Below are 57671 nucleotides of genomic sequence, written 5' to 3'. Positions count from 1 at the left end.
CTCGCCTTCCTTCATGCTGATCGAATTGATCACCGGCTTGCCCTGAATGCATTTTAATCCGGCTTCGATCACCGACCATTTGCTGGAATCGAGCATGATCGGCACGCGGCAAATGTCCGGTTCGGCGGCGATCAGATTCAGGAAAGTCACCATGGCTTTCTGCGAATCCAGCATCGCTTCGTCCATGTTGATGTCGATAATCTGCGCGCCGTTTTCCACCTGGCTGCGCGCCACGCTGAGCGCTTCCGCGTAATTATCGTTCAGAATCAAACGGGCGAACGCGCGCGAACCGGTCACGTTGGTGCGCTCGCCGACGTTGACGAACAATGAATCGTCGCCGATGTTCAGCGGTTCCAGTCCGGACAAGCGTAATTTTTTCGGTATTTCGGGAATCTTGCGCGGCGCGATAGCGCTCACCGCGCCGGCGATGGCTTTGATATGCGCCGGCGTGGTGCCGCAGCAGCCGCCGACGATGTTGACGAACCCCGCTTCGGCAAACCCTTTAATCTGGTTGGCGGTATATTCCGGCGTTTCATCGTAACCGGTTTCGGACAGCGGATTCGGCAACCCGGCATTGGGATGCACGCTGATATACACATCCGCAACTCCCGACAACTCTTCGATATACGGCCGCATCAATTCTGCACCCAACGCGCAATTGATGCCGACCGACAACGGCCGGGTATGACTGATCGAATTCCAGAATGCTTCCGGCGTTTGTCCCGACAAAGTACGTCCGGAGGCATCGGTAATCGTCACCGAAATCATGATCGGCAAGCGGATACCGCGATCCTCGAAAAATTGATCGATCGCGAACAGCGCCGCCTTGGAATTCAGGGAATCGAAAATGGTTTCCACCAGCAGAATATCGACGCCGCCATCGACCAGTCCGCGAATCGATTCGGTATAGTCGGTCACCAATTGATCGAAAGTGATATTACGAAACCCCGGATCGTTGACGTCCGGAGAAATCGACGCGGTTTTGGTGGTCGGGCCGATCACGCCGGCGACAAAGCGCGGTTTATCCGGCGTTTTCGCCTCATAAGCCTGCGCCGCCTCACGCGCCAGCTTGGCCGAAGCAGCGTTCAATTCATACACCAGATCCTGCATGTGGTAATCCGCCATCGACGCGGCATTGGAATTGAACGTATTGGTTTCGAGAATATCCGCGCCCGCTTCCAGATAGCCGTTATGAATCGAGCGGATAATGTCCGGCTGCGTCAACGTCAGCAAATCGTTGTTACCCTTGAGGTCGTGCGGAAAATCGGCGAAGCGCTGTCCGCGAAAATCCGCCTCGGTTAACTTAAACGTCTGAATCATCGTACCCATCGCGCCATCCAGAATCAGGATGCGTTGGGGAAATAGGCTTTCCAATAAGGCTGTGCGGGATTCTCTCGTCATAGATCGGGTCATAATTTTAAAAGAAAGATTCCAGCATTATACCTGAGACGATTGTTTCCATTCGCCGGGTAAGCGGCGGGAATGGCAGTTTTTTCGCATCTATCAGCGCAAGCGGAATTAGAAGATTTTCACGCTTAAAACATCATTAAAAAATTGCGAGACTGGAAAAGCGGTTTCTGAAGGAAGCGCTGATTAATTCAACGAACGTGATGAAGGGCGAGGCGCACGGAACGCAACAACCGAGACATATCAATCTGATAGGCGAGGGAGTGAGTACCGCGCAACGAAGCAATTCGCTCGTGCAGTCAATTAATCAGCGCGTCCGGAATAAAACCATGCGAAAAATGAGAAACCGCGGTTTTTTTATTTTATTCCTACCGGTTTCGTCTTTAGCTTCGGCACAAAGCATTTGCCCGGCGCAACAACAAACACTGTTCGCCAACACCGCCAGCTCGATCAGCGGCGCACCGCGCGAAATTCAGCTCCGCCACATCCGCCATTGCCTGAAAGCCGACCCGGCGTATGGCGAAGGCATCGCCAAAGCCTTGGGAAGATCGCTGTCAGAAGTGCATGAATGAGTTTAAACCGCTCGCGTCTCAACCGCGGAATGCTGCTTCGATGGCGGCAATGTCGATTTTCTTCATCGTCATCATCGCATCAAACGCTCGTTTTGCGGCTGCGCGGTCAGGACTGGTGAATGCTTTCGTCAGGGCAACCGGCGTAATCTGCCAGGAGATGCCCCACTTGTCCTTGCACCAGCCGCAGTCGCTCTCCTGGCCGCCGTTACCGACGATTGCGTTCCAATAGCGATCCGTTTCACTTTGATCTTCGGTCGCAACCTGAAACGAAAAGGCTTCGTTGTGCCTGAACGCAGGCCCGCCATTGAGTCCGAGGCACGGGATGCCCATGACGGTGAACTCGACCGTCAATACGTCTCCTTCTTTGCCCGATGGGTAATCCCCCGGTGCGCGATGCACCGCGCCGACTGACGAATCGGGAAATATCTCGGCGTAAAATCGCGCAGCACCCTCAGCATCGCTTTCGTACCAGAGGCAGATCGTGTTCTTTGCAATTTGGGTCATGCCATATCTCCTTTGCGTTTTGGGAAAATGCTGATAAACTCAGCGGAATACTTTCGGCTTCCACCTTACGCGGATAAAGGGGGGATGCTTACTTGGCGCGACTTAGCATTACTCCTGCGATAACCCCGATAATGGCGCCAATTAACAATGCGGTTGTAACTTGATCCCACCTGATTTTATTTGCAATGCCTTTTAGTACTTCCCGCAACTCTTCGACATTTCCATTTCGGATATCTATGGCCTGTAGCTCCTTTATCCATGCTGGCAACTGTTCTGGCTCAATATCTAAAATGATTGGAATAATTTCCTTACCAGAAATCACAGCGGCACCCAGTTCTTGCTGCACTGCTTGGGACTGGCAAGCGGATTCGGATGCGAGAAAAAGCACCCATTGAGCTTTCTTAAGGCTACTTAAAATTTCTTTTGACCATTGTGATCCCGGTTGCAAGGAAATACTTGCCAAGAATGGCTCTATACCTAAACCGGAGATTGCACTGTATAGCTGACGCGCAATGCTTTCGTCTTTAGAAGAATAACTTATGAATATATGGGTCACAGCACCATCCTTATGAAGTAAACATAACTATATTTAGACGTTGCTAAACAACACGAATATTACGTCAAGCGTAATAACTAGTACTGCAGAATTCATTCTATCTCCTTATTTTTTATGGAACCGTCACCATTTAAGTTTCTTTGCAAGAAAGAATTAGACCTCTACCCCAAAACCCCATACCCGCGAAGCATACCCCCCAACCGTCGTTTCATGCAATGAATCGCCGAACCTGTAGATCACCCCCCACCATAACTCAGCAATTCCATTGAAAAACGTTTAAAATGTGCGCCCCTTTCTTGTAACACTAATCCGCAGGTACCCGCTTTGATTACAACCGCCAATATCACCATGCAATTCGGCGCCAAGCCGCTGTTTGAAAATGTTTCCGTTAAATTCGGCGGGGGTAACCGCTATGGGCTGATCGGTGCGAACGGTTGCGGTAAGTCGACGTTCATGAAGATTCTCGGCGGAGATCTGGAGCCGACGGCCGGTAATGTTTCGGTCGACAGCGGCGAGCGGGTGGGCAAGCTGCGGCAGGATCAGTTTGCGTTTGAAGACTATTTGGTGATCGATACGGTGATGATGGGGCACGCAGATTTATGGCGCATCAAGCAGGAACGCGACGCCATTTACGCTAATCCGGACGCCACCGAAGACGATTACATGCGCGCCGCTGAATTGGAGTCCGAGTTCGCCGAGTTGGACGGTTATTCCGCGGAAGCGCGCGCCGGCGAGTTGCTGCTCGGCGTCGGCATCCCCTCTTCTCAGCATCAGGGATTGATGAGCGCCATTGCGCCGGGTTACAAATTGCGCGTGTTGCTGGCGCAGGCGTTGTTTTCCAATCCGGATATTTTGTTACTGGACGAGCCGACCAATAACCTCGATATCAATACCATCCGCTGGCTGGAGGATGTGATCAACACCAGCAAGAACACCATCATCATCATTTCCCACGACCGGCATTTTCTGAACAGCGTGTGCACGCACATGGCCGATCTGGATTACGGCGAGCTGCGCATTTATCCCGGCAACTACGACGATTACATGACCGCTTCGACCCAGGTGCGCGAACGCATGCTGGCCGATAACGCCAAGAAGAAAGCGCAGATTGCCGATTTGCAATCGTTTGTCAGCCGTTTTTCCGCCAATGCGTCGAAAGCCCGGCAGGCCACCAGCCGCGCGCGGCAGATCGAAAAAATCAAGCTCGAAGACGTCAAGCCGTCCAGCCGCCAGTATCCGTTTATCCGCTTTGAATATCACGAAAAGGAAAAATTGCATCGCCTGGCGGTTTCCATCCAAGCCATTAGCAAAGCTTTCCCCGGCATGGATAAGCCGCTGTTCGAGAATTTCAGCGTAAATATCGAGGCCGGTGAGAAAGTCGCCATCATCGGTCCGAACGGTATCGGCAAGACCACGCTGCTGCGTTGTCTGGCGGGCGATCTGGCTCCTGATTCCGGCGAGATCAAATGGACCGATAAAGCAAATCCCGGCTATTTCCCGCAAGACCATGCGGCCGATTTCGCCGAAGACATGTCGCTGACCGAATGGATGGACCAGTGGCGGAAAGGCAGCGACGACGATCAAACCATCCGTGGCACGCTCGGCCGGTTATTGTTTTCCGGTGATGACATCAAAAAATCCACGAAAGTCATTTCCGGCGGAGAACAAGGCCGCATGCTGTTCGGCAAGCTGATTCTGCAAAAACCGAACGTTTTGTTGATGGACGAACCGACTAATCACCTGGACATGGAATCGATCGAATCGCTGAACAGCGCGCTGGAACGGTATACCGGCACGCTGATTTTCATCTCCCACGACCGCGAATTCGTCTCTTCGCTGGCTACCCGCATCCTGGAAATGACACCGGACGGCATCCGCGACTTCAAGGGCGATTACGAGGATTATTTGCGTTCGCAGGGAATCGAGTAATTACAGGAAATCAGCATGAACTATGCTGTTTCTTTCGATAGCTTCGGCAGCGCACCAGCTTTGCCAAATGGTTGGATTGATATCTGTATATAATGGGATACAATGCCAGCTATAAACACGATCAAAACCACCGAAATTTTCGATGATTGGTTCTCTTCACTGAAGGATCGCATAGCCAAATCGCGAATTCAGGCGAGAATCGACCGCGCGGAGGATGGTAATTTCGGTGATTGCGGATCAGTTGGCGAAGGCGTATTCGAAATGCGCATCCATGCCGGCGCCGGATACCGGGTGTATTACAAACAGGTCGGCATGGCAGTTTTTTTGTTGCTGGCGGGTGGCGACAAATCAACACAGCAACGGGATATCGAAACAGCGCTTGAATTGGCACGAAAAATAGGAGAATGATCGGTGAAAGAAATCAGAATACGGGATTGGGATAGCGCCGAACACCTAAAAACCGAAGAAGACATGGTGCTCTATCTGCAAGCTTGCTTTGAAGAAGCCGGTGACGACGCCGCCTTTATCGCCAAAGCAATCGGTACCATCGCCAAAGCACGCGGCATGAGCCAGCTTGCGCATGATACCGGACTTGGACGGGAGAGCCTTTATAAGGCTTTGTCGGGAGACGGCAACCCAAGTCTCGCCACTATCCTTAAAGTCATTAAAGCACTCGGTCTGAAACTTCATGTAGAAGCTGCAGGACATTGAATTTTTCAGAAAATTGAATAAGTGTCTGACCCAGAATCAAGAATTCAAATCGGCGGTAACGCGGCGGCATTCATAACACTCCCGGTGAACCTGTGGCATTAAAACCGACCATTTATAAATTCAAAATTGCGCTGACCGATCTCAACCGCAATTATTACGACACGCTCAACCTGACGGTTGCCCAGCACCCTTCCGAAACGCTGGAACGCATGATGGCGCGCATGCTCGCGTATTGCATCAACGCCGAGGAATCGCTGCTGTTCACCAAAGGCTTGGGCACCACAGACGAACCCGACCTGTGGACGCACACCCCGGATGGCCGGATCGGCTTATGGATCGACATCGGCGAGCCCGCGCCGGAGCGCATTAAAAAAGCCACCCGCATTGCACAAACCGTCAAAGTGTACAGCTTCAATTCCAAATCGAATATCTGGTGGATACAAGAGCAAGCCAGTTTCGCCCCGCTGACCGCCGCTGTCTTCCGGTTTGATTGGCCGCACATTCAAGCATTGGCGGCGTTGGCGCAACGAACGATGGATATTTCCGTCACGATCAGCGGTGAATCGGCGTTTGTGGCGGCGGAAGCGGGGGAATGCGAGGTGAATTGGGTGGCGTTGGAAGCATGATTTTGTATCTCACTCCCTACTTTGATATCCCAAGCCAGCAGTGTATCGTGTTACGATTGCGTTACGATGCCTCCTTGGCGCGAAGCAGTATGGCTCGCTGATTTTTGCTGCAGCAATCCCAAGGCTTGTTGTTTCGTAACATCTTTCCAGGTTCACCGGTCATAACCGCTTATCCGGGTTTTTGGCAATTTGGGATGGTGATCGCTTAAGGAAGCTCTGATTAATTCGGCGAACGGGATGAAGGACTAGGTGCACGAAACACAGCAACCGAGACATATCAACAAGATAGGCGAGGAAGTGGGTACCGCACAACGAAGTGATTTGCTCGTATAGTCCATTAATCAGCGTTTCCTTAACACCGGTGGAAGCAGCTTAATTATTTGAAGTATTAATCGGTTGAATGTCTAACAACTATTTCGATACGCTCATTATCGGCAGCGGGCTGGCTGGATTTTCCCTGGCATTGCATCTGGCCAAACAGCAGAAAGTCTGTATTGTCACCAAGCAAACCGCGGAATCCGGTGCCAGTTCATGGGCGCAAGGCGGGATTGCAGCGGCTTTATCGCATGAAGATTCTCCTGCGCAACATGTGCAAGACACTTTGATCGCCGGAGCCGGTTTATGCGATGAAGCAATCACCCGGTTTATTGCCGAACATGCAGCGGCTGCGATTCATTGGTTGATCGATGAAGGCGTTGCTTTTACTGCCGACCCAAGCAACGGGACCGGATATCACCTCACCCAGGAAGGCGGCCACAGCATGCGGCGGATCATCCACAGCGGCGATGCCACCGGCAAAGCGGTGCAACAGGCGTTGCTCGAGCAAATCCGCGCGCATCCGAATATCAGCATGCTGGAACAACATATCGCGATCGATCTGATCACCAGCGACAAGCTGCCGGATCACCCGCATGCCGGGCAGAAACGCTGTTTCGGCGCTTACGTTCTCGACAAGAAAAAAGACAGGGTGCTGACCTTTACGGCGCAAAACACGGTATTGGCGACCGGCGGCGCGAACAAGGTTTATCTCTATACCACCAACCCGGACACTGCCACCGGCGACGGTATCGCAATGGGCTGGCGCGCCGGTTGCAGAATCGCCAATATGGAATTCATTCAATTCCATCCGACCTGCCTTTATCATCCGCATGCTAAGTCTTTTTTAATCAGCGAAGCCGTTCGCGGCGAAGGCGGTTTATTGAAGCTGCCCAACGGCGATCGTTTTATGCCCCGCCATGATGAACGCGCAGAGCTCGCACCGCGGGACATCGTCGCGCGCGCCATCGACTTTGAAATGAAAAAACGCGGCCTGGATTGCGTTTATCTGGATATCTCGCACAAACCGGCGGATTTCTTGAAAGAGCATTTTCCGACGATTTACGGCCGTTGCTTGGAATTGGGCATCGACATCACCCGGGAACCGATACCGGTTGTGCCAGCTGCGCATTACACGTGCGGCGGCGTTGTGACCGACCAGCAAGGCAGAACCGATTTGAGCAATCTCTACGCCATCGGCGAAACCGCGCATACCGGGCTGCACGGCGCTAATCGCCTGGCCAGCAATTCTCTGCTTGAATGCGTGGTGCTGGCGCAAGCGGCCAGCGAGGCTATTATCAATCAACCCGCGAATGGATTGCCGGCGCTCCCCGGCTGGGATGAAAGCCGCGTTACCGATGCGGACGAAGAAATTGTCATCGCGCACAATTGGGATGAGCTGCGCCGCTTCATGTGGAACTATGTCGGCATCGTGCGCACCACGAAACGGTTGCAGCGCGCGCAACGCAGAATCGAGTTGCTGCGCGAAGAAATCAATGAGTATTATACGAATTTCCGCGTCACCAGCGATTTGCTGGAGCTGCGCAATCTGGTCGACAGCGCCGATTTGATCGTGCGCTGCGCGATGCTCCGCCACGAAAGCCGCGGCTTGCACTTCAGCAAAGACTACCCCGCAACTTTACCCAAAGCGCACAATACCATTCTCCAAAAAAACGGTTAGAAAACCATGTATCGCACCGATTGCCATTGCACCTTCCATTGCCCCCCGTTACCGGTAATTGCTTGAGCGGCCATGGAGCATGAATGGCGCAATCCCCCGGCCGTGCAGTGGTGCCAATACCTGCTCGACAGCTACGCCCACTGGCTCCGGCGCGAACTCATCGAACGCAGCGGCACGCCGCTCGAACAAGCGCAACGGCTGTTCCATAGCCCGTTTGTCGTCGCATCGCATGGTACCGAAGCGGATCCGGTGTTAAATTACGGCAATCAAACAGCGCTGGCGTTATGGGAAATGAATTGGCAGCAATTCACACAAACACCGTCACGCCTCACCGCCGAACCGCCCAACCGCGAAGAACGCGCCCGCATGCTGGAACAAGCAAAAACCCAAGGCTATATCGCGGATTATCGCGGCATCCGGATTTCCAGCAGCGGCAAGCGCTTCCTGGTCGAACAAGCGACCATTTGGACGATACAAAAGCCGGACGGCGCCACTATCGGGCAAGGCGCGGCTTTCTCAGCCTGGAAGTTCCTCGAATAACCGTAATCGCGTTAGCCGCTGCAAAAACAAATTTGCCCGAAAAGGATATCTGGTTTATTCTTTGCCCCCTTGCCGAATTTACCTGGAGAAGTGACCGAGCGGCTGAAGGTGCACGCCTGGAAAGCGTGTGTACGGCTCAAACCGTACCGCGGGTTCGAATCCCGCCTTCTCCGCCAGTTTAAGGTCTCACCCAGACCACTCAAGACCAACTAAGACCCATAATAAACAGGGTGTTAGTTGTGTTTCAAAAAATGACCGGTTAGTCTCGGTAGGTCTCCAAAGGCCTCGGTTGTGGCACAAAAATGACACAAATTTGCCACAAGTCGTTTTTGCCGATGAGCGCACAGCATCTTACGGCACAGCAAATTGCCGCCGCATGCGTCAGCATATTTTTTCCGAGCTTGTCCCCATTGCCGGAGACCTGGCCGCCCACTACGTCAAAACCGCCGAGCGTTCCAGTTTCGAGCAAGCCAATCATGAACTGCAGGATATTTACAACCAGCTGCGCATCGAGGATCTGAATCTATGCGGCGATAGTGAGGAATTGTTTGAAGCCGCCAAGCGCTTCGCCGAAAAATGCTACACAGCCCGCACTCGCGCACAATCTCCTCTTGAAGCCTATCAGGCCTGCCTGCGTGTCGTCGATCACTACCAAGTCAAACGGCCATCCGTCAAAGGCGACGATCTGGAACCGGCATTGAACCGCATGTGCTGCTCGCGCTGGTGGAACCGCAGAATTCAAATACTGAAACTGCGCAAGATTGAGACCATTGCCCGCAATCTCGAGCTGGTCAACCGCCTCCGTGGCATCTATGCCAGCGACTACACCATTCATATTAAGCGCAAACAAAAGGAGCGGAACCGGCTGTACCTGGCCTCGAACTTCGTAAGCAACCAGAATGGCGAGATTTTTTCCCTGCAGAACCTAGCCGACCGTTCGGTATCCAATCCAGTCGTTCGCCGTGCCGAATTGATGACACGAATCCGCGGTTTTGAGATGGTGGCCAATTATCTGGGTCATGTGGGTGAATTCTATACGCTTACCACCCCTTCCCGCATGCACGCCTGTCTGCATACCGGCTATGCCAATCCGCGCCATGACGGCACGACCACCCTGGAAGCGCACCAGTATCTGACACACCTCTGGGCGCTGATCCGCGCCGAACTCGATAGGCTGAACATCCGCCCTTATGGTTTCCGTGTAGTCGAACCGCACCACGACGGCACCCCGCATTGGCACTTGCTGCTATTCATGCCTGATAAACACCGCGAAGCTGTTCGTAGAGTTATGAGCCATTATGCACTTCTGGATAGCGGCAGCGAACCCGGCGCATTAAAACGCCGCTTCAAAGTGGAACCCATCGATCCCGCCAAAGGCTCAGCCGTCGGTTATATTGCCAAGTACATCTCCAAAAACATCGACGGCTATCAATTGGAGCAGGACTTGTACGGTAACGATGCTATTCAGGCAGCGGAACGCATCACCGCTTGGGCCAACACCTGGGGTATCCGGCAATTCCAGCAGATCGGGGGTCCCAGCGTTACCGTTTGGCGGCAACTGAGAAAACTCGGCAAATGCGACGACCCGGAACTTGAAACCATCCGTCAATCGGCGACCGCCAGCGATTGGGCAGCCTTCATGCTGGCGATGGGCGATCCCGAGACCCCGCACAACCAACAAGCCATCAAACCATTCTACGATGAAAGCCAGCAGCTTAATCCAATGACCGGCGAAGTGTACTCACCGCTAGCCGGTCGCTATGGTGACGCTGCACCGTTACGGGTGGCCGGTATTGTTTGGAGAGGATTGGGTTATAGCACACGCAAGCATGTCTGGATGCCTTTGGTGATGGCGGACAGCGAGGACGTGACATTACGGAGCGTGGCGCGAGACGCGCGCACGTCATGTCGCGCCGCAGCTGTTTCTCTTGGACTTGTATCAATAACTGTACCAACCCCTTTTTATCATCCGGAGGTTATCTATGAAATCCCAACTCAACACTAAAAAAGACAGAAGAAAAAACATAATGAATACATTCGATCTTGAGGAAGCTGTTTCTTTAATCTACCGCTTAGCCGTACTCAAAAAAGACGTGCTGCAACCCGGCCAAAAATACAGCATCACGCAAATCGGGCACATTTGCGGCGTGTTGACACTTAACGACCAGATCGAGATTGTCATCAAGTTTCACGACGAGATGCGGCAATTCACCAAAGAGGAGTTTTACACGCAAGTGAAGCTTCTCGACGAATAGGACAAGTATCTTATTGACTACCATGATTAGTAGTGTACTATGAAAACTTCTATATATTTTCAGGAACACTATTGATTATGAAAGACAAAGGAAACCAAACAAACACAGCAGACAACCCCAGAAAACTGCTCGTTCTCAATGAAGAAACGGAACAAAAGATACTCCAGAACATGAAGGAATTCCGGGGCGTTGGCACTACGCTTGAAAGTGCTCTTGGCGCATTGATAATAGGACAGTATTTCGGCTGGCGGGTTCTCAAGATTCTGCACAACCCGGCCACTTACCGCCGTTATGAAAAAGTGCTCGGCGTTGAGTTTAAAGACGTATGCCCGGAAATCACCGAATTCGGCCAGAAAAAAAGTATTGGCTATGCCATCACCGAAAAGCTTGGCAGCTTCTGGGCAGTGGTCATGGGTAAGCGCAAAGTGGCGGATAAGGGTTTGATCGACAGCCAAGCGGAAGTCGAAAAGCAGGTAGCTAAACATATCGCTGGCAATGACGGGGAGGAAAAGAAATGAACCACTCCGAACATATACTGGTAACGATCAAGAAGTTTGCTGAATTAACCGGCTTAACCGAAGAAGCCATCCGGCAGTATAGAAAGAAAGGGCAATGGAGAGAAAAGATTCATTGGGTAAAAGCACCAAACGGCCGAATCTTCATCATCGCAAAAGCAGCTTACGCATGGATTCAAGGCAGCGTGGCATAACGATTCGCGGCAATAGCGCCCAGATCGCCTTCACCTATCAAGGCGTGCGCTGCCGGGAAACTATTCCCATTCCGCCGACCAAGGCCGCACAAAAGGAACTGATCCTTAAGCGGCAAGCAATACTGTATGAAATCAGCATCGGCACTTTTGATTATTCGAGGCACTTTCCATACAGCAAGAAAGCAAAAGAATTTCGCAAAACCCGGCCAGATCGTTACACTATTCGCGAAGGCCTGATTGATTGGTTACAACGCGCTCAATCCCGATGCCAACCAAGCACACTGCGCGACTATGAAAGCGCAATTTATCACCATTTGATTCCAATATTTGGCGATCTAACGATAGATGAACTCACTGCACTCAAAATTAAAGAATGGCTGGCTGAACTTCCTTGTTCCAACAAGCGAAAAAATAACATTCTGATACCACTGCGCCAGTTATACGACGAAATGTATCACGATGAAATCATCGCCAAAAATCCGCTTGATCATGTGAAAAATTTACCAATCCATACGCGAGAACCGCAACCCTTCCCACCCGATGAAGTCGCAAGTATTCTGAATGAACTTGTAGGGCAAGAAAAAAACCTGATTCAGTTTGCGTTCTGGACGGGTTTGAGAACATCCGAGCTCATCGCTTTGCGTTGGCAGGATGTCGATCTGAAACAAAACTGCATCCATGTCAGGGTTGCAAAAGTGCGGAATCATTTAAAAGGTACTAAAACCAAGTCAGGAGAACGTACTATCATACTTCAACCCCAAGCCAGAGAAGCCTTACTTAGCCAGCAAACCTACACTGAAAAACTAAAAGAGACTGTTTTTCATAATCCACGCCATAACAAACCTTGGAAAGACGATCAGGCCATTCGCAAAACGGTTTGGATTCCTGCATTGGAACGGGCAAACATTAAATATCGCAATCCTTATCAAACCCGTCACACTTTCGCTTCTACAATGCTTTCGCGAGGTGGGCATCACATGCATGTTGCCGAGGAAATGGGACACAAGGATTGGGGACAGATTAGAAAGAGCTATGGACGATATATTCCTCAGAAGCAGAGTAAAACATAGTTCTAATCCTGTCTGGCTCGCCAAATATGAGCACTGGAAAACCTTTATTTTACTATCTTAATTTTTTATTGTGACTGGCAATTTTATCAATGGTAAAGAATTGCCATCAATATCCTTTAATCGCCATTCTTCCGGTTCACGACCAATATGAATTTCAAATCGTGGATAATCAATTTCAAGTGGACCATGCATACTTTTGTGGCTTAACAAATGCTCGTGTATATGCCATATTAGCTTTGTATCATCTTCATCAAATTGTATCCAGCCTGCACCATTCCATTGAGCAAATGTATTTTCTTGAATATAGTAATTTCCTATGTACATAACTGAATTACGATCAACAGGTTTGTTAAATTTTAGAAATATTTTCTTAATATCATCTGTAGAGATTTTCTGACCTTTCTTAGGGAATGAATCTATTAATTGAAAATCATTTCTTTCTAACCCAGATTTTTGAGGGTTTGTATGAAAGAATCCCATCCGATCCATTACATTAGTAATAACTGTACACGTAGACTTTGTGGCAGAAATGAAATCATTATCACTTCGGTTAGGCTCATAATCTATTGGTGCAATACCTAATATATCTGTTGGAGTATGATGTTTTGAATCCCGGGGCAGAATAATAAAACATCGTTCCTTTCCAAGATATCCCATAAATAAGCCTAACTCGAACAGAACATTATCGCGCGTTGTTTTTTTTTCTTCGCCGCGCATTATTACAAGATCATCAGGTGTGCAAAGAAATGCTGCAAAATCTACACTTCTAGTTAGCTTGATCAGTGAATCAATAAAATTTTGTGAAGGCTCGGGTCTTGTCCATAAGACTGTTTCTGCTGGTCTGTCAAGGTTGTGGTTTATCGCTTGTGCGATACTATATGATTCCGTAGATGATGCAATAAATATTCTTGGTTTCTTATTCATTAAGATAAATTTTTTAACTGGCTATACTGCTTAATATTAATGTTTTTTTGTTCTTTTATACACTTCTTATTATCCCGTTCAAGTAACACGAGGGGCTACAAATACATTGATAAAAAAACAATCTTTAGCGTATCATAAAATTCTCAAAAACATCAGGATATGGTGATATCTCATGCCTAACACTGTCCGCGAAAAATTTTCCTCTCAGGCTGCGCCAGAAGTCCTTACTGCACTGCGAAAAATTGCTGAATCTGAGGGGCGCCCTATTCAAGAAATACTTGATGAAGCCCTGCGGGAATACATCGAGCGTAAAGAAAAACGCCAATCACGCCATCAGGTTATAAATGCTTTTGAGCAAAGTCAAAACGAATTTGATCAGCTCTACCGTGAATTAGCTAAATAACATTGAAAGAGTATTTGACGGTTCCCGATGTACTAGCAATCCATTCAATATTAATAAAACGTTACGGCGGAACACTTGGTATCCGTGATCTTGGCGCACTTGAATCTGCTTTATTTCGCCTTCAATCAGGCTACTATATTGACATAGTTGCGGAAGCAGCCGCATTGATGGAAAGTTTAGCCATCAATCATCCCTTTGTAGATGGCAACAAACGCGTAGCTTTTGCAGCTACTGATATTTTTCTTCGTATTAATGGTTATCGAATCAACTGTGAATCAATGATTATTCACGCCGACATGATGCAAATGTTTGAAACAGATACATTTGATTTGCCTCACCTTGAACCGTGGTTAAGAAAGCTGGTAATCAAAGCATCTTAAAGATATATTTTTACCCCAAGATTCAACTTATCTTGATGGTTTAATTAAATAAGTTTAAACTGATTCTGATAAAGTTTTTGAAACCTGCAGAAATACTTCAAAATGACACAAAAATATCAGAGGTAAATAATAAATGATTGATATATCAAATATAGATCAAGGTTCGAATCCCGCCTTCTCCGCCAAATAAACTCTCTGTAACATCTTGCGATCATTATTGATGGGCTTCCATGCTGGTAAAATCGGCGGAATAAACTTGTTTCGCCGTTTGGTATAATCTGATAATTATTTATATGAATACCAGTTCAAAATGCTGTTAATGATCGATAACTACGATTCTTTTACCTACAACCTCGTGCAATATCTTTCGGAGCTGGGTGAAGAGGTTGTGGTATATAGAAATGATGAAATTACCCTGGATACGATCTTGAAGTTGAAGCCTGACCGGATCGTGATTTCTCCGGGTCCTTGCACACCTGACGAAGCCGGTATTTCATTGTCCGTTATCAAAAAATTCAGTGAAACAATCCCGGTGCTAGGCGTATGTCTGGGGCATCAGAGTATCGGGCAAGCATTCGGCGGACACATTGTTCATGCGAAACAACTGATGCACGGCAAGACATCGCCGATCTATCACCATAACATTGGAATTTTCCGCAACTTGCCGAACCCCTTTATTGCAACCCGCTACCACTCCCTCGTGATCGAGCGGTCGACATTGCCGGATTGCCTCGAAATTACGGCGTGGACCGAAGATGATGAAATCATGGGGGTTCGCCATAAAACCCTCGCGATCGAAGGCATTCAGTTCCATCCGGAATCAATCTTGAGCGAACATGGACATCAAATGCTCGAAAATTTTCTTAAGCGTGCGTAGTGCTGTAATCCCGGAGACAATCCAATGAATCCACAAGAAGCGCTTCAGCGATTGATCGAGCATCAGGAAATACTGCACGAGGATATGATTTCCTTGATGCGCCAAATCATGCAGGGTGAAGTTTCCCCCGTTCTGATTGCTGCCATCGTCACCGGTCTTCGTGTAAAAAAAGAAACCGCCGGGGAAATCGCAGCAGCGGCGCAAGTCATGCGCGAATTCGCAACCAAAGTCGATATCGCCGACAAAACTTACCTGGTTGATACCTGCGGCACCGGCGGCGATTCCGCGCACACCTTCAATATTTCAACCGCATCGGCATTTGTCGCCGCCGCCGCCGGTGCGCGCGTCGCGAAACATGGCGGCAGATCGGTCTCCAGCAAATCCGGCAGCGCGGATGTATTGGAAGCGTTGGGCGTCAATCTCAATCAAACGCCAGCGCAAGTCGCGCAAAGCATCCGTGAAATCGGCGTGGGATTTATGTTCGCGCCCAATTATCATGCCGCAATGAAACATGCAGCGCCGGTACGCCGCGAATTGGGCATCAAAACACTCTTTAATATCCTGGGGCCGTTAACCAATCCGGCGAATGCAAAAAGACAAGTTCTAGGCGTGTTTGCCGACGAATTGGTCGAGCCCTTGGCGCAAGTGCTGCAGCGCTTGGGAAGTGAGCATGTGCTGATCGTTCACGGCAAAGACGGATTGGATGAAATCACGATTGCGGGCGAAACCAGAATTGGGGAAATGAAAAATAATCAGATTACTGTGTTCTCGGTCAGGCCGGAGGATTTTAATCTCAAAACCGCTTCGCTTGACACCATCCGCGTCAAGGACAATGAGCAAGCCAGAAGAATGCTGCTTTCGGTATTGGAAAATGCGGCGGGACCGGCGCGGGATATTGTTTTGATGAACGCTGGCGCAGCCATTTACACCGCCGGAATTGCCGGTTCGCTCGAATCAGGAATAACAGCGGCGCTCCGTGCGATCGAAAGTGGTGCTGCTTTAAAGAAACTGCACGATCTTGTTGAATTTACCAACCGGGATCTCGCGTAAAAAATTATGTCCGATATCTTAAAAAAAATTCTGACCGTCAAGAAGCAAGAGATTGCTGCCGCAGAGGCGCAAAAGCCCTATGCAGCGCTGCTTGAAGAAGCGCACTCTGCGCCGCCAGCGCGGGATTTCACCGGCGCAATCCAAAACAAAATCAAAACGGGGCAATCAGCGGTCATCGCGGAAATCAAGCAAGCAAGCCCCAGCAAAGGCGTTTTGCGCGGCCCGGCATCCGGTGATGCGCAAGCGTTTGAATTCGTGCCCGGCGAAATCGCCAAAACTTATGCCCAGCACGGTGCGGCGTGTCTTTCGGTGTTAACGGATAAGCAATTTTTCATGGGAGCTCCCGAATATTTGCAAGCCGCGCGCGCGGCTTGTTCTCTGCCGGTATTGCGCAAGGATTTTATTCTTGAGGAATATCAGATAGCGGAAGCGCGTGCGATGAATGCCGATTGCATTTTATTAATTGTAAGCGCTTTCTTGCTCGAGAACGATTCCAGCCAAGATAATGCGGCCAGCGATCCCATCGCACGTATGATAAGACTCGAGCAATTGGCTCAATCGCTGGGCATGGCGGTTTTGGTTGAAGTCCATGATGCCGCCGAACTTGAATTGGCGCTCCGGCTTTCAACACCGCTCATTGGAATTAATAATCGCAACCTGAGAACCTTTGAGACAACTTTGCATACCACGCTGGAATTATTGGATAAAATCCCGTCAAATAAAACAGTCGTTACCGAAAGCGGTATTCATACACCCGCGGATGTTGCACTGATGCGCACCCATCAGGTCAATGCGTTCCTCGTTGGCGAAGCCTTTATGCGAGCCGCCGATCCCGGCGTTGAGCTTGCTCGATTATTTTTCTAAGCGGTCTCTTTACGACCCGGCATACTTAACAAAACATTTTCCCGATAACAACTGAACTTTATTGGTAGATTATTGTTTCCTAAAGATTTATATAGGAATGTCGTAAAAAAACTCCTTGCGACAATAAATCAGGAGTTCAGAAATGCTACAACAAAATCAAAGAAAATTATCGGATTGGGTTAATTTTCTTACGACAGCAGAAATTCCTGTTCTCAAGCAAACCGCACGAAATCTTGAAATTCTCAAACAGGATGAAAATAACCTGAATGCGCGCAGCTACGCGAATATTGTAAAAAATGATCCTTTAATGACGGTAAAACTGATGCGCTATATGCAAAAGCATAAGCATCGCTGTCAGGAACATGATGTAATGGAAGTCGAGCAAATCGTATTGATGCTCGGACTTGAAAATACAATCCGGCTGATTCCCGCCACGCCGTTGGTGGAAGATATTCTTGGAAAAGATAATAGGAGCGCCCTCGTCTATCTGTTAAAAACTTCCCATCGTGCAAATTTGGCTGCTTCTTATGCTTTCGACTGGGCAATCCGTTTGCATGATTTGCACTTTGCAGATATCCGGCTCGCGGCGCTATTGCATGATATCGCCGAAATCTTGATGTGGTGCTTCGCGCCCAACGAAATGCTGAAAATCAAGCAATTACAAAAGAAAGACAAAACGCTACGAAGCTCCGCCGCGCAAGAAAAAATATTCGGTTTCCCGCTGAATCAGTTACAACATGAACTCGCGATTAAATGGAGACTTCCGGAACTGTTAATCACCCTGATGGACGACAACTGTTCCGGGTTTCAACGCGTCCGCAATGTGATACTCGCGGTAAACCTGGCGAGACATTCCGCCAATGGATGGGATGATGCAGCCTTGCCGGATGATTATGAAGACATTGCCAAGCTGTTACATCTGCAAGCAGGTGATATCATGACCATCGTTGGTGCAAACAAACAACATGAAAATGCATAAAATTAAGTCACTAAACTTCTTGGAATCGATTCTTATATTTTAGGGTTGATGTGTATGAACTTTTACACATCAACCTTGAATCCGCCGGCCATAAATATCTTCAAAACGCACGATATCATCTTCACCGAGATACGAACCCGATTGAATCTCAATCATCTCCAGCGGAACACAGCCGGGATTTTCTAATCTGTGCTTAGTGCCGAGGGGAATATACGTTGATTCATTCTCGGAAACTAAAAAAATTTCTTCATTCCGCGTTACCCGCGCCGTACCCCGCACGACAACCCAGTGTTCAGCCCGATGATGGTGCATCTGCAATGACAATGCCGCACCAGGCTTGACAACAATTCGCTTCACTTGAAAACGTTCACCCGCATCGATGCCATCGTACCATCCCCATGGACGAAATACCTTACGGTGCCAACGGCCTTCCAGTCGATCTTGTTTTTTCAGGGAATCAACGATTAGTTTCACGTCTTGTGTTTTGTCTTTATTGACAACCAATACCGCATCAGCGGTTTCCACTACAATCATGTTTTCGACACCCACACAGGTCACCAAGCGATTCTCTGAAATGACAAGCGTATTGCTGCAGTGATTCAATAATACATCGCCTTTTGAAGCATTTCCTGATTCGTCTTTAGGCAGTACTTGCCATAAAGAACTCCAGGCACCGATATCGGACCATTTTGCCGAAAGAGGAATGACGACACCACTGGGCAGCTCATTCCGGGGATCGGTGATTCGCTCCATCACGGCATAGTCAATAGAGTCGCTGGGGCAATGTTCAAAGGCATTTTTATCCACCCGCAAAAAATCACCATCTTCCGATCCTTTTTCCCACGCACCCTGGCATGCAACAAGAATATCAGGTCGAGATTTTGCAATTGCAGCCAGCCATATCGATGCACGCATCATAAACAGCCCGCTATTCCAGAGATACTTCCCAGAATCCAAATAGGCTTGCGCGGTTGATAAATCCGGTTTTTCTACAAAGCGTGTAATATGATATGCAGTATTTTCTTCTGTTAACGATTCTCCAAGCTGAATATAGCCATACCCTGTTTCCGGTGCATCCGGAGTTATACCGAACGTAACGATGCTATCGGTCAATGCTTGCGGCATCGCCATTGAAACAGCTTCATGAAAAGATTCGATATCCAAAATGACATGATCAGACGGCATAACCAATAACACCGGATCCTTATCCATCCGCATGGCGGAAAGTGCTGCCAGAGTTAGCGCAGGCGCCGTGTTTCTTCCGAAAGGTTCGAGCAGGATGGTGCCTTTTTTATCCATCAGCCGCAATTGCTCGGCTATGACAAAACGATATTCTTCGTTGCAAACAATGATGGGAGCATTAACTGTAATACCCTCCAGGCCATCCATTCGGCGGACAGTGGCTTGCAATAGCGAATCATCATCAATGAGCGATAATAGCTGCTTTGGATGCTTCTCGCGTGAAAGCGGCCATAGTCGCGTTCCCGAACCGCCCGATAAAATAACAGGAATCAGTGTATCCATTCAGATCTCAATCAAAAAAGCAAAATTTTCCAATTCTAGCAGCGGGAATCACTTCCCATATCTCCAATCCTGTCGTATAAGATTCTATGGGGGCATGCCCGCCGCTGTAGGCGTTGTTAACCATGATCCGGGTAATTGGAAGATTGTGCTCTCCCATGGTAGACCCTTGGTACTTAACTATTTCCCGTTCATTGACAGCAGCACAGAATCGCCCATCCTTGCCACTTGAACGATGCCAGTAAGCTTCAAATTTAAACCACTCACCAACAGGCACCGGGACTGAGCGATTCTCTACTCGCCAGTAAGTAACATCGGAAATAGGACCATTCGCAACACTATCTCCTTTTGTAATCCAGTAGAGTCTGCCATCGACGTCTTTCAGGATATTTGTCACGATCCGGTAATCACCGCTACTGGCATTCCCGCCATATCCGCCCGTCTTAAATTCAAACTGAGTACGCCAATTTCCAGCTGAAACTGTAGGATCCAATTTTCCTATAAGATCAGGCGGATATTTGATCCAGTACGCGATATATAAATCCGTGACATCGCTAATTGTTGGCGGCCTTAGAAAAATAAATGGCGCCTGTGAACCGGCTTGTCCAACGGCCCCTTTGATTTTTACGCTCTGAAAAAGCGCGTTGGTTGCTTCTCCCCTTGGCCCGATAACTGTTCTAATTTCATTGGTTATATAATTGCCAATAGACTCAGAAGTAATGGGATCAATCGTAATGAGCTGAACACCAGAAAAAACTGAGCCAAATGCTTTTACCGGCCAACTATAACCTGTTACCGAATCGACACCGGTAATTGCCTGCCAGCCGCCATTACCAGTTGGAAAGAAATTGTGGGGTTCGCCAATGGAAACACCCGGACCAAAATTCGATTTGAAAAGTAAACCTTTCTCGGCATAAACATTAGGAACTATCAAACCAAGAAAGATTAATGATAGCGCTTTAAAATAATTGCTTTTACCTGCTAAAAACCCCATCATTTTTTCTTGTAATAATCCGGTATTGAGCAAACCTAATATCATTGCTGGAAAACTCTTATTATCAAAAACTTCATCGCATAAACGGCTTTAAATAGGCCCGAACTACTTAACTGTCCGGAACTCCGGAGATTGAGCGGGATCTCCGCGCCGGGCTGAAAAAAAACCCATGATAACACCAGCAGTATGAAGATTTTGCGATACCACCATATAGAGACCATCCATCAGAGACTTTCTTCGAAACACCCCGAAGAGCAATGGAACTAATAATAAAAGGGTGAATATCCACCAGCCCAGAGGATGGTAAAATCCGCCAATAGCACTCAGCAAGAGACTCAACCACCAAACTCCAACTACTAGTGATAAACGATACTGGACAACCCCCCTTAAAGCTGCCCGCAAATAAGGTTTTCCCCATGCTTCGCGCAATAACTCACCCGCTCCCCAAATATAACGGCCACACCAGCGCCGCCATAGCAATCTAAAACTCGTATCGGTATGACCGTAATGTTTAACCGCTTGTAGATTTAATCGTTGTAAGCGCCATCCATTCGCACGCAACCGCAAACCGAGCTCAAACTCTTCGTAAGAATGTAAATTGCGATTCGTCAAATACTCAATCTGCTCTACAGCTGATTTTCTATACAATCCTCCCATATTCAAGCAATCAACTTCACCAAATTTAAAGATATCATCTTCAGTACGACGACGAAATTCAGCATTCGTTATGTACATTTCCTCGATAACACCCCCTACACCTCCTAACGACGGATCTGCATCCAATGCCGCAACTGCGGCAACCAGAAAATCACCATCCAATTCCATATCTGCATCAAGAATGTATACATATTCGCCAAGTGCAATACGATAACCGAGTTCAGCACCTACCCCGCAACAGCGATCTTGAGGATTGATAAGCTGCACAATCCGCATCGGAAACTGATTAGCCAAATCCACGGTCCGGTCGGTCGATAGTGAATCAGCCAAAATTACTTCACCGCTACCTACTTTATCAACAGCGGCTAAGGCTGATTCAATTGCGCGAACAATATTCTTCTCTTCATTGAGTGCTTTGATGATAATACTGACTTTCATGTGATAAACCATGGTGAATTCGAGTAATAAGAGCAACTAAAATTATGCAGTAAGCAAAATCGGCTCACTGCTCCAAAATAATTCTATTAGGTGAGATATTACTTCGGGTTTTACGAAGTCAATTATTCCGCTAATACCAGCAACGAATAACCTCCCAGAACTCTGACAGCGAGGTCATTATTGATCGAAAAAGCTAACTTTCTTGGAATTTTCATTAAGCTCGCTTTCCATCCACGATTCGGTAAATCAATGGTATTTCCTGTATAAAAATAGTCAATTACTTTATAACCGGTATCGTTTAGCGTTTCGAGCGCTGTTTCCTTGGTAAAGTAATGAATATGACCAACAGACCGTCTGAGCTTAAGAATTGGAGAACATCGTAAAACTGATTGAACTGAGAGGTCGAGTGGAATATGAAAAATCTTGTATTGGGCTTTGTTTTTTAACTTTCTTAGGAAAGTGAAATAATCTTCAATATGCTCAAAGACATCAATCGCCAAAACTATGTCAAGAAATTCCGTATCCTCACTCAGAAGATTTGAAAGTTGAAATGTTAGATTCGGTTTCGCTTTCGTTAGACAAAGCTGATAAGCTTGAGGCGATACTTCGTAGCCAAAAAATTCCTTATCCGTTCCGAAATAAAGAGATAGCTGATTCAGGATCTCTCCCGCACCGCAACCGACCTCACAAATTTTTTGGGGGTTGAGACGGTTCTTCTCAATAATTTTTATTATCTGCTTTGCTTTCCATGGCGAATCTTCTTCATGCCATGTTGGGTTATTTTCATGATACGTGCCATCATCATACATTTGAACCATGTCGTGTTCCTTCTATTTCACGCAGTCTTTCTTTAAGTACCAAATATAAAGCTTATATCTCAGATATTATTTTTATCGGCGAATACTGTATCGTATGCTGATAGCAATTTTGGCGCTTCATACCGCCACTCAAGTTCATTCTTGACCCGATTGCGGCCAAATTCACCCATTTGTTTACGCAATTCCACATCATCCAATAATTGCAGAATTTTTTTCGCCATATCGACTGGATCATTTTTATTGGCATATAAAGATGCTCTTTGCGCGGATACTTTTCCTTCCGTGAGATCAAATTGAACAATTGGCTTACCGAGCGCCATATATTCCATGATTTTGTTCATAGTTGATTTATCGTTCATTTCATTAGCCACATCCGGATTGACACATATATCCGCAGTATTGAGCATCTCCAACAATTCTTGATCCGGTACCCGGCCTGTAAAAGTGACAAAATCGGTTATTCCAAGATCTATCGCCATTTGCTTCATTTCAACCAGCGATGTACCGCCGCCGACTAAGCCGAAGTGTACATCTGTCCGTCCTAAATCTTTAACCAGATAACGTGCTGCTTGCAGTAATAAATCAATTCCTTCTTGCGCTCCCATAACGCCGACATAGCCGATTAAATATTTTCGTCCGCACTTAAGCTCTTCTTTGGGCGGTATGATTCTCAATCGATCTAACTTCGGCCCGCTACGAACCACGAAAACTTTATCCGGATCCATACCGCCGCGTTCAATGGCAATTCGTTTGTATGATTCATTCGTCGCAATCGAAACATCCGCAGTCTTAAATGTCCAGCGTTCAAACAATACGAGTAATCTATAGAATAAATCGCGCCGGCCAAACTTGGCTTCATAGAGTTCAGGATTGATATCGTGGTGATCGAAAATAAATTTTTTCCGCATTAGCACTTTAAAGAATCCGCCAACCAAGAATAATAAATCCGGTGGATTACAAGCATGAATTACGTCAAAACCATGTTTAAAATATACTTTCCAGGAGAGACGAAAGGTGTGAAATAGCGCAAGTGAATATTCAATCAGATAACCCTTCGCACCCTCCGCTTCAAACGGAAGATGATAGCGATAGATATGAATGTTATCGATCATTTCATATTCTTTTTCATACCCTTTACCTGTCGGGCAAATAATTGAAACGGCATAACCACTGCTATGCAAGGTTGTCGCTTCTTGCCATACGCGCCGGTCAAAAGGCGATGGAAGATTTTCGACTATAATGAGGACTCTGCGCGGAGTAGGCAACATTTATTAGCTTCGCTGATAAGCAATTAGGGACTTGGTTAAACCCAATACACGCTCTTCAAGAATATTCGCCTCAGGGAAATAGCGCTGCATATCTTTTACGGTTGGTAAATAAAAATCCGGACTCGTTTGCTTGACCCAATAGCGATTGGTAAATCGGAACAAAGGAACTTGAAGCCGGCGTGGCAAATAACTGACAAAGGGTAACCAGGAGTGTGTTTCAATAGGAAACCAACGATAAGGCGCTTGCACAAAATAGCCATTACCCAGACGAATAATCTCCCTTGCAAATTCACCCTGATGGCGTTGCGCTTCTTCGCGAAAGATACGACCGGAAACCAATGTCCATACGCTATCTTTTGGAACAGTTACATGCTCAATGACAGAAGAACAAAAAACAATATCAAAAAATTTATCCGGAAAAGGCAGCGGACCTGCTTCTGGAATTACAACCGGGACGAACCCAAAGCGCTCCGAAGCTTGCTGAACTGCTTGCCCGTCAATATCAGCAATATATACGTTGGCTGGTTGCACTGGAGAATTCTCCAGTACCGCATGAATATGAACACCATTCCATCCTCCCAAATCAAGTATTTTAGTTTCTGAAGTCAAGTCAAAGTGATCCAAAAACATTTTTGCCCTGCGTTGACGAGATGATGTCCGGAAACGAGCAAGCAGGTTTCCAGCGCCTTCAATGATGAAAGATGTTTTCTGATTCATTGCCATTAAAATTTCTCGACTCTCGAATAAATCTATCGGTAACAAAAATTAACTTAGCGCTGCCCCATGAAATAGATACAAGATACTCATCACCCGCTTCCGGTTTGGCATTCATACTATTTGAGTTTCACCAACAAATTCCGTCATAACGATCCCCGCTCTGATTAGGAACGATACGCACCAGATCAACCACGACTTGGCCCGATTTCAATTCACTCGGCACATTGCGGAACTCCGCCGCTCCATTGCCTATCACTATCGTTTCTGCAAAATTCAGCACTTCATCCATTGAAGCCGCCATTAATTTGGAAATATGTGGAATATGGTTCAGGATGTAATCTTGATTGGCGCCTGTCAAAGCGGCCAGATTAACGTTTTTATCGTAAAGCTTCAAATCGTAACCTTTGCCGATTAGGTATTCAATCACATTAACCAGCGGTGATTCCCGCAAATCGTCCGTCCCTGCTTTAAAAGAGAAACCCAGAATACCAACCTTTTTATTCCCTTTTTCAGCGATCATGGTGATACCTTTCTCAATCTGCCGCTGATTTGATGGGAGAATCGCATTAATTAGCGGCAAATCGATATCCAAACTTTTTGCCTTATACATCAGAGCTCGTACATCCTTGGGCAAACAAGAACCGCCGAAAGCAAAGCCGGGCTTCATATAATAAGGCGACAAATTTAATTTTGTATCCTGACAAAAAATCTCCATCACTTTATGGCCGTCAATTCCCTCTGCTTTACAGAGATTACCGATCTCATTGGCAAAAGCCACTTTAACAGCATGCCAGGTATTATCCGCATATTTCACCATCTCTGCTGTGTCGACACCGGTTCGGATCAACGGCGCGGCCATTTTCGCGTACAACTGCATCAGCAATTCGCCGGCTTTGGTATCGGTCTCACCGATAACTGTCTTGGGAGGATTGTAGTAATCGAATACCGCTGTTCCTTCCCTGAGGAATTCCGGATTATTGCATACACCAAAATCTATTCCCGCCTTCTTACCCGAAAACGATTCCAATGCCGGAATTACAACATTGCGCATAGAACCCGGAAGCATCGTACTGCGGGCCACGACGACGTGAAAATCACTTTTATCTTTAAGAGCAGCGCCAATTTGTTCGCACACCTTGCGCACATGACTCAGATCCAAATTACCGTTCAGTTGCGACGGTGTTCCGACACACACCAAGGATATTTCCGAATGCATCACGGCGTCACGCACATCCTGAGTAGCTCGTAACTGATTGTTTTTCACTGCTGCAGCAATCATTTCTCCGATATCTTTTTCAACAATCGGCGAAGTACCCTGATTGATCAGATCAACTTTTGTTTTGTTCGGATCGACACCGATCACAAAATGCCCATCTGTGGCTAAACAACCGGCAGAAACAGTACCCACATAACCCAAACCAAAAATACTTATTGACTCGGCACAATAATACTTGAAATTTATGAATCGCCCCCCATCTTGTTGAAATGGAAAAAGACGACGCAAGATATTCGACGCTGGAGCAACTGCATGAACGGCGCAAGCAAGTGGTGCGGTTGCATCGCAAGGGCTACGGCGTGATGCAAATTGTTGAGCTCAGTGGGCTTTCGTATCCGACAGTTCGGTTTGCGATAGATCGGTATGAAGAAGGCGGATTTTCCGCCCTGAAGCCAGGGATGCGAGGCAAGCGTACTGGTCAAGGGCGGTCACTGACAGAGGAGCAGGAACAAGCCATCCGCAAGATCATTTGTGACAAGCGTCCGGAGCAACTGAAGATGGAATTTGCGCTGTGGAATCGGGCGGCGGTCATGCAACTGATAGAGCGGGAGTACAGCATCAAGCTGTCGGTGCGCGGCGTAGGCAACTATCTGTCACGTTGGGGTTTCACTCCCCAGAAGCCGATCAAGAAGGCCTATGAGCAGCGGCCTGAAGCCGTACAAGCCTGGCTCAACGAGCAATACCCGGAAATTGAGAAGCGCGCCAAGGCGGAAGGCGGCGAGATTCACTGGGGCGATGAAACCGCCTTGGTCAATACCGATGTGCGCGGTCGTTGCTATGCTCCGGCAGGCAAGACGCCAGTCACCTACGCGGCTGGTGGTACGCGACAGAAGCTATCGATGATTGCCGCAGTGACGAATCAGGGCAAAACACGCTGGATGATTATCGACGAGGCCTTCAACGCCGACAGGCTGATCGAATTCCTCGAAGCGCTGATCAAGGATGCCGGGAAGAAGGTATTCTTGATTCTCGACAATCTGCGGGTTCATCACAGCAAACAGGTCAAGGCATGGGTCGCTGAACGACAAGACAAAATCGAGCTGTTCTACCTGCCCAGCTATAGCCCGGAACTGAATCCGGAGGAACGCCTCAATGCCGACCTCAAGCATGCCATCGGGACGAAAGTGCCGGTGCGCACCAAGGCCAAACTCAAACTCGCTGCCACCGAACACATGGTTAAACTTGAACAATCACCCGAACGGGTCAAAAGCTTCTTTCAAGATCCGAGGGTCAAATATGCCGCTTGAAACTTCAAACTTCATCTGGCCGGATCAATATTTTCATGTGACTCCTTCAATTTGTTGATCAGAATCTCTTTTTCAACCTGCCTCAAACAATTCAGGCATTATAACCCGATGATATTTTAAGAATCGTTGATCTTCGAGCTGTACCGCTAATTTTCTCTCGCCAAATAACGGCCGGCGCAGGCACTTTTTCATCGAAACTTCGTGAAACCCAACCCAGCGGCAATTCGTCGTTTCCACAGACCAACTCCGGCCGGAAATTATCATGAGGCATGGTCATTTCCACACACACATTAGCAACCATTGCCACAACTTTATTGTCCTCCACGGCCACTTGACAGGCTTCCGAAAAGTGCCAATTAAACTCGATATCGTGCGCGCCGGAACATTCCAGAACATCTTCGACCACAATCATTTTTTCTTTTTTTAGAAACTCGATTTTACGGCGATGAATCACCGGATCCACCAACCTTGCATAACCATCGTGACGGGCGACTAGACAGTCTCTGGTTGGATTGCTTTCCCAAGTCTCGCAAAGAACAGCCGCTTTACGCAACCACATAAAATTACCACCGGATTCGGATTGATCCATTCCATCGATTCTAATTGTGTTATGCGCGGAAGTGCCTCGGAAATAATCGCGCCATTTTTTCTGCGTATGAAAAGCGTAAGTACCTGGATCAATAAGCAAAGAATTGCCCGCTACCGACAGCGTAAACGATAATGCATCGGCATGACCATGTGCAGCAATAGAAAGATAACCCAGTGGTCCGGCGTCAGCCACGATGCGCACTTCATCATCTGAATCAAAATTATCTCCCATCACGAAATAGCCGCCTTCTCTGAATTCCTGACGAGGTTTGACCCGTACACCGCTTGTAGCAATCGAGTCAAATTGCGACTTTGCCTCATCCCCTAGCAACCACCGGCTTTTATCATCGAAGCTCCCTGCTTTCATTTTAAAGTCTGCGCGATCGTATATCAGCGCACCGGTTGCCAGCAGCGAGCGATAAACATTCCAGTCATGCTCTTTACTCCAATGCACCATTAGAGCACCATCCGCGTCTCCGATCATCGGTACCGCCCCGGAAACATCCATGACCGATGCAATAAATTCAAGCATTCTTTCCAATCTTGAAGAAAAATTCTGCGAGAACTCGATACCATTTGCACACGCAGTCAGCCAGCAAATCAACATCATGTCGGTTACTTCATGCTGATAATAGATCGCTTGTTCACGATTCACGCCGTCAGAAGCATTTTGTTTTAACGTCTCCGATTCCAGTTCTCTATACGCCTGAGCCTTCCATTGATCGCTTTCTTGCCAACAAGGCCAAGTGATAGCCGCCACAAACAAACCCATCAACTCACCGTACAAATGATTGTTCGCAGATGAATGCCGCGAGAGAAATCCGGCTATAAAATAACAATGTTGATAAATACTATCCAGCCATCGGCGTTGAAATCGCTGGCCTTCTTCAGATGCAAAAAGAATACTTGAACCGCCGCCAAGTAGATGCCAGGTAAAAGACCAATTCACCAGCCGTATCGCTAACTCAAGCGAACTAGTCCAATTTACGCCTAATGGATAAGGACATTGATCAAACCACGAATCCAGAAAAGCTTGAATACCTTCTGCATAGCGCTTATCGCCACTCAAATGATAAGCTTGTGCTAGAGTGGTTAAATGCAGATGCCGGTTGGGCTCCCACAGATATTTGATATCACCCACGATACGCTCATCACGATAATCAAGCGTTTTACCAAAAACCAGTGGCGCCTCAATCCCCGTTTTGGGATCACGATTCCATCTTGGCGGAAAACCGAGGTGAACGCCTTTCAGCGCAAAGACGTCATAATAACCCGCCAAAATACGGTCTGCAGCATCGCAATATAATCCGGCACCGAATCGGCACGGCAACGGAGTTATCCACGGCTTGCCGAAACGTGACAATCTGGGAGATGTTTGCTGCTTAGACCGCGCTAGCATAAACGATTCAAGTTTCAGTTGAACAGCCTGCCGTACCCGATGGCCTATTTCAGGCAATCCCATCGTTCGCAATCGATTGAATTTCCAATTCAAACTACTCATATTGATTAATAGTAGCCAATGTTTTTAAATGAGACTGCTATGACAGTAACAGATCATTGACTCTTTGGTAAAAGGTTTAAATGAATTCTCTGGTACATTTTGCTAGCAAACACTTAAGGTTCACAGAATATAAATTGATAATGGATTAATTATGCAAACGTCGCCTCAGACCCGCGATTGGACGTTCAACCAAATAAAACATTAAAGCGGAAAATAAAACCGTCAAAACAAAACTAAATATCAATCGTGTCAGATGATCTGAATCGACAAAACGATCCACTATCGCCAACAAAAAAACATGAATGAGATAAAAAGTATAAGAAATGACTCCAAAAAAACGCACAGGTCGCCAGTTGAGCCATTTGAATATCAACCAGTCAGGATGGCGGATTGCCAGCCAGAAAATTGGAAATAAAGCTACACCCTGAAGGGTATAGCGAAAAGTCTCTCGAAAAAAAACATCTCGCCATATCAAACAAAACAACAATACCGCAATTGCTACACAAAGTACTAAATAGCTGGTCCAATCACTAAACTTCTGAGTGTCATCCATCATCGGGTTTCTCCATACCCCCATAATGCATCCAAACAATAGCGAGTCAAAACGAGTGTCCGTCGCATAATAGGTATGAATTGGAGGCACACCCACTTCCCAAACCAGCCAGCAACGCCAAATTAGCACAAAAATACAAATTACAACAAATATCATAGCCGCTTTTGCATATGAGTACTTACGAATGGCAAACGTAAAAAGAAATGGAAAAATCAAATAGAAATGCTCTTCAATGGCAAGAGACCAATAAATTGCCGTAGCCGGCACCAAATGGTCTTTTCCATAAAAAATAATATAGTAATTCGTCCAATAAAAAATCTGTGAAATCACCGCCCAGGGTTGCATTTGATGCTCAACTACGCCTACAAATGCCAATAGTGCAATTAAGAATAAAACAATATATAAAGGAGGAAAAATACGATACGCGCGCCGCAAAAAGAAATTCTTGAAGTTAATAGATCCAGTACTTTCATACTCTCTACGTAGAAGCGTGGTTATTAAATAGCCACTTAAAAAGAAAAAAATCGTTACTCCGAATCCACCCGGTATGAGATGCGGCCAACCCGCATGCGATACAAAGACCAGCATTGCTGCAACGGCCCGCATCCCGTCCAGTGACGGTATATAATAATTCGATTTCGTATCTTTCATTTAGATAACCGGTTTGTCATTTAATGATTATCTCAAATACTGACGATGCCAGATTTCGAGATTAAGCAGACTCCACAGCAGCTTTTCGTGGTTTTGGCGACCCGCCGCATGATCCGCTAAAACCTTTTCAAGTTTTTTCATTTGATAATAATTTCGCGTGATCGATGCAGTTCCGGTTAAATGTTCGTATAAATAATCACGCATCGGCCCTTGGAACCATTCATTAACCGGCACGCGGAATCCCACTTTGGGGCGTTCCAGGATCTTGGGCGGTAATATCCGTTTCATCGCCTCGCGCAATATCCATTTTGTTTGATGACCGCGGACACGGAAATTGTCGGGTAAGTTTGATACAAAAGCCGCTAACTCATGATCCATAAATGGCATCCGTGCTTCCAAAGAAGCAGCCATAGTCATCCGATCACCGCGTTCCAGCAAATTATCGGGCAGCCAGCTGGTTTGATCAAAATACAAGATACGCCGCAACGCACTACTTTCAGAAGATGAATTAAACTGTACTTCGTTTAAAAGAGCTCGCGGGTGCGGCATCGCGACTAAATCCTTTCTTTCAGCTTCGGATAACGCGCCAAACCAGCGAGGCATCCGTTCTTCGAAATGTTCCAAACCTAAGTTAACGATCGCGGTTTTAGCACGCCGGAAACGATAGGGAAGCGCCTGAACTAATGGTTCAATGATGCCATGACGAGCGAAACCCGGTATTTTCTGATACCAAGCCGAATACCGTTCGTAAACATGCTTGGGATATCCTCCCAGAAATTCATCGGCTCCCTCTCCCGTGAGCACCATTTTGACGGATTGTCTGGCTTCTTTCGCCAATAGGTAAATGGGTATATCAGAAGGTTCGGCAACGGGTGCGTCACGAAAGCGGACCAATGCCGGCAAATGTTCGATAAGATGTTCCTGTGAAACAACCAACTCATGATGGTCGGTCTTAAATTGACCAGCGATCGTCCCAGCGTATGCCAGCTCACTATATTTCGATTCCAAGAATCCAACCGAGAAAGTCTTGACGGGCTGCGAAGAATGACGCGACATGAGCCCCACCACCGCCGATGAATCTATACCCCCAGACAAGAACGCACCAAACGGCACATCGGAAATCATTCGAATCTTCACAGCTTCATCGAGCTTATCAAGAAAAGCTCCCACTGGATCCGCAGGTAAGGGTATTTCAGAAAACGCTTCACGATCCGGAGGTTGATAATATTGCCGTTCGGTTAATTTGCCTTTTTCCCAAACCGCATAGCAACCCGGCATTAACTTGCGTATCCCCCGAAATAATGTATTGGGCGCTGGCACATAGCGATACATTAAATAGTCCCAAACTGCTTCCGGCTCCACTTCAACATTAACTCCCGGGAAAGTAAGCAGCGACTTGATTTCGGAAGCAAACAACAAAACGTCATTCGCTTCATATAAAAATAGCGGTTTCTTGCCAAAACGATCACGCGCAAGAAAAAGCCGCTCATGACGCGCATCCCAGATAGCAAAAGCAAACATGCCACGAAAATATTCCACGCAACGTTCACCCCATTGTTCATAAGCATGCACGATTGTTTCAGTGTCGGAAGCAGTTACAAACTGATGGCCGCAAGCAATTAATTCCTCACGTAATGAGTGATAATTGTAAATCTCACCGTTAAATATAATCTGGACACTACCATCTTCATTCCCGATGGGTTGATGTCCGGTTGATAAATCTATAATCGATAAACGGCGATGTGCCAGACCTATCCGATAGCGGCTATCTCGAGTTGTGGTTTCTAGGAATCCATCATCATCCGGACCTCGATGACTAATTTTGCCGGACATTTTTCGCAAAACGCCAGAAAAATCGATACGATTGGTAAGCGATCCTATAAATCCCGAGATACCGCACATTGGAATACTCTTCCTCTTGACAATAAAAATTATTTATTTCATAAGATTACGATAGAGATTACGAAAGTCTTCTGCTAATCTGATCACTGTATAGTAATCTTCTATTCTTTCCCTGCAAGCTTGCCCCATTTTGCGGATCAAGGCCCTATCATCATCCAGTCGTTCAATTATCTCAGCCAAAGCCTTTGGATCGCGAGATGGAACAAAATAACCGTGCACCCCATCTTCCATCACATCTGGAATAGCGCCTACCGGACTCACGATCGGCGGAGTGCGCGCTGCCATGCTCTCCAGGACTGCGTAAGGAAGCCCCTCTCGATGATATGTCGGAAAAACGAATAAATCAGCTTCTCTCCAAAGCCGGTCTTTTTCCTCACCATACACTGCGCCGGCAAAGCTAGCATAAGCATTCAGATTCTTATCATTTACAATAGCTTGCAACTTCTTCATATCCGGCCCGCTCCCAGCGATGACCAAACGAATATCTCTACCTTGTGCACGGACAAAAGCTAACGCCTCTATAATTTGGAAAATCCCTTTAACTTCAGCCAAACGCCCTACATATATCAATTGTAGTGGTTTATTTTGCAAAGATAGATCAACCTTCCAGTGAGCATCCTCTCCTATCTCAATTGCGTTAGGTATCACTTTCAAATTGTGATTCCGCACAAAATCCTGGTAAGCATGTAACTCTTCTTGCGAGAGTAATACAACAACATCTGTCGATAAGAGTACCCATTTAAGTATTTTTGTCAGAAACCGGCTATTTTTAAAAAACACCTGCGGCAACGCACCGCCGTGTACTTGATAAACAACTTTCTTTCTTAACGCTTTGGCGATCAGCAAGTACGCAATATCCCGCCAATAGCTTTTTTGCTCTAGCGAGGTATTCAAGTGAATAATCTGCGGTTTTTTATTAACGACTTCCGCAGAAAACTGTATAGGACTCAGAAATAGACGAACTAGCTTGGTAACCGATGTTTCGTTTCGTCCCTCCCCGCCTACTTGAAAATGAATGAGATTAAACTCATCAGCAAGTGGCGATTGCAATAATTGATTCAAATGGGTACTGACACCGCTTACGGCGGTTAGACTTGGTCCGAGTAGCATTACAGTAATCATATTTTTAAGAGGATAATTTAGAATTTCATTTTTTGAAACCGACCAGCGTCGGGATGAATTAAGCCATCGTCAAATCTGATACAACAAAAAATTAACCAGAATACTGTCTTAAGAGAGTCCCCTAGATTTTGGGCAAACGAGAATTAATCATGTCAAGGCATCTTGATGGCGATATCGTTCCTCCTAGTAGAAGGTTTGAGCGTGTAATAATGTATCAATTTGATAATGTGAATTGGGAGATTACCCATGAATTTAAGCGCTATCAAACCAAGCCGGGTGGATTTGAATCAGATTTTCTGAAATTTTTTTTAATCGCGGTAACTACTTGCTTACGTTCATTGAAATTCAACCCGATGAACCAGAAACAAAAAATCCAGAATCCAGCAGTTACTGCAACCATTGACAACAAACCAATCCACGTTTCGCACGAAAAAAAATGTACTAAAATCCATGCACATAGCCCCGGAAAAAATAAACAACCTAAAGGCCCCAAGATGGATCGCTGAAAAAAAACATAGAACCGTGCTTTCAGTAATTCCAGAACATAAAATGTTAATAATACTATTCTTATGAATTTACTAATGATAGTGCCATAGAGCACACCGACAACCCCGACTGCGGTGAAACCAACAAAGTATATCGATACTAGAATATTTAGAATCGCCGTAACTATCAGCAAAATGGACAGATACTTCAGTTTCTTCATTCCCAGGAGAACTGGCCATTGCGTTCCCGAGGCATATGTCATCAAATCAACAATGGCAAAAATCTTCATAACCTCTGCTACGACAATATAATCCTCTCCTAAAGAATCGAAAAGCCACAGCCTGGCCAGCGGTTCAGAAAAAATAAAAATACTCACGGACACGAAGCTACCCAATAATAAAGTATATTTCGTCCCCCAGAAAAAAGTTTCCTGAAGTTTTTCTTTATTTTCTGTTGTATGGAATTTTGTTGTTAGTGGAAAAAGTTGCTCCGAAAGAGTCATGACTATCGGATTAAACATTGCCGACAACTTTGAAGCCGGTTGGTATAAGGCAACACCTATAGGTCCGAGAAAAAAAGATAAAACAATCGAATTGGCGGTATTAGTAAGAGTTTGGGCGAGTTGTATGATGTACAAATACCCCCCCAAATGAAACAATGGAATCAGGCGTTGAGCATTCAGAAAACCAAAACGAATCTCTACACCTCGACAAAATCTTCGAAAAAAAACTATCGTCAGCAATAAAATGAATACCTCAGACACCAGCATGACCCCTACCCATCCATAAAGCGGGTTCTCAACATTCGGGATCACGACAAAAAGTACAATGCTGGAAATGATACCCACAATCAATTGTACCGAATTAATAATATCAAAACGATGAAAGCTTGATAGCGCAGCAGAAAAAACCGGTGTAATAAAAGAAAGAATAACGGATACGGTACCGTAAATCTGTATTGAATTTACCGCATCTTCACGTAACGCTTCTGAAACTTTTAAGAAATCAACAATCCAAGGTGCTAGGAACCACCCGGTAAATCCTAATATGCAAGCAAGGAAAAAATAAAGAACTAACGCAGTACTTGCCAGTTCATTAAAAATTTTCAGATCATTACGAGCGACTTGTTCGGCTAATTCTCGGCCTAGTGCGCTACGTAATCCTAAGTCCGCCACAACAGCCATGCTAACAATCACACTTAGTATTCCAATTAATCCGAACCCTTCTTTGCCTAAATGACTGAGAAGGAACGGCACCATAATAAGTGCAAGAATCCCGCGAATCCCTACAGCCAGCCATCCGCTTAAGGTATTGCGTATAATCTGCTTGACTACGCTCAATGTAATAACCTAATTCTGATTCAAGTTGTTAAGAATGATTTAATTTTGGAAGAAATAGTTGGCGGAATCCAAGCCCGGGTAAAGTTAATCAGCAAAACTAAAAGATAGCTGACCACAAAGGAGGGCAACTTGACATTGTTCTTTTTTGCCAGCTTAATGCTATTTCGTGCAAATGGGTCTTTATTCTGAAGTACAACCTGTTGGCAAAGATATAGGAATTCAGCGCGCTTCTTATATTTTCCGATATCAAACAATTGAGAAAATGTTTCTAGCTTTCCTATCGAATTAAGAGTCATCAGTGTTCGGCAGCATTTGCTGCATACCGAACAATTCTCATGGGACTCACTATCATGAACGCATACATTTAAATAACGCTGCACGGGTTCATAATCTATGATTCGGAGAATCTTTTCTACACGTGTAAATTGTGTACCATCAGAAACAAAAGCTAATGATTCTGTCGAAAGTAACGGTAACAACATCGGATCAATCAATGCAGTATCTTTCTTCAATAAGAGATCATGAAATTTATATAATTCCAGATAAGATAACCCGCCCGAGGCATAAAAATATTTTCGATATATATTTTGCATAACCAGCACAGCCGATATTGTTGTCAATGAATGCGTTAATTGGTGCCCCCAAGGATGAAAAGAATGCAGATTCGAGTCTAAAGGAATAAAATCTAAGCCAAGCTCTTCTGGAAATTTACGTAGATACGCATATCGACTGCAAAACTTGTTGTAAGCGGCCATCAATTCCTCATCCGTACGCCCTGGACCATTGGAACCCACGTTTAGAAAAATCAAACTATTGATCCGATTCTCAGTATTATTTTCCAATTCGTAATGATCAAAAAATGTGCAGAACGAATCAACTCCACCTGAAAAACCAGTCCCCACCCCCGAACAATCGAAGCGCTCCGTACTGGTTTCAACTGCAGTTATCATTATCCGCTTACATGCTGGAAGAAATGTCATCAGCATTGGAATTACGTATTGATTTAAATTGGATAATAGTTGCGCGGATATGCAGCCTTCGACATGAATATTTTCCCCATGCCGCATCGCGGGAAACAGCATACCCACTAAAAAACCATCCATTCTACTTTTGCACAGACCTTGTTCATATTTCTTAGGAATAGAAAACCAAAGCTCCTTATTCCCCAATTGTTCGCTATCGACAATTGCTGAAAGCTTTATATTATTTCCATCACTCGTGGTTTTAAGGTTAGAAATTTTCATATAAGTTTTATTGTCCATCATAAGGTTAAAACCACCGGCTTCAGCCGGTCAGCTTTAGCTGCGAGAATATGCCACACAGGAGGTGTGGCATGGATTATAGATATGGAAGTCATACGGTTTATCAGATTGAATATCATTTTGTATGGGTAACGAAGTATAGATATAAGATTCTGAAGGGAGAAGTAGCAGAACGAGTACGAGAGTTGGTTCGTCAGACGTGTGAAGCATTTGAAATGAGAATTGTACAGGGTGTAGTAAGTAAGGATCATGTGCATATTCTGGTGAGTTGTCCGCCGGAGATGGCTCCGAGTGAGATCATGAGGCGGCTAAAAGGACGAACATCGAGCTATCTGTTTGAAGAATTTCCTCACTTGAAGAAGCGGTACTGGGGAAGGCATTTTTGGGCGCGAGGGTATTTCTGCGTGACAGTAGGTCAGATGACAGAAGAGATGATCAAACAATACTTGGAGCATCATTTTGAGCCAAATCCAAACGACAATTTTAAAATGGAGCCGGAATAAGACGCGTCGTTTAGTCGACGCGTATCCGGACTTTCAGTCCGTAACTCAAACCCACCGGCTTTAGCCGGTGGTTGTTTAGTACAAATCTCAACAGTTAAATCTTGCATTTAAGATCTTCAACTTATTTTTATAAAGAAATTTAATCAAGTAGTAGGAATATCGTATTCAGGCTTATGATTTTTAGTTCCAATCTAATTTTTTAAAATTAGATCTCGAGCCAAACTAATAAAGAAATTTCTCCCATCGACAAAAAGTCTTATTAAGTACTAAACAACCACCGGCTAAAGCCGGTGGGTTTGAGTTACGGACTGAAAGTCCGGATACGCGTCGCCTAAACGACGCGTCCTAATCGGGTTCCATTTTAAAATCATCATTCGGCTTAGGCTCAAAATGATGCTCCAAATATTCCTCTATCATTGCCTCCGTCATCTGGCCTACCGTGGCACAAAAATACCCCCTTGCCCAAAAATGCCTCCCCCCAGTATTTCTTTTTAAGGTGCGGAAATTCCTCAAACAGCTTGCTTGATGTCCGTCCTTTTATTCGCTTCATAATCTCGCTCGGAGCCATGTTAGGCGGACAACTCACGAGAATGTGCACATGATCTTTACTCACAACACCTTTGACGATCCTGATTTCAAAGGCTTCGCATGTCTCTCTCACCAAATCCCGGATTCGCTCCGCCATATCTCCTTTCAGAGCCTTGTAGCGATATTTCGTTACCCACACAAAGTGGTACTCAATCTGAAAAACCGTATGACTGCCATATCTGTATTCCATACCACACCTCCTTTCGTGTGGCGTATTGTCGCAGCTAAAGCTGACCGGCTAACGCCGGTGGTTTAAACCTTGTGATTGATAATTAAGAACTCAAGAAGTAAATCAAAAATTACTACTAACTTACGACTAAGCAGATTGCCAGCTTTAAATTCTATCTGGTTATCTTATAGATGCTGTTCGATTTAACATATCACTCAATTGCCGGTAGAACTTGATCTGCAGCTTCTCGGGCCCGTTGCTGCCATTGAGGAATCTTCAGCTGAAGTAGATTTTTTATTTTCTCTTCATCCGCACGCAATTTTTCTAATGATTCCCACAAGGTATTTCTGGAAATCCGGGGTGTTTCGAGTACATAACTCAGATCTCCGAACAAATCGGTATTTAGTCCAAGCGCTTTAATGCTATAGGAAATTGAAACGGTAGGTACACTAGTTGACCACGCCGCAATAGTGGCATGAGTCCGAGCGCCAATAAAAAATCTACATTGTGAAATTAAGAATTTAGTCTGCACTGCGTTCATCCTGCGCGGCGCAAGACAAATTCTGGCTACCAACATATCTTGCGGCAAATCTAATTGTTTCATTAAATGCAGCATATAGCAGTAGTCACTGTTCCAGTCGCTACCATCAATACTATCCACATGCGGTATCAATACAATCGAAAAGTTGGTACGCTTAATCACATCTCGCAAAAAATCAACGACTGCTTTTTCCATCTCTAAAACATGCGATTGATTGCCTCGAAAACTTTTAATCAGTGGACTGATGTTAATCCCCAACAATCCCTCGCCATGCTCATCAGGCAGTGCAATCGAAGTATCCCAAGGATCAGGTTTCATCACAAAAGCTGGATCGGCGACCAATTTTACATTATCAAGTCCAAGCTGATTTAGATAGTTATAACTTGATGTCTCCCGCACAGAAATTCCAGCATATGCAGTTAATTTCTTCACCACATATTTCTCTATATCTGGCTGAGAGCTAAATGGCCCAACCGAAGCAGCCCATAGAAACACTGAACGACCGCCTGCCATATAACTTTCTGCTTGCCCCAGAAACTTAAGAAGTGAGGGGATTCCGTATTCCAAGGAAAGTACGTCACCACCGGTTAGAATACCAGCGGTTGTATCGTTCAAATGCTGCTGAATATCTTTCGGTATCGAAGGTGAAGGAAAATATAAGCGACTTAATTGAGGTGCCGTTCTATTCAGCTTGCCCCAAATTCTTACGTATAGAGGCATCTTATACGCCGAAATAAAACTTACTTGATGTTCATTTTCGGCTACCCATTGCTTGCTATCATTTTCAACATTAAAACTTGGCACAAGAAATTCTGCATCAGGCGATCGTTCATAAATAATACTTGAAATTCCGCGCACCAAAGCTTCGCATCCACGATTTGATAAAGTCTCGTGACCAAGAAAATAATATCTATTTGTCATTCCAGTTCCAATTGAACTATTACGTTGAAGATTAATTAGCTACCCAATAATTGCCAGAAGCAAAGAAATTGAACCAACGTGTCTAGCCACCAAAAGTGCGCTCCACGACATAGCGGGCTGGATCACTTCAATGACTTGCTGCATTGCTATCTGAGCATCCGCTTCATCGTCCTGCTCTTCCCGATCACTCACGACTTCGTAAGCAGGTTTGGTTTTCTGGGCTTGCGCGGATTTCGTGTAATGCCCGCATCAACATGGCAGCCTTATTTAATCGTAATGTCGTGCGCTAACAATCATTCCCAGAGCCCGACGCCGTCAGCCGAGTTCGAAAGCGTAACGGCACGGAATCATCAGGTATATCGCCTTCCAGCGACTCATCGCTTAAACCATCGTTCCAGATTCCTGCCAGCAACATCTTGAACAACAGCAATTGCGGATAGACCGGGCGATCTGCTGCATCCGATACCGGGGCGTCATGAACTGCGATCCCTTTCGCTATTGAGCTCCAGTCTATCGACTAATCAATTTCCTTCAAGAAATTCCCTTTTCGGGTGCGTCGGGTTACAACGTATTCCGAGAAATTCATATCCACCACTTCAATGCTGTTGTTCTAAAACACAATTATTTCATCCGATCCAGTACTCCAGGCAGGTGACCGTGCAAAAGTCTCTACGAAATAGTCAATCCATCAGGAAGATATCGCTTTTACTAAACGTTGAAATTTCTGTAAGAATCGATAAATAAAAAACAATGGGGCCATTATTAAATTAAAAATCAGTAGCCCTGACCCAATTCTCGTTTGTAAAGCCATCGCCTGTCTGCTTGTCTTACGGAGAATAAGCCTGAGAATTTGTTCAGATTTAAACGATAACGAAAACTTCGATGAAGGTTTGACGCGCTTGGACGGTACCACCCCTTTCGACAAATGTAACCGATAAGCCAAGCCTTTTCTCCGATGATTCAATCCACCTTGCTGAGATTTAACTATTTCATCAGTCCCAATTTCTTGCAGATGCAATTTACCGTTTTTTTCGCCATCAATTATCATGTCGTACAGATACTTATCTCGAATTACCATCAAACTAGTGCCTCTCCCGTCATTAATATACTGAGGCAACCAGCCATCCATTACAGCAATATCGGCAGTTTCAGCAAATACATCATCGCAATAGTCACATGCCTTAGGTTTAAACAAACCCATCCCCCAATTTATGCCAATTTTCCTGTTACTGATTCGGTAAGTATGTTGCTTTTCGTTTGAATCTCTGGTAGCAGCCTCAAAAAAATATTCATCTGCGCGATTCCTAAAATCTTTCCTTCGAAAGCAGGCTGATTCAACTTTACCAATTGGCACTTCAGCACGGCGGAGTAAATATTCAAAATAAAGGGTACTTTTCAATTGACCACAAACCAGGCCTAATTGGTATTGAATACGATCTCGATAAAGCGGATTTTGTCGTTTAAGCAAGCGAATTGCTTTGTGAAAACATGGGATACCTGTTATCGCATATCTACCCGGATTTTTTGCTATAAATTCGAGTACCTCTGAATACGTTACAGGATAATAAAAAGAGGTAGAACCAGAACTAACATCGAGCTTCGATGAAATAACATCAAAAGAAAAATCGATATTTCTAACATTATTAGCTATATGCGGACGAACAAGAATCGCGTAGTCAATCTTCTTATTCTCAAATAATTCATTAATTATAAATGTTATTATCCCCCCCGATGAACCAGCGTTCCTATCATTTAATGAATAACCTGCAAATAAACCTAAGTAACGACCGATCGAATCATGCTGTAATTGCCCGAAAAAAAATTCTTCTGCCAACACAGTCTCATTCGAGTTAGAAGCAAAAGGACAGACTTCAGAAGCTTTAGCAATTTTATCCGGATTGGAATCTTTGAAATCGGCAACATATTCTCCAAAGTCGTTCAGATTTATCTTAATAGTTTGATCAACCCCCCGACAAACTCCGCAACCGATACAAAAACCATTCTCGATAACTTCTTTGATATCCAACGTGTTACTCCATATTTTGCTTGATTACTCTTAGTCAAGATTCCGATCAAGCTCTCCTTGCCATATCAAGGATTGCTAAAAAAATCGCATAATATTAGTTTTTTCTTGAATCTAGGATACCCGACTCGTCATCCTGCTGTTACTATCGATATCAAATTTGTCGGATACTGAAATAAATCATCGATCTTATAATAAAAATCAGAATCTTAAACCCGGATACCAAAGATTAATTTCGTCATGGAACTTCCCTCCGCAACCTTTTGTATATTTATGCAGGTCGCCCTTTATTCCCATGAATAGAAAAATAATGCCTGCGATGCATCCAAGCCAAATAGCCAAGTAATCCCGTAAGCACAATCTGTATCGATGGTAAATCAAGCAATGAATCGCGATAAAGAATATGAAATCCAAACAATGCTAATGCTGATTGGATAGCAATCGCATCCGCTCTCACTGACGGTATGTTAGATTCTTTCCATAATGTCCGTGTGCAGCTCCAGGCAAAGAATAAAATAGCAATGAACAAGCTTAATCCTACTATGCCAAGGTCCCAAAGTAGTGTTGAGGCAGATGTCAATCCGATACCATATCCAGGATAAAGCTTAGCAACATGCCCTCGGGCGCCAGAATGAGAGCTACCAATGCCATTTCCGAACAAAAAAGAAACCGGGTCGTGAGCACCTTGTTTTTCAGCCCAGAACGTTAGAACAGTCGTACGATTCAAATGCTGTCCGCCATAACCTTTACTTTTAAAGTTGTATTCAATCGTCTCAGCTATCTGCTGTTCAACAGGCCTGGGGCTTAGACTCAGATAATAATACCCGATAGCAATGGCAAGTAAAATTGCCGAAATAAATCCAATCAACCAATAATGAAAGCGCGTGAAAATTTCATGCCGATAAAGTACTAAAAACATTAATGGTAGCATTACAATAACTGCTTTAGTTTCACCTAAAAACAAAGGTGATATCAGGATAGGTAAAAATATCGCAAGTTGTTTAAAAGATAATATCTTCTCTTTATGCCTCGCGAGCAGGAACGCCATCATGATGATCAGAAAAAGACACATCTCTGCGTTGGCCCCTCCACCATCTTTTTGTGCACCAAAAGTCCCTGCAACCAAATCAACAGCAGCCACTCCCCATGTACTAGCTAATAATGGAGCAAAAACTAGAAGCTCATACACTGCTGTAGGCAGCTGTAATATGGCAACTATTAATAGAAATACCTGCCAACGTTGAATATCGCGCTCATCAAAATTATACCAACACAACATAAACACCAGTCCATACATCTGAAAATAACGCTTCACTCCACCTAGAAATTCAAATGCTGTATGCCATTGAAGCAGCGAGTTTATAATTGCATAGATCAGAAAAAAAAGAACAAACCAAATGAAAGTTGGAGTAGCTCTAACAACTCTTGGAAAAGTAGTAATTTTGAAGAATGTCAGAAATAAAAGAATAAAGCCGAGTATTGAAACTCCCCACGCAGCTTTAGATGCAAGAAAGTCTAGATAAAGCGGGAGCATCCCGACTACCAATAAGCCCGATGCTAACAGCAACCAGATCATCCAAATCGGCTTCGTCAAAAGAAAAGTACCGACAACAAGAGCAACTGCAAGACTGATAATTATTGGGTTTGCAGTTACTGCAAATAGTCCAAATATCATCGCTATTAGCACGCTTGCTAAAACGATGATATAGAATATCTTTTTATTATCAGAATCTGCCGATATGTTCGTTTTATTTAGGAAACCTTGCTTATACACCAAAACTTCCTATCAATCTGATCCGCTCCCCATCTGCAACCATCGACAACAGGTCTTGAATAAAGATATTTTGAAGCTGATATGCTCTCTCTCGATCAGTATCAATAGATGAGACTCGAACCAGCATTCCATCAGGAACATTACCTGTTAATCCGTAACGAAGTTGTTGTAATTTTTCTTCGATCCCCGGTAGCACTGCTTTATTACCAATGGTCACCCAGTAAGTTATCGGTTCATTGCGGCTTCCTTTTACCGCCATTAAACGCTTAATAGGAAATTTTCCATATTGTGTCAGCAATTCATCGGCATAAATTTTCATTACTTCGAAACCTTGTGCGTAATAACACACTTCCGGCTTATGTATCGCAAGATTGTCACTCTGATCGCCTCCATAAGCAACTGATAGCATTATTCGCTCACCATAAGAATTAACATAAGTTCTTGACAATGTTTGATTATAAATTTTGTCTAATTTCGCTTGAGTGTCCGCATCAACTTGCAAAGGTATTATTGATTCATCAATTTTCCAGTTGCCGAATCTCGCGGGTATCATAGTTTCTAAATCAAACTTTTCTTGCTGATCAGCAATCTTTTTTGTAGGAGTTAATGCCATCGTTAATGCAGCAGAAACTATCATTAGCACTCCGAGGATAAAGCTAGTAACTAAGGATTTTCTCATATGATGTCTCTCCTTTTATACCTATTATTTAATGCTTAATTAGCAAAAATTATTTACCGGAAATTTGTTAAACACTGGCAGGCCGTGCTTTAACAAATAATTGGAGCAACGAATCCACTCCCAATATCAATATTAACGCACTGATGAACAATACCATTCCCGCAAATCCATGCAAGAAACCTTGTCCTGCAGCATCTCCATAGTGATAAGTAATTAAAGTAAGTACAATTACACGTATCACATTAGCCGTAAAAGAAATCGGTATAATCAAAATAGCCAATGCCACATTTCTAAAGAAAGAGGTATGTTGTACCAAATTTAAATAAAATAACCCAAGCGCTTCTAAAGTTAATAATGTTTGCAAACCAGCACAAGCATCTGCGACAAGTAGCTGATATTGCCCAATTTGCAATATCACGCCATTACGTGCTATCGGATAGTTAGCCCAAAATAGGATATTTTCCGCAACGTATGAAACTGCCATTTTCATCGGCATGGTAAGCAAGCTTACAACTGTACCGGGCAGTGGGATCATAAATAATAAGAAAAAAATAGGAAACCACATTACCTTAAGCGCACCAGCTCCACATTTAAGAAGCAAAATCGCGGAAATTACCGTAATGAATGAGCCCATTTCAAATATTAATATTTGTTGAGATCGACCAATAATATAAAGCAACAGTGACAAAAGAAAAATCGACCAACCCCAAAAAAATGATGGCGATTTTCCTTCACTCTTAATCATCATCTCTGGCCACTTACGGTAAATAAGCCAAAGTGACAAGAATAGAATGATTGGCCCATGCGCTTGCTCCTCACTAGCCCATATACCATTAAAGAGATCAAATACCGTTGGCAGGTATAAAGTTAATACTCCCAACAAAACAGGTACCCAATCGATTAATTTGTACCTGAAAGCATGTGATTTGAGTGAAATAGTAAGCATTTATATAGTGGCTATCGTAATAATCAATCAATCAATCAAAATAGAACCAATCACTTCGGTTCCCATTCTTTTAAGCTGCTCGTTCATAATATGAATATCATTTAGACGAGTATTATTTTTACTTGCTACAAGTAACGCACCACCGGTACGAGCCGCTATTGCAAGTGCATCTGTGCCATTGGAAAAAGCCACCGTATCATATAAAATGATATCGAATTGATTGGCCAATTGATCATTGATATTGTCAAACGATGAACGATTCAGTAGTTCTAGAGGATTCGGTGGCGGTGTCCCTGCCGGCAAAACTGAGAGATCAATAAACGCATCAATCCTCGCTATCACTTCTGAAATCCCGGCTCGCCCGGCTAATACATCAGATAACCCTTGTTTGTTCTTGATATTAAAAATTTCATGTTGCTGAGGATAGCGCAGATTTGAATCGATCAGTAATGTTCGCTCCCCAAGTTGCGAAAATACTATAGCCAAATTTGCCGCAAAGAGGCTTACGCCATCACCAGGATTATAGCTAACTATTGCCAATGCCTTATGCCCCGTAGTGAACCATCGCAACATTAATTGACTCCGGACGGCACGAAAAACTTCAACCTGCGCTCCAAATGGCTGGTATGCAACCACCAATTCTGGTGGATGATTTCCTTGTCCAGGTAATAAGTAAGGATAATCAAACTGCTGTGCAAGTACCAGCTGAATATCTTCTTCTGTAATGAGTCCCAATTTAAGTGCCGCGTCACCAAAACGCAAACCACTTTCCTTCTGTAGTCGTAAAATACGTTCAGCTTCAGATGGTGTAATCTTACCCATATCAAGCAAAATGTGTCCTATACTAAATTTGCGAAGAGAAGTCATATTAGAATCAATTGGGCTTGTAGTATTATATTTCTCTGCATCTGAAGAATTCGGAATACTCATTGTTAATCCTATTTAAGCTCAAGCTGTGCCTTTTCTTAATAGACGGGGCCAGCCTATCTGTAATCGTTTTGGTTTTGGAATTCCTCTCTTTATTACACCAAGAACAGGCACTTGGAGTATATCGATCAAATCTTCTGCTGAACGCACACGCCGATCGATCATTTCCGCAAGCAGCCCTATTCCCAGACCGAGAAGAGTACCCAGGATGACGGACAAAACCGTATTAAGGATAATCTTCGGGCTATCAGGTCGATCGGGGACTTTAGCTGCATCAAGTATTGACACCGTAGAAAGGTTCGCCTGACCTTCCAAGCTGGTTTGGTTCAATCGTTGCATCGCAGTATTATAGGCTTGCTGTGCACCTTCGACTTCTCTAGCTAAAAGTAAGAGTTCGTTTCTTGAGCGGTTAAGTGTTAAAACTTTCGTTTTTTGCTCTTCAAGTGCCGCACGAATCTCGCTCTCTTGATTAATCGCTGTGTTCTTAGTTGTACGTATGTATCTGTTAAGTTCTGCTCTCAATTTATCAACATCGGCCTTTGAGGCTCCATACGTGGGATGATTACTCCCAATTCTCTGGGAAATTTCCGAGAACTTGGTCTCAGCTTGAACTAAACTAAGCCTTAAATTATTAATCATTGCATTTCTAGCGATACTTGTACTCTCTCCAGCGCTGTTGTTTTCTCCTTCTGGCACCGTACCCATAAGATCTGCTTGAGCAAAAATAAGTTGACGAGAAAGCTCATCTAGCCGCTTCGTTTCGGCATCAAGGCGATAATCTACATCTATGATTCCCTTTTCTTGCTGATACTCAGTTAGTTTTCTCTGAGCTGTTTCTAATCTTTCGCGCAGCACATTAAGTTGATCGGTAAAATAAGTTGCTGCTTTCTGTGATGGCTCGACTGTAAGTCGAATACTTATTTCTTGATAAGCATTGGCGAAAGCATTAGCCATTGCAGCTGCGAACATCGGATCAGGTCCTTTATAACCAATACCAATTACACTGCTATCACGCGAAGTTTCAACATCAACATTCCTAAGCAAAAAATTCGCCAGCCAATCGCGCAAACTCAATTCACTGTTACTATCTTCATGTTGTTTTTTTACGACATCGCTTTGATCAAGCCTTAGCTGATCTATCACCATCAGCGCTGTCCTGGAACTCTTGATAACATCTATTTGAGTAGCCATAAAACCTGGACTTAGATGAGCAGCAATCACTGAACCCGAAACAGGATCAATTCCTTTATAAGTAAGTAACAAGGTTGCTGATGACTTGTAACTTTTTGGTAACGACAAGCTCACGATCAGAGTTGTCGAGATTGTCACAACAAGAGTTAGCAAAATAAGCTTATACCTTGCTAATACGATAAAAAAGAATCGAGAAAAATCCATAGATTAAATTTTGATCCAAATCAATACATTGTTATTAAGAATAAGGCGTACATGATGCTAATACTTCCGTTTTTCAGAAAAATTTCTAAGTCAGCATGGAGTCATTATCAAAACAAACTCTCTTTGATATAAATAACATCATCAGGTTCAACCAGATCACTAGATTTCACAGATAGAACTTTAAGATTTCCGTGAGAATCACGTCTTTGGACTCTTAAACCACGTTCGGTACCTCGCGGATTAAGCCCACCAGCTACAGACAGAGCCTGAATGACCGTCATATTACGTTCTAATCTGTATGTTCCAGCACGCTGAACTTCACCATAAATATAAAATCTATTTGCTCTTTCGACATAAACAAGATCATCACTTCTTACGTGAATATCGCGCGATAAATCTCCAGAACGCACCATCTCTGACACATCGATCACTTCCTTAAAGAACTGTTTTCCATCGGAACGAATCAGCGTAATTAGATCGCCACCTTCCGGAATGATTCCACCTGCCATTGCAAGAATTTCGGTCAGACTACGTTTTCCATCAATAGGATAGCGCCCCTGATTTCGAACATATCCGAGAACTGATATCATTTGGCTTTGCAGTGATGCGGTAAAAATATTCACTTGTGGGTTGCGTAAGATATCTCTGCTCTCAAGCAAATTCGCAATCTTTTTCTCTGCTGCAGAAGGTGTTAATCCATCAACGAGAATTTCACCCAGAAGAGGAAAAGTGATATTCCCATTTTCACTTACTTTTGATTCAGTCGTCATATCAGGATGACCATAGACAAATATCTTTAATAGATCTCCAGGCCCTAGTACACTTTCTCTTGAATCGTCAGCTAATGCAACATTAGTACAAGCGATCCAGAGAAAAATAAAAGTCAAACTCCATAAATTGAATTTACTCAAATATTTCTTCATTTATTGCAGTCCTTAATTCATAACCCAATCAGCTTCAAATCCTAAAAATACACAAAATATTACTTAAATCCAGTAATACCTCTTTCAATTGCTCCTTCAGAAATTGGTGCGGAATTACTCATTCCTTCCAAACTATCCGGTATCAATTCATTAGATGATGAACTAACGGGTTTTTCATCATTTGGTTTCTGATCTTTAACATTAAGATATTCAATTTTTGCAGCAGCTCGTAGACGGGTAATTTCAGCATCTGTTGCTTCTTTGAATTTTTGATTCATCAAGAATCTTTCGATTTGTGGCGCAGCTGAGGCAAGCGCAACTGGACTTTCCTTAACTGCATTAACATAGATTAATGAGCTAGTTTCTTGTTCATTAATAATAAAAATTGTATCTTTACTTTTTTCCTGCAATAAAGTCGTCATCTGGGGCGGCAGATCAGTCGAACTACGTGATGCTACATTACGAATATACTGTACTTTATTTTTTTCAAGCCACAAAACAACCTCATCAAGCGTTTTTGCTGCATCAAGTACTTTCTTTAATTCTTCACTTAAATCCTTGGTTGCTATTCGTACTATCGTCAAATCAAATTGTTTACGATGAGTAAATAACTCTGGGTGCTTCTGGTAGTATTCATCTATTTCAGCTTTTGTAGGTTTCACAACTTTACTCATAATACCTTGCAAATACGCTTGTGTTATCACTTGTGCAATAACTCGTTCCTTTGCCTGCATAACTTCTGGCGTACGGTCAAGTTTGTTTCGAACAGCTTCATCAACAATCAACTGCCGGGAAATTAGCGATTCCAATAATTGCTTACTCGCAGCCTCATATTGATCAGCACGTATGTTAGCTCGCCTGATTTCATCGTTGAGTTGCAGCATTGTAATTTCTTTTCCATTCACACTTACCAACGCTTGACCGGGTTTCTTTTCAGTCGGCTCCTCTTTATCACAAGCAGTGAGAACTACAGCAACCGAAATCGCTCCACTCAATAACAAAAACAACCGAAAATTTGCAAAAGCCATAATCCTTTTCCCTTTTTGATGACAATGTTATTCAAACCAAATTAACTAAGCTGGCAATCTCATATATATTAATATATATGAATATCAAGTAGATAAGTAACGAACTTCACGTTAGCTACGACATATAAAAGAAGAAACTTTAATGATTGAATTTTAATCCGATAAAATACAGTAATGTTTGTTACAAATCAAACACGTACTAAAAGCTTCTTAAAGAAAATACTAAATGAGTAAAAAAACAAACACACGAGATATGGTCAGCACCGATTCAAAAGGGAAAAATCCTTTTAATAATCCGCCACGGTTCTACTACAAATGTTTTTTACTGGTTATAACATCAACTCAATAATTAATCATCTCACTTACAACCAGTCGATACTCTTTACAGGTCACCACGAATCCTTCTCCGCAATATCCGTATCATAAAACCAATTTGTAATAGTAAACTGAGAAACACTCATCGATTTATACTCTTATTCAACACAAATGCAGCAAAGCAAATATCCAGCTTTTCTTTGCCTCGAGTAACTTTGGAATGCAACAAACACAAGAACTTAAGAAAACCAAGTTGGTCCAGATCTAAACTTGCTCAAAAACTACCAGACAATCTTGCAATCATTGTGCTAGTAATAAGTTACGAATTCGAAAATCTGGGGAAGATCAGGCATAAAAAAACCGCCACTGTGGACGGTTTAAAGCTCAATCAGATTATTAGAATTTTGGATTATCAGTGGCCAGGTTTGCTTTTACCACCATAAGGACGCGGATCTTGCCCTTCTTTGACACAATTACCATTTCCATCAACACCATGCGGACAATCTTCAGCAACCTGGCTAGGATCACCCATATCAGCATTTGAACAAGCCGCCAAGAAAACTAATAAAGTTACTGCTGCAAAAAACGATACAAACGATACTTTCATTATCTTTTCCTTATAACTAAATCTATCATAATTATTTCTTGATTTTTGAGTATATAACAGATTTGAAAAAAATTCCAAGTGGCGGACTTAAATATACTAAAATTTTCTAACCATCCGCTTGTGAATTGGCGAGAAGAATGGCCATTAGGTGACTACCATATTTTTCAAGCCTCCGAGCACCTATTCCCGCTACCTGGCTTAATTCGTTTGCATTCTGTGGGCACAATCGCACTAGCTCCAAAAGAGTAGCATCATGAAAAATCACATATGCCGGGACACCTTGCTCTTTCGCGGTTGTTGCACGCCAAATGCGCAATTGATTCCATAGGGCTCGTTCGCTCATATTCAAATTGTTTAAATCATCGTTTGGTTGCTCCTCAGACAATCGTTTTGATTTTTCCCGTTGATGTAAAAAAACAGCCCGTTGCCCTTTTAATATTTCGCGACTTTTCTCAGTCAGTCGTAAAGCGCCATATTCATTACTAGCTGTTTTTAAAAAACCGAGTGCAATAATCTGCCTAAAAATAGATCGCCAGGCGCTAACTGATAGATCTTTTCCAATTCCAAACGTACTAATTTTATCGTGATGCCATTCCTTGATACGATTTGTCAAGTTCCCCCGCAGCACATCTATCAAATGTCTTACACCAAAATTTTGTCCAGTGCGATATACACATGACAATGCTTTTTGCACTTCCACAGTCGCATTCCAAATTTCTGGCGGATTCAAACAGATATCGCAGTTACCACATGCCGCTATAGTTACTGTTTCCCCAAAATAACTTAACATTTGCATACGACGACACGTCGATGTCTCACACAGTGATAACATAGCTTCTAATTTTCGCAGCGTTACCTGTTTATGCACAGGATTTGCTTCCGACTCTTCAATGCGTCGCTGTTGCAGAATGACATCACCCAATCCGTAAATCATCCAAGCATCCGCAGCTAACCCATCTCGCCCTGCACGACCAGTCTCCTGGTAGTAACCTTCTATACTTTTCGGCAAATCAAGATGCGCGACAAAACGCACATTCGGTTTATCTATTCCCATTCCAAAAGCAATTGTGGCCACCATGATAATGCTATCATCACGCAAAAATTTTTCTTGACTCTCATTTCGCTCCTGCATGCTCATACCGGCATGATATGCAACTGCAAGCAAGCCCTGCTTGGTTAACCAAGCTGCCGTCTCTTCAACTTTCTTACGCGACAGACAATATACAATCCCGGCTTCACCTGAATGTTCTTTCAAAATGAAAGTCAATAATTGAGAATAACGATCGGTTTTATCCACAATTCGATAGCGGATATTGGGGCGATCAAAACTGGAAATAAATACCATCGCCGTACTCAATCCCAACCGCTCAACGATGTCTTTTCGCGTATCTTTATCCGCCGTTGCTGTCAGAGCAATGCGCGGCACTTCCGGAAAACGCTCATGTAATATCGACAACTGCATATACTCTGGACGAAAATCGTGTCCCCATTGAGAAACACAGTGCGCCTCATCAATTGCAAATAGTGCGATACGAATATTGGAAATTAAATTCATAAATCGAGCGGTTAACAAACGCTCTGGCGCTACGTACAGCAAATCGTAATCCCCTGCTATAAGATTCCGCTCAACGGATACAGTTTCCTGCCGGGTGAGTGAAGAATTCAGAACCGCCGCTCGCACCCCTATTTCATGCAGTGCCGCGACTTGATTGCGCATCAAAGCTATTAACGGGGATATCACAATAGCGACACCATCGCGCATCAACGCGGGAATCTGATAACACAGCGATTTACCGCCCCCCGTCGGCATTAAAACCAGGCAATCACCCCCTTGAGCCAGGTGCGAAATAATTTCAGCTTGTTGCCCCCGAAAAGCCGGATAGCCAAAAACTTCTCTAAGCAAATTAAGCGCTTGGGACATAATATTTAGATAGCTTCAACGAATACGCGGATTTTGCTGGCAATGCAAGCAGTAAAGTAAAACCCGCTACACATGAAAAATTACATAGGCGTAGAGACTTAACCAACTATAGTACAGTAGAATTCACATCCGGATATTTATGAAATTGATTCCAATCGGCCGAATTACAAACAGATGCCAGCAAGGTTCTAAATTACTCATGAGATTGTGCTGGTATAATTCTATCCAAATGTATCTTTAGTTATTAATATTTTTGTTACAGAAAGCCTGGAGAAAATAATATGGTGGTAGCTGATGTTTTGAAAATGATTCAAGACAATGACGTCAAGTTTGTAGATTTACGATTTACCGATACCAACGGTAAAGAACATCACGTCACCATTCCCGCACATACCTTTGATGCCGACAAATTTGAAGACGGTCATCCTTTTGATGGTTCATCAATCGGTGGCTGGAAAGGCATTCAGGCCTCTGATATGTTGTTAATTCCTGACCCGGAAACTGCCAACTTGGATCCGTTCATGGATGAACCAACCATACTGCTTACGTGTGATGTCGTTGAACCTGCTGACGGAAAAGGCTATAACCGGGATCCCCGTTCGCTTGCAAAACGTGCTGAAATTTATCTTAGATCGACCGGCATTGGTGACGTAGCATATTTCGGCCCGGAACCTGAATTTTTCATATTTGACTCGGTACGCTGGCACACCGATATGTCCGGAAGCTCCGTAAAAATTGAATCCGAAGAAGCCGCATGGAGTTCTGCGCTCAAATACGAAAGCGGCAATATCGGTCATCGTCCTGCAATCAAAGGCGGTTACTTTCCAGTCCCCCCTGTCGATTCGTTCCAGGATATCCGCTCTGCAATGTGCCTTACTTTGGAAGAAATGGGAGTTGGCGTTGAGGTACATCACCATGAAGTTGCCACTGCCGGACAATGTGAAATCGGAACACGCTTTAATAGCTTGGTGAAACGCGCCGACTGGAATCAAATTCTGAAGTATGTGGTCCACAATGTCGCGCATTCCTACGGCAAAACTGCCACTTTCATGCCCAAGCCTATCGTCGGTGATAATGGTTCCGGCATGCATGTGCATCAATCAATCTGGAAAGATGGTAAAAACTTGTTTTCCGGCAATGGTTACGCCGGTTTGTCTGAAATCGCGCTGTATTACATCGGCGGTATTCTAAAACATGCAAAATCGCTGAATGCCATTTGTAATCCCAGCACCAATTCATACAAACGCTTGGTAGCCGGGTTCGAAGCCCCTGTCAATTTGGCTTATTCGGCCAGCAATCGTTCCGCAGCAATCCGCATTCCTCACACCAGCAGCCCAAAAGGGCGGCGTATTGAAGTCAGATTTCCAGACCCGACAGCCAACCCATACTTAGCGTTTACCGCGTTAATGATGGCAGGACTCGACGGTATCCAAAATAAAATACACCCGGGCGATCCAATGGATAAAAATCTGTATGACTTACCACCTGAAGAAGCCGCCAAGGTCCCTAATGCCTGTGCATCGTTGGATGAAGCATTGGAATGCCTGGACAAAGACCGGGAGTTTCTGATCCGAGGCGGTGTATTTTCCAATGACATGATTGATGCATATATTCAGTTGAAGATGGAGGAAGTTGTCTTGTTGCGAACAACAACACATCCGCTCGAATTCCATATGTATTACAGCCTTTAATCGACAAATGGATTAAATACCACCAAATAACTCTTTGATTTAATCCAGATTGATGCATACTTCGTAAAAAACATTAACTGTAATAAGGAGGAATATACAGCTCTTTTCTAACTTTATACTCAAGAAATCATTGATAAACTGATTACATGGTTGCAATTGTTACTAACTCACATCTAGCGCAATATGAGAACCAGCATATTATTTTTTCTGATTTTTCTGCAACTCATCCTTATACCTAATGGCATTGCCGGATCAACCATCTATAAACATGTTGATAAGGATGGCAATATTACATTTACCAACCGCCCTATCCCCAATGCTGAAAAAATTTCGATTGCGTCTTTTTCCAGAGAGAGTGTCAGCCAATCCAGACCGCAATCCGCTTCAAACTTACCTAAAGTTAAAGATTCCACCCAAAATGACCGGGATTTGACGCGCCGTAAAATCCTGGAGAAAGAGCTAGTAACGGAAGAAAAGCTTTTTGCGGATACACAAAATTCTTTGGATCAAATTTCCATTGGATCTGATATCAACAATTCGACAGAAAAGGTTGTTCAGTTAAAAAATAAACTGTTTTTGCATCAAAGAAATATCAGCGCCCTAAAAAAAGAGCTTGGAAGATAGTAGCGATTGAACACACCTTGTGACCACCAACCCGGTGAACTTATGAAAAGAAAGTACTTCTTCTTGATTGCATTAATTTTTCTTTCATTCCCGGCTAGCGCAGGAATCTACAAACATGTTGATGAACAGGGCAAAGTTACCTACTCAAACATTCCATCCAGCAATGCTAAACAACTCAATTTACCCCCTATTGTCGTCGTTCCTCCCGTCGATTCGGGAGATGTAGAAGATCGAATCGCAAGACGTAGAGAATCGATGAAATTGGAAGAGCAGAAAGAAAAGCTACAAAGTAAAATTTCTGAAGAAGAAAAACGCCTCAGCGAGGTTAAAAATGAATATAAAGACGGTAGTCCCGATCGATTGGGAAGTGAACGGAATTATCAAAGATACTTGGATCGTGTAGAACGGCTACGCGCTGAAATCGACAGACGAGAAAATAATCTGAACATTTTAAAAAAAGAGCTTAATGCTCTCTCAGATAAAAATAACACCAATTGATCCGGAAATATTTTATAACGACAGTTCGACCAATACTGGCGCGTGATCGGACGGGCGTTCGAGTTTCCGCGTTGATTTGTCGATGATACAAGCAGCACAATCACGAGCAAGATCGGCGCTCAATAAAATATGATCAATACGCAATCCACGATTCAATCGAAAGGCCATCATCCGATAATCCCACCAGGTAAACGCTTTTTCCGGTTGATCAAAAAGCCGAAAACTATCCGACAACCCCAATTTTAGCAAATCCCCAAAAGCGGATCGTTCCGTTTGACTACACAGAACCTTACCTTCCCACAATTCCGGATCATGTACATCGCGATCTTCCGGTGCAATATTAAAATCTCCCAGCAAAGCTAACTTTCGATAGACTTTGAGCTCCTGCTGCAACCACCGGGTCAAGGAGGGAAGCCATCTCATTTTATAATCATATTTGTCAGACCCGACACTCTCGCCATTTGGCACGTACACTGAAACAATCCGCAAATCGCCGAACGTAGCAGCAATGATCCTTTTCTGCTCGTCAACAAAATCGGGGAAAGCCGTTACTACTTCAAGCCCTTTTTGTTTACTCAGAATCGCTACGCCGTTGTAGGTTTTCTGCCCGGAAAAAATGGACTCATAGCCAGCTTCCGCGATTTCTTTTATTGGAAAATTCTCATCGGTCAGTTTTGTTTCTTGTAAACATAACATATCCGGTTGATTTGTTTTTAACCAATCAATAACGTGCGGTAATCGCACTTTCAAAGAATTAACATTCCAGGTAGCTAATTTCATAGGCAGTAATAGATCAAGAAGTTTTTATGAACCAGCAAGTTTATCGACACAATTATCAATCACCAAATCAATCAACCCGCGTGTGAACGGCAACTTGGGTAAATGGAATGATCCATTGCTGCCGGTTACAAACCTCAACGGCATAACGTTGCAATGCACGCCGAATCGCAAAGTAGTCTTTCGCAACCATGCCTTCAAAAGTGGCTATTATTTTATAATCCAAGGAAGAAGTGTTGGCTTTAGCAAAAAATACCGACAGGTCCTTCAATGCGTGACCATAGGTTTCCTGCAGCAGCCCTTCCCGGATCCCGTTTGCCATTTTATCCGGGATCTCTGTAGTGCATAGCATCTGATGCTTATAATCGATACCGAATTCGCTAACAACGATAAACCCGTACGAAAAATTCTTAGGGCTTGCGGAAATAAAATCAGGAATGGTATAGGTTCTAGGCATTGTGCCATCGGAAAGCGACAACAAGACATTCTCGAGCGTGACACACTTTACCATTCCGTACGTTCCATCGGAAAGCATGACAAAATCACCGATTTGACAGGGAAACCAAGGCTCATCCGGTGAATAAGGACGAGAAACATAGTTCGCCAATTCCGCCAGTGTTAAACGCAATTCCAAACCGGGCAATAACGGATTCACCAATTTGGTGTAATAGTTCAAACTTTCAACCTGCATTGGAATACCATTGTATAGGATACATTCCCCTTCTCTGACGGAACCGGTATTCAGCAGTATTCTGAGTTCGCTCACATAACTGGAAATAGAGCTCTTCAATAACCAGATAATACTCAGCAACAGCAGCACCGTAATACCAATCAATACCTGATCATTTCTCACACTGAGCACATAAAATGCTGCCGCAACAGCCAAGGCCGCCATCAAGAAATGGTAAAACAATTTGATTACCCGCTGATAATAGGTCCTTTTCTGATCTTCGTTTCTATTGCTCAACCAGCCCAACAGTTTTAACAGCAACAACATTGAGAAATACACCATAATAAAGGCAACGAGCGCCATTAATAAGGTCGCGCCTCGCCCCGTGGCAAATTGCTCGATATGCTCGGCAACCGACACTTCTTTTGCGGATTGCGATTTAATCATTTCGTCATACTGTAATTGCACAATTTCCAGCAAATGTCTGCTTTTATCGAGCTGCCCCCGCCATTTCCGGTCAATGTGCTCAAATTCCATTAAGGCTTCTTTCTCAAAGTCTTGTGTATTAACCTTTGAAATATGTTTAAGAACTTCTTCGATATCCGCGATTTGTGACGTATAAAAAGCAATCTTCTTGTTCAGATTGTCCAGTTTGCGTTTATTCTCCGTTAATTGCCGCAATTCGCTTAAAATCGGTTGCACAATTTCCAGCAAATCCTTTTGCCAATCAAACTTCTCTTGCGCTTCAGCATCGTCTTTTTCCAGCTCCAAACCCGCCGTCAGTATCATCTCAAATGACGACTCTTGTTCAACGATCGCCTTACTCAATTCGTTCAATTCATTCTGGATTCTGTTTTTTTCCTGCTCGGTTTTAGCCTTTATCAACAACTGTAATTTAGCGTCGACTTCTTTCTTTTGTTGCTTAATGTTTCGAATAATATCGTTCAATTTGACAATCGCTAATTCCTTCTGCAAATCCCGGTCACTAGCCAGCATCGGAACATTATTACTTGCGAATGTAATGGGAATCAGAATTATCAACCCTGTGAAAAGGGAAAATATCGTGAGTAAAAAATTTTTCTTCAGCATTGGGTATTGCGCCATCGATTAGAAACCAACTGATAATTCAATAATTTATTAAGATTAGTGTTTAGTAACTTTCAAAGAATCGCTTGACTTCTTCTAACTCTCGAGTCCGTTTCATTGGCGGCAAGCTTTGCCAAATATACTTGCCGTAAGCCTTGGTTGCGAGACGAGGATCACAGATCATCAACACCCCCCGGTCCGTTTCATCCCGAATCAACCGGCCGGCGCCTTGTTTGAGGTTAATGACCGCACGGGGTAATTGATACTCCCAAAAAGCATTGTGACCCTCACGATTAATTTTCTCGATGCGAGCTGATAACACCGGGTCATCCGGCGGGGCAAAAGGCAACTTGTCGATGATAACCAGCGATAA

At 44.4% G+C, this 57671-nt stretch carries 54 protein-coding genes, 1 tRNA gene and 1 pseudogene (2 of these 56 only partly in view); 24 read left to right on the top strand and 32 right to left on the bottom strand.

Annotation, left to right across the window (positions count from 1 at the left end; translation table 11 throughout):
- A protein-coding gene (gene metH / locus RBH92_RS05430) for a methionine synthase (protein WP_307933609.1) crosses the window boundary here: on the bottom strand, positions 1–1401 show its start. It extends 2310 nt beyond the left edge of the window; the window shows 1401 of its 3711 coding nt (coding positions 1–1401); it begins with the start codon at positions 1399–1401; the stop codon falls past the left edge of the window.
- 335 nt (positions 1402–1736) lie between these two features.
- On the opposite strand from metH, the gene RBH92_RS05425 reads away from it, so the two are divergent.
- Complete coding sequence (locus tag RBH92_RS05425; protein WP_307933608.1) at positions 1737–1979, top strand: catalase-related domain-containing protein; 243 nt, start codon at positions 1737–1739, stop codon at positions 1977–1979.
- 18 nt (positions 1980–1997) lie between these two features.
- Here the strand turns inward: RBH92_RS05425 and RBH92_RS05420 are convergent, their stop codons facing one another.
- Both RBH92_RS05420 and RBH92_RS05415 read right to left on the bottom strand, forming a co-directional pair.
- Positions 1998–2483 (bottom strand): VOC family protein, encoded by a 486-nt coding sequence (locus RBH92_RS05420; protein ID WP_307933607.1) that lies wholly within the window; start codon positions 2481–2483, stop codon positions 1998–2000.
- A gap of 88 nt (positions 2484–2571) precedes the next feature.
- Entirely contained in the window at positions 2572–3039 is a 468-nt protein-coding gene (locus RBH92_RS05415) for a toll/interleukin-1 receptor domain-containing protein (RefSeq protein ID WP_307933606.1), read from the bottom strand.
- Positions 3040–3363: 324 nt separating this feature from the next.
- Between RBH92_RS05415 and RBH92_RS05410 the strand changes: the two genes are divergently transcribed.
- The 12 genes from RBH92_RS05410 (at position 3364) to RBH92_RS05355 (ending at position 12875) form a co-directional block, all read left to right on the top strand.
- Entirely contained in the window at positions 3364–4968 is a 1605-nt protein-coding gene (locus RBH92_RS05410) for an ABC-F family ATPase (RefSeq protein ID WP_307933605.1), read from the top strand.
- Between the two features lie 102 nt (positions 4969–5070).
- Positions 5071–5376, top strand: a complete 306-nt coding sequence (locus tag RBH92_RS05405; RefSeq protein ID WP_307933604.1) for a type II toxin-antitoxin system RelE/ParE family toxin — start codon at positions 5071–5073, stop codon at positions 5374–5376.
- Between the two features lie 3 nt (positions 5377–5379).
- Complete coding sequence (locus RBH92_RS05400; protein WP_292923162.1) at positions 5380–5679, top strand: addiction module antidote protein; 300 nt, start codon at positions 5380–5382, stop codon at positions 5677–5679.
- 92 nt (positions 5680–5771) lie between these two features.
- A complete protein-coding gene (locus RBH92_RS05395; RefSeq protein WP_307933603.1) occupies positions 5772–6305 on the top strand; it encodes a YaeQ family protein in 534 nt (177 codons plus the stop codon).
- A 400-nt stretch (positions 6306–6705) separates the two neighbouring features.
- A complete protein-coding gene (gene nadB / locus RBH92_RS05390; protein ID WP_307933602.1) occupies positions 6706–8301 on the top strand; it encodes an L-aspartate oxidase in 1596 nt (531 codons plus the stop codon).
- Positions 8302–8373: 72 nt separating this feature from the next.
- Complete coding sequence (locus tag RBH92_RS05385) at positions 8374–8841, top strand: MEKHLA domain-containing protein (protein WP_307933601.1); 468 nt, start codon at positions 8374–8376, stop codon at positions 8839–8841.
- 84 nt (positions 8842–8925) lie between these two features.
- A tRNA-Ser gene (locus RBH92_RS05380) sits at positions 8926–9017 on the top strand.
- Between the two features lie 200 nt (positions 9018–9217).
- Complete coding sequence (locus RBH92_RS05375; RefSeq protein WP_307933600.1) at positions 9218–10846, top strand: replication endonuclease; 1629 nt, start codon at positions 9218–9220, stop codon at positions 10844–10846.
- A 22-nt stretch (positions 10847–10868) separates the two neighbouring features.
- Positions 10869–11096 (top strand): hypothetical protein, encoded by a 228-nt coding sequence (locus RBH92_RS05370; protein WP_307933599.1) that lies wholly within the window; start codon positions 10869–10871, stop codon positions 11094–11096.
- Between the two features lie 77 nt (positions 11097–11173).
- Positions 11174–11614 (top strand): hypothetical protein, encoded by a 441-nt coding sequence (locus RBH92_RS05365; RefSeq protein ID WP_307933598.1) that lies wholly within the window; start codon positions 11174–11176, stop codon positions 11612–11614.
- Positions 11611–11805: a MerR family transcriptional regulator gene (locus RBH92_RS05360; RefSeq protein WP_307933597.1), complete on the top strand. Its 195-nt coding sequence runs from the start codon at positions 11611–11613 to the stop codon at positions 11803–11805. The genes RBH92_RS05365 and RBH92_RS05360 overlap by 4 nt, the downstream gene beginning before the upstream one ends.
- On the top strand, positions 11781–12875 hold the full coding sequence (locus RBH92_RS05355; RefSeq protein ID WP_307933596.1) for a site-specific integrase: 1095 nt from the start codon (positions 11781–11783) through the stop codon (positions 12873–12875). Before RBH92_RS05360 ends, RBH92_RS05355 begins: the two co-directional genes overlap by 25 nt.
- A 57-nt stretch (positions 12876–12932) precedes the next feature.
- Here the strand turns inward: RBH92_RS05355 and RBH92_RS05350 are convergent, their stop codons facing one another.
- The gene (locus tag RBH92_RS05350) at positions 12933–13799 is read right to left on the bottom strand and encodes a TIR domain-containing protein (protein WP_307933595.1); all 867 of its coding nucleotides are present in this window, start codon (positions 13797–13799) and stop codon (positions 12933–12935) included.
- Positions 13800–13971: 172 nt separating this feature from the next.
- On the opposite strand from RBH92_RS05350, the gene RBH92_RS05345 reads away from it, so the two are divergent.
- The 6 genes from RBH92_RS05345 to RBH92_RS05320 all read left to right on the top strand — a co-directional run bounded on the left by RBH92_RS05345 (position 13972) and on the right by RBH92_RS05320 (position 18352).
- Positions 13972–14202, top strand: a complete 231-nt coding sequence (locus RBH92_RS05345) for a hypothetical protein (protein WP_307933594.1) — start codon at positions 13972–13974, stop codon at positions 14200–14202.
- 2 nt (positions 14203–14204) lie between these two features.
- Complete coding sequence (locus RBH92_RS05340) at positions 14205–14582, top strand: type II toxin-antitoxin system death-on-curing family toxin (protein ID WP_307933593.1); 378 nt, start codon at positions 14205–14207, stop codon at positions 14580–14582.
- A 310-nt stretch (positions 14583–14892) separates the two neighbouring features.
- Positions 14893–15459, top strand: a complete 567-nt coding sequence (locus RBH92_RS05335) for an anthranilate synthase component II (protein WP_292925457.1) — start codon at positions 14893–14895, stop codon at positions 15457–15459.
- A gap of 24 nt (positions 15460–15483) precedes the next feature.
- Positions 15484–16509: an anthranilate phosphoribosyltransferase gene (gene trpD, locus RBH92_RS05330; protein WP_307933592.1), complete on the top strand. Its 1026-nt coding sequence runs from the start codon at positions 15484–15486 to the stop codon at positions 16507–16509.
- Positions 16510–16515: 6 nt separating this feature from the next.
- Positions 16516–17373: an indole-3-glycerol phosphate synthase TrpC gene (gene trpC / locus RBH92_RS05325; protein ID WP_307933591.1), complete on the top strand. Its 858-nt coding sequence runs from the start codon at positions 16516–16518 to the stop codon at positions 17371–17373.
- 142 nt (positions 17374–17515) lie between these two features.
- Positions 17516–18352 (top strand): HDOD domain-containing protein, encoded by an 837-nt coding sequence (locus RBH92_RS05320; protein WP_292925460.1) that lies wholly within the window; start codon positions 17516–17518, stop codon positions 18350–18352.
- A gap of 69 nt (positions 18353–18421) precedes the next feature.
- On the opposite strand, the gene RBH92_RS05315 is transcribed toward RBH92_RS05320, so the two are convergent.
- The 7 genes from RBH92_RS05315 to RBH92_RS05285 all read right to left on the bottom strand — a co-directional run bounded on the left by RBH92_RS05315 (position 18422) and on the right by RBH92_RS05285 (position 26173).
- Positions 18422–19876: a mannose-1-phosphate guanylyltransferase/mannose-6-phosphate isomerase gene (locus tag RBH92_RS05315; protein WP_307933590.1), complete on the bottom strand. Its 1455-nt coding sequence runs from the start codon at positions 19874–19876 to the stop codon at positions 18422–18424.
- Positions 19877–19883: 7 nt separating this feature from the next.
- Positions 19884–20912: a hypothetical protein gene (locus RBH92_RS05310; RefSeq protein WP_307933589.1), complete on the bottom strand. Its 1029-nt coding sequence runs from the start codon at positions 20910–20912 to the stop codon at positions 19884–19886.
- Positions 20913–20972: 60 nt separating this feature from the next.
- Entirely contained in the window at positions 20973–21962 is a 990-nt protein-coding gene (locus RBH92_RS05305) for a glycosyltransferase family 2 protein (RefSeq protein WP_307933588.1), read from the bottom strand.
- A 122-nt stretch (positions 21963–22084) separates the two neighbouring features.
- On the bottom strand, positions 22085–22780 hold the full coding sequence (locus RBH92_RS05300) for a class I SAM-dependent methyltransferase (protein WP_307933587.1): 696 nt from the start codon (positions 22778–22780) through the stop codon (positions 22085–22087).
- A gap of 59 nt (positions 22781–22839) precedes the next feature.
- Positions 22840–24048, bottom strand: coding sequence for a glycosyltransferase family 4 protein (locus tag RBH92_RS05295; RefSeq protein ID WP_307933586.1), 1209 nt, complete (start codon positions 24046–24048; stop codon positions 22840–22842).
- Positions 24049–24051: 3 nt separating this feature from the next.
- Complete coding sequence (locus RBH92_RS05290; RefSeq protein ID WP_307933585.1) at positions 24052–24771, bottom strand: class I SAM-dependent methyltransferase; 720 nt, start codon at positions 24769–24771, stop codon at positions 24052–24054.
- A 121-nt stretch (positions 24772–24892) separates the two neighbouring features.
- Positions 24893–26173 carry a nucleotide sugar dehydrogenase gene (locus tag RBH92_RS05285; protein WP_307933584.1) on the bottom strand — a complete coding sequence of 427 codons (1281 nt, stop codon included), beginning with the start codon at positions 26171–26173 and terminating at the stop codon, positions 24893–24895.
- 77 nt (positions 26174–26250) lie between these two features.
- Between RBH92_RS05285 and RBH92_RS05280 the strand changes: the two genes are divergently transcribed.
- Positions 26251–27288, top strand: a complete 1038-nt coding sequence (locus RBH92_RS05280; protein ID WP_307931811.1) for an IS630 family transposase — start codon at positions 26251–26253, stop codon at positions 27286–27288.
- Positions 27289–27379: 91 nt separating this feature from the next.
- Here RBH92_RS05280 and RBH92_RS05275 read toward each other — a convergent pair whose 3' ends face one another.
- The 6 genes from RBH92_RS05275 to RBH92_RS05250 all read right to left on the bottom strand — a co-directional run bounded on the left by RBH92_RS05275 (position 27380) and on the right by RBH92_RS05250 (position 36695).
- The gene (locus tag RBH92_RS05275) at positions 27380–29275 is read right to left on the bottom strand and encodes a heparinase II/III family protein (RefSeq protein ID WP_307933583.1); all 1896 of its coding nucleotides are present in this window, start codon (positions 29273–29275) and stop codon (positions 27380–27382) included.
- A gap of 247 nt (positions 29276–29522) precedes the next feature.
- Positions 29523–30581 (bottom strand): acyltransferase family protein, encoded by a 1059-nt coding sequence (locus RBH92_RS05270; RefSeq protein ID WP_307933582.1) that lies wholly within the window; start codon positions 30579–30581, stop codon positions 29523–29525.
- Between the two features lie 27 nt (positions 30582–30608).
- Entirely contained in the window at positions 30609–32483 is a 1875-nt protein-coding gene (asnB, locus tag RBH92_RS05265; protein WP_307933581.1) for an asparagine synthase (glutamine-hydrolyzing), read from the bottom strand.
- Positions 32484–32516: 33 nt separating this feature from the next.
- Entirely contained in the window at positions 32517–33605 is a 1089-nt protein-coding gene (locus RBH92_RS05260) for a glycosyltransferase family 4 protein (protein WP_307933580.1), read from the bottom strand.
- A 262-nt stretch (positions 33606–33867) separates the two neighbouring features.
- The gene (locus RBH92_RS05255) at positions 33868–35430 is read right to left on the bottom strand and encodes a lipopolysaccharide biosynthesis protein (protein ID WP_307933579.1); all 1563 of its coding nucleotides are present in this window, start codon (positions 35428–35430) and stop codon (positions 33868–33870) included.
- A 20-nt stretch (positions 35431–35450) separates the two neighbouring features.
- Positions 35451–36695: a hypothetical protein gene (locus tag RBH92_RS05250; RefSeq protein ID WP_307933578.1), complete on the bottom strand. Its 1245-nt coding sequence runs from the start codon at positions 36693–36695 to the stop codon at positions 35451–35453.
- A gap of 68 nt (positions 36696–36763) precedes the next feature.
- On the opposite strand from RBH92_RS05250, the gene tnpA (RBH92_RS05245) reads away from it, so the two are divergent.
- The gene (gene tnpA, locus RBH92_RS05245) at positions 36764–37195 is read left to right on the top strand and encodes an IS200/IS605 family transposase (RefSeq protein WP_307931618.1); all 432 of its coding nucleotides are present in this window, start codon (positions 36764–36766) and stop codon (positions 37193–37195) included.
- Between the two features lie 345 nt (positions 37196–37540).
- Here the strand turns inward: tnpA (RBH92_RS05245) and tnpA (RBH92_RS05240) are convergent.
- The 12 genes and pseudogenes from tnpA (RBH92_RS05240) to recQ form a co-directional block, all read right to left on the bottom strand.
- Positions 37541–37973 (bottom strand): annotated as a pseudogene (gene tnpA, locus RBH92_RS05240) (IS200/IS605 family transposase).
- Between the two features lie 190 nt (positions 37974–38163).
- The gene (locus RBH92_RS05235; RefSeq protein ID WP_307933577.1) at positions 38164–39414 is read right to left on the bottom strand and encodes a polysaccharide pyruvyl transferase family protein; all 1251 of its coding nucleotides are present in this window, start codon (positions 39412–39414) and stop codon (positions 38164–38166) included.
- A gap of 688 nt (positions 39415–40102) precedes the next feature.
- On the bottom strand, positions 40103–41440 hold the full coding sequence (locus RBH92_RS05230; protein WP_307933576.1) for a Coenzyme F420 hydrogenase/dehydrogenase, beta subunit C-terminal domain: 1338 nt from the start codon (positions 41438–41440) through the stop codon (positions 40103–40105).
- 268 nt (positions 41441–41708) lie between these two features.
- Positions 41709–43211, bottom strand: coding sequence for a hypothetical protein (locus RBH92_RS05225; RefSeq protein WP_307933575.1), 1503 nt, complete (start codon positions 43209–43211; stop codon positions 41709–41711).
- Positions 43204–43890, bottom strand: coding sequence for an exosortase-associated protein EpsI, B-type (gene epsI, locus RBH92_RS05220; RefSeq protein ID WP_307933574.1), 687 nt, complete (start codon positions 43888–43890; stop codon positions 43204–43206). The genes RBH92_RS05225 and epsI overlap by 8 nt, the downstream gene beginning before the upstream one ends.
- A 67-nt stretch (positions 43891–43957) precedes the next feature.
- On the bottom strand, positions 43958–44836 hold the full coding sequence (gene xrtB, locus RBH92_RS05215; RefSeq protein WP_307933573.1) for an exosortase B: 879 nt from the start codon (positions 44834–44836) through the stop codon (positions 43958–43960).
- A gap of 27 nt (positions 44837–44863) precedes the next feature.
- Positions 44864–45766 (bottom strand): chain length determinant protein tyrosine kinase EpsG, encoded by a 903-nt coding sequence (gene epsG / locus RBH92_RS05210; protein ID WP_307933572.1) that lies wholly within the window; start codon positions 45764–45766, stop codon positions 44864–44866.
- Between the two features lie 18 nt (positions 45767–45784).
- A complete protein-coding gene (gene epsF / locus RBH92_RS05205) occupies positions 45785–47158 on the bottom strand; it encodes a chain length determinant protein EpsF (RefSeq protein ID WP_307933571.1) in 1374 nt (457 codons plus the stop codon).
- A 107-nt stretch (positions 47159–47265) separates the two neighbouring features.
- Positions 47266–48081 carry a polysaccharide export protein EpsE gene (gene epsE / locus RBH92_RS05200; protein ID WP_307933570.1) on the bottom strand — a complete coding sequence of 272 codons (816 nt, stop codon included), beginning with the start codon at positions 48079–48081 and terminating at the stop codon, positions 47266–47268.
- Positions 48082–48140: 59 nt separating this feature from the next.
- Entirely contained in the window at positions 48141–49109 is a 969-nt protein-coding gene (locus tag RBH92_RS05195) for an EpsD family peptidyl-prolyl cis-trans isomerase (RefSeq protein WP_307933569.1), read from the bottom strand.
- A gap of 727 nt (positions 49110–49836) precedes the next feature.
- A complete protein-coding gene (locus RBH92_RS05190; protein WP_307933568.1) occupies positions 49837–50031 on the bottom strand; it encodes a hypothetical protein in 195 nt (64 codons plus the stop codon).
- Between the two features lie 106 nt (positions 50032–50137).
- Complete coding sequence (gene recQ / locus RBH92_RS05185) at positions 50138–51952, bottom strand: DNA helicase RecQ (protein ID WP_307933567.1); 1815 nt, start codon at positions 51950–51952, stop codon at positions 50138–50140.
- 281 nt (positions 51953–52233) lie between these two features.
- Here recQ and glnA point away from each other — a divergent pair, with 281 nt between their 5' ends.
- From glnA to RBH92_RS05170, 3 genes are all read left to right on the top strand, one after another.
- Positions 52234–53643 carry a type I glutamate--ammonia ligase gene (gene glnA / locus RBH92_RS05180; protein WP_307933566.1) on the top strand — a complete coding sequence of 470 codons (1410 nt, stop codon included), beginning with the start codon at positions 52234–52236 and terminating at the stop codon, positions 53641–53643.
- Positions 53644–53826: 183 nt separating this feature from the next.
- Positions 53827–54267, top strand: coding sequence for a DUF4124 domain-containing protein (locus RBH92_RS05175; RefSeq protein ID WP_307933565.1), 441 nt, complete (start codon positions 53827–53829; stop codon positions 54265–54267).
- 42 nt (positions 54268–54309) lie between these two features.
- Positions 54310–54765, top strand: a complete 456-nt coding sequence (locus RBH92_RS05170; RefSeq protein ID WP_307933564.1) for a DUF4124 domain-containing protein — start codon at positions 54310–54312, stop codon at positions 54763–54765.
- 12 nt (positions 54766–54777) lie between these two features.
- Here RBH92_RS05170 and xth read toward each other — a convergent pair whose 3' ends face one another.
- From xth to yoaA, 3 genes are all read right to left on the bottom strand, one after another.
- Positions 54778–55545 carry an exodeoxyribonuclease III gene (gene xth / locus RBH92_RS05165; RefSeq protein ID WP_307933563.1) on the bottom strand — a complete coding sequence of 256 codons (768 nt, stop codon included), beginning with the start codon at positions 55543–55545 and terminating at the stop codon, positions 54778–54780.
- A gap of 67 nt (positions 55546–55612) precedes the next feature.
- Positions 55613–57208, bottom strand: a complete 1596-nt coding sequence (locus RBH92_RS05160; protein WP_307933562.1) for a hypothetical protein — start codon at positions 57206–57208, stop codon at positions 55613–55615.
- A 154-nt stretch (positions 57209–57362) separates the two neighbouring features.
- A protein-coding gene (yoaA, locus tag RBH92_RS05155; RefSeq protein WP_307933561.1) for a DNA repair helicase YoaA crosses the window boundary here: on the bottom strand, positions 57363–57671 show its 3' portion. The gene runs 1617 nt beyond the window's last position; the window shows 309 of its 1926 coding nt (coding positions 1618–1926); its start codon lies off the right edge, out of view; the stop codon is at positions 57363–57365.

Origin of the sequence: Nitrosomonas sp. sh817 (assembly GCF_030908545.1) — a bacterium.
Lineage (GTDB): Bacteria > Pseudomonadota > Gammaproteobacteria > Burkholderiales > Nitrosomonadaceae > Nitrosomonas.
Note: the sequence above shows the minus strand (reverse complement) of the source record. Positions and strands in the feature narration are given on the sequence as shown.

Coding starts and splice junctions, on each gene's coding strand:
- RBH92_RS05425 (WP_307933608.1), top strand. CDS start 1,737: ATGCGAAAAATGAGAAACCGCGGTTTTTTTATTTTATTCCTACCGGTT.
- RBH92_RS05420 (WP_307933607.1), bottom strand. CDS start 2,483: ATGACCCAAATTGCAAAGAACACGATCTGCCTCTGGTACGAAAGCGAT.
- RBH92_RS05405 (WP_307933604.1), top strand. CDS start 5,071: ATGCCAGCTATAAACACGATCAAAACCACCGAAATTTTCGATGATTGG.
- nadB (WP_307933602.1), top strand. CDS start 6,706: ATGTCTAACAACTATTTCGATACGCTCATTATCGGCAGCGGGCTGGCT.
- RBH92_RS05385 (WP_307933601.1), top strand. CDS start 8,374: ATGGAGCATGAATGGCGCAATCCCCCGGCCGTGCAGTGGTGCCAATAC.
- RBH92_RS05375 (WP_307933600.1), top strand. CDS start 9,218: ATGCGTCAGCATATTTTTTCCGAGCTTGTCCCCATTGCCGGAGACCTG.
- RBH92_RS05370 (WP_307933599.1), top strand. CDS start 10,869: ATGAATACATTCGATCTTGAGGAAGCTGTTTCTTTAATCTACCGCTTA.
- RBH92_RS05365 (WP_307933598.1), top strand. CDS start 11,174: ATGAAAGACAAAGGAAACCAAACAAACACAGCAGACAACCCCAGAAAA.
- RBH92_RS05360 (WP_307933597.1), top strand. CDS start 11,611: ATGAACCACTCCGAACATATACTGGTAACGATCAAGAAGTTTGCTGAA.
- RBH92_RS05355 (WP_307933596.1), top strand. CDS start 11,781: ATGGATTCAAGGCAGCGTGGCATAACGATTCGCGGCAATAGCGCCCAG.
- RBH92_RS05350 (WP_307933595.1), bottom strand. CDS start 13,799: ATGAATAAGAAACCAAGAATATTTATTGCATCATCTACGGAATCATAT.
- RBH92_RS05345 (WP_307933594.1), top strand. CDS start 13,972: ATGCCTAACACTGTCCGCGAAAAATTTTCCTCTCAGGCTGCGCCAGAA.
- RBH92_RS05335 (WP_292925457.1), top strand. CDS start 14,893: ATGCTGTTAATGATCGATAACTACGATTCTTTTACCTACAACCTCGTG.
- trpD (WP_307933592.1), top strand. CDS start 15,484: ATGAATCCACAAGAAGCGCTTCAGCGATTGATCGAGCATCAGGAAATA.
- trpC (WP_307933591.1), top strand. CDS start 16,516: ATGTCCGATATCTTAAAAAAAATTCTGACCGTCAAGAAGCAAGAGATT.
- RBH92_RS05320 (WP_292925460.1), top strand. CDS start 17,516: ATGCTACAACAAAATCAAAGAAAATTATCGGATTGGGTTAATTTTCTT.
- RBH92_RS05315 (WP_307933590.1), bottom strand. CDS start 19,876: ATGGATACACTGATTCCTGTTATTTTATCGGGCGGTTCGGGAACGCGA.
- RBH92_RS05310 (WP_307933589.1), bottom strand. CDS start 20,912: ATGATATTAGGTTTGCTCAATACCGGATTATTACAAGAAAAAATGATG.
- RBH92_RS05305 (WP_307933588.1), bottom strand. CDS start 21,962: ATGAAAGTCAGTATTATCATCAAAGCACTCAATGAAGAGAAGAATATT.
- RBH92_RS05300 (WP_307933587.1), bottom strand. CDS start 22,780: ATGGTTCAAATGTATGATGATGGCACGTATCATGAAAATAACCCAACA.
- RBH92_RS05295 (WP_307933586.1), bottom strand. CDS start 24,048: ATGTTGCCTACTCCGCGCAGAGTCCTCATTATAGTCGAAAATCTTCCA.
- RBH92_RS05290 (WP_307933585.1), bottom strand. CDS start 24,771: ATGGCAATGAATCAGAAAACATCTTTCATCATTGAAGGCGCTGGAAAC.
- RBH92_RS05280 (WP_307931811.1), top strand. CDS start 26,251: ATGGAAAAAGACGACGCAAGATATTCGACGCTGGAGCAACTGCATGAA.
- RBH92_RS05275 (WP_307933583.1), bottom strand. CDS start 29,275: ATGCTAGCGCGGTCTAAGCAGCAAACATCTCCCAGATTGTCACGTTTC.
- RBH92_RS05270 (WP_307933582.1), bottom strand. CDS start 30,581: ATGAAAGATACGAAATCGAATTATTATATACCGTCACTGGACGGGATG.
- asnB (WP_307933581.1), bottom strand. CDS start 32,483: ATGTGCGGTATCTCGGGATTTATAGGATCGCTTACCAATCGTATCGAT.
- RBH92_RS05260 (WP_307933580.1), bottom strand. CDS start 33,605: ATGATTACTGTAATGCTACTCGGACCAAGTCTAACCGCCGTAAGCGGT.
- RBH92_RS05250 (WP_307933578.1), bottom strand. CDS start 36,695: ATGATGGACAATAAAACTTATATGAAAATTTCTAACCTTAAAACCACG.
- tnpA (WP_307931618.1), top strand. CDS start 36,764: ATGGATTATAGATATGGAAGTCATACGGTTTATCAGATTGAATATCAT.
- RBH92_RS05235 (WP_307933577.1), bottom strand. CDS start 39,414: ATGACAAATAGATATTATTTTCTTGGTCACGAGACTTTATCAAATCGT.
- epsI (WP_307933574.1), bottom strand. CDS start 43,890: ATGAGAAAATCCTTAGTTACTAGCTTTATCCTCGGAGTGCTAATGATA.
- xrtB (WP_307933573.1), bottom strand. CDS start 44,836: ATGCTTACTATTTCACTCAAATCACATGCTTTCAGGTACAAATTAATC.
- epsG (WP_307933572.1), bottom strand. CDS start 45,766: ATGAGTATTCCGAATTCTTCAGATGCAGAGAAATATAATACTACAAGC.
- epsF (WP_307933571.1), bottom strand. CDS start 47,158: ATGGATTTTTCTCGATTCTTTTTTATCGTATTAGCAAGGTATAAGCTT.
- epsE (WP_307933570.1), bottom strand. CDS start 48,081: ATGAAGAAATATTTGAGTAAATTCAATTTATGGAGTTTGACTTTTATT.
- RBH92_RS05195 (WP_307933569.1), bottom strand. CDS start 49,109: ATGGCTTTTGCAAATTTTCGGTTGTTTTTGTTATTGAGTGGAGCGATT.
- RBH92_RS05190 (WP_307933568.1), bottom strand. CDS start 50,031: ATGAAAGTATCGTTTGTATCGTTTTTTGCAGCAGTAACTTTATTAGTT.
- recQ (WP_307933567.1), bottom strand. CDS start 51,952: ATGTCCCAAGCGCTTAATTTGCTTAGAGAAGTTTTTGGCTATCCGGCT.
- glnA (WP_307933566.1), top strand. CDS start 52,234: ATGGTGGTAGCTGATGTTTTGAAAATGATTCAAGACAATGACGTCAAG.
- RBH92_RS05175 (WP_307933565.1), top strand. CDS start 53,827: ATGAGAACCAGCATATTATTTTTTCTGATTTTTCTGCAACTCATCCTT.
- RBH92_RS05170 (WP_307933564.1), top strand. CDS start 54,310: ATGAAAAGAAAGTACTTCTTCTTGATTGCATTAATTTTTCTTTCATTC.
- xth (WP_307933563.1), bottom strand. CDS start 55,545: ATGAAATTAGCTACCTGGAATGTTAATTCTTTGAAAGTGCGATTACCG.
- RBH92_RS05160 (WP_307933562.1), bottom strand. CDS start 57,208: ATGCTGGCTAGTGACCGGGATTTGCAGAAGGAATTAGCGATTGTCAAA.